This window comes from Clostridium estertheticum (assembly GCF_018861295.1).
In the GTDB taxonomy this organism is placed as follows: Bacteria; Bacillota; Clostridia; order Clostridiales; family Clostridiaceae; genus Clostridium_AD; species Clostridium_AD estertheticum_D.
In genome coordinates this window covers 57,672-113,689 of record NZ_JAHLDM010000017.1, presented here as the reverse complement: position 1 = coordinate 113,689, position 56,018 = coordinate 57,672, and the positions used below count along the sequence as shown (strand labels likewise).

At 29.3% G+C, this 56,018-nt stretch carries 54 protein-coding genes and 1 pseudogene (1 of these 55 only partly in view); 41 read left to right on the top strand and 14 right to left on the bottom strand.

The genetic code is table 11. The features are described 5' to 3' along the window. From KPL54_RS16560 to KPL54_RS16500, 13 genes and pseudogenes are all read left to right on the top strand, one after another. On the top strand, positions 1-284 hold a 284-nt coding region (locus tag KPL54_RS16560), incomplete at its 5' end, for an NAD(P)-dependent oxidoreductase (RefSeq protein ID WP_290444451.1). Between the two features lie 163 nt (positions 285-447). Continuing rightward, positions 448-1,269, top strand: a complete 822-nt coding sequence (locus KPL54_RS16555; protein WP_216107606.1) for a Cof-type HAD-IIB family hydrolase — start codon at positions 448-450, stop codon at positions 1,267-1,269. A gap of 162 nt (positions 1,270-1,431) precedes the next feature. Further along, positions 1,432-2,019 (top strand): NUDIX hydrolase, encoded by a 588-nt coding sequence (locus KPL54_RS16550; RefSeq protein WP_216107605.1) that lies wholly within the window; start codon positions 1,432-1,434, stop codon positions 2,017-2,019. A gap of 131 nt (positions 2,020-2,150) precedes the next feature. Beyond that, positions 2,151-3,191: a 2-hydroxyacid dehydrogenase gene (locus tag KPL54_RS16545; protein WP_216107604.1), complete on the top strand. Its 1,041-nt coding sequence runs from the start codon at positions 2,151-2,153 to the stop codon at positions 3,189-3,191. A 338-nt stretch (positions 3,192-3,529) separates the two neighbouring features. Further along, positions 3,530-3,682: a hypothetical protein gene (locus KPL54_RS16540; RefSeq protein WP_216107603.1), complete on the top strand. Its 153-nt coding sequence runs from the start codon at positions 3,530-3,532 to the stop codon at positions 3,680-3,682. 104 nt (positions 3,683-3,786) lie between these two features. Further along, positions 3,787-4,884 carry a phospholipase D-like domain-containing protein gene (locus tag KPL54_RS26745; protein WP_309245397.1) on the top strand — a complete coding sequence of 366 codons (1,098 nt, stop codon included), beginning with the start codon at positions 3,787-3,789 and terminating at the stop codon, positions 4,882-4,884. Positions 4,885-5,027: 143 nt separating this feature from the next. After that, positions 5,028-5,234: pseudogene (locus KPL54_RS16530) on the top strand (DUF255 domain-containing protein); the annotation flags it as partial. A gap of 429 nt (positions 5,235-5,663) precedes the next feature. Beyond that, positions 5,664-6,368 (top strand): response regulator transcription factor, encoded by a 705-nt coding sequence (locus KPL54_RS16525; protein WP_216107602.1) that lies wholly within the window; start codon positions 5,664-5,666, stop codon positions 6,366-6,368. Beyond that, positions 6,343-8,496, top strand: a complete 2,154-nt coding sequence (locus tag KPL54_RS16520) for a sensor histidine kinase (protein ID WP_216107601.1) — start codon at positions 6,343-6,345, stop codon at positions 8,494-8,496. Before KPL54_RS16525 ends, KPL54_RS16520 begins: the two co-directional genes overlap by 26 nt. 481 nt (positions 8,497-8,977) lie before the next feature. Further along, a complete protein-coding gene (locus KPL54_RS26565) occupies positions 8,978-9,460 on the top strand; it encodes a DEAD/DEAH box helicase family protein (RefSeq protein WP_216107600.1) in 483 nt (160 codons plus the stop codon). 129 nt (positions 9,461-9,589) lie between these two features. Continuing rightward, on the top strand, positions 9,590-11,653 hold the full coding sequence (locus KPL54_RS16510; protein WP_253203505.1) for a thioredoxin domain-containing protein: 2,064 nt from the start codon (positions 9,590-9,592) through the stop codon (positions 11,651-11,653). Between the two features lie 536 nt (positions 11,654-12,189). Next, entirely contained in the window at positions 12,190-13,899 is a 1,710-nt protein-coding gene (argS, locus tag KPL54_RS16505) for an arginine--tRNA ligase (protein WP_216107599.1), read from the top strand. 210 nt (positions 13,900-14,109) lie between these two features. Further along, entirely contained in the window at positions 14,110-14,814 is a 705-nt protein-coding gene (locus KPL54_RS16500; protein WP_216107598.1) for a ribonuclease H-like domain-containing protein, read from the top strand. 56 nt (positions 14,815-14,870) lie between these two features. Here the strand turns inward: KPL54_RS16500 and KPL54_RS26125 are convergent, their stop codons facing one another. Genes KPL54_RS26125 through KPL54_RS16485 form a run of 3 tightly spaced genes read right to left on the bottom strand, consistent with a single transcriptional unit; the run spans position 14,871 to position 17,073 of the window. Then, entirely contained in the window at positions 14,871-15,023 is a 153-nt protein-coding gene (locus KPL54_RS26125; protein ID WP_216107597.1) for a FeoB-associated Cys-rich membrane protein, read from the bottom strand. Between the two features lie 27 nt (positions 15,024-15,050). Next, positions 15,051-16,814, bottom strand: a complete 1,764-nt coding sequence (gene feoB / locus KPL54_RS16490) for a ferrous iron transport protein B (RefSeq protein WP_216107596.1) — start codon at positions 16,812-16,814, stop codon at positions 15,051-15,053. A 34-nt stretch (positions 16,815-16,848) separates the two neighbouring features. After that, a complete protein-coding gene (locus KPL54_RS16485) occupies positions 16,849-17,073 on the bottom strand; it encodes a FeoA family protein (RefSeq protein WP_071615015.1) in 225 nt (74 codons plus the stop codon). A gap of 217 nt (positions 17,074-17,290) precedes the next feature. Here KPL54_RS16485 and KPL54_RS16480 point away from each other — a divergent pair, with 217 nt between their 5' ends. From KPL54_RS16480 to KPL54_RS16455, 6 genes are all read left to right on the top strand, one after another. Then, positions 17,291-17,989 (top strand): ribonuclease H-like domain-containing protein, encoded by a 699-nt coding sequence (locus KPL54_RS16480; protein WP_216107595.1) that lies wholly within the window; start codon positions 17,291-17,293, stop codon positions 17,987-17,989. A 168-nt stretch (positions 17,990-18,157) separates the two neighbouring features. After that, positions 18,158-19,798 (top strand): adenine deaminase, encoded by a 1,641-nt coding sequence (gene ade, locus KPL54_RS16475; RefSeq protein ID WP_216107594.1) that lies wholly within the window; start codon positions 18,158-18,160, stop codon positions 19,796-19,798. A gap of 164 nt (positions 19,799-19,962) precedes the next feature. After that, complete coding sequence (locus KPL54_RS26560) at positions 19,963-20,382, top strand: type II secretion system protein (protein ID WP_216107593.1); 420 nt, start codon at positions 19,963-19,965, stop codon at positions 20,380-20,382. A gap of 122 nt (positions 20,383-20,504) precedes the next feature. Next, a complete protein-coding gene (locus KPL54_RS16465) occupies positions 20,505-21,056 on the top strand; it encodes a transposase (protein WP_216107592.1) in 552 nt (183 codons plus the stop codon). Positions 21,057-21,257: 201 nt separating this feature from the next. Then, the gene (locus tag KPL54_RS16460; RefSeq protein WP_216107591.1) at positions 21,258-22,040 is read left to right on the top strand and encodes a prepilin peptidase; all 783 of its coding nucleotides are present in this window, start codon (positions 21,258-21,260) and stop codon (positions 22,038-22,040) included. 129 nt (positions 22,041-22,169) lie between these two features. Then, positions 22,170-22,802: a hypothetical protein gene (locus KPL54_RS16455; RefSeq protein ID WP_216107590.1), complete on the top strand. Its 633-nt coding sequence runs from the start codon at positions 22,170-22,172 to the stop codon at positions 22,800-22,802. A 95-nt stretch (positions 22,803-22,897) separates the two neighbouring features. Here the strand turns inward: KPL54_RS16455 and KPL54_RS16450 are convergent, their stop codons facing one another. Beyond that, positions 22,898-24,127: a 6-phosphofructokinase gene (locus KPL54_RS16450; RefSeq protein WP_216107589.1), complete on the bottom strand. Its 1,230-nt coding sequence runs from the start codon at positions 24,125-24,127 to the stop codon at positions 22,898-22,900. A gap of 214 nt (positions 24,128-24,341) precedes the next feature. Between KPL54_RS16450 and KPL54_RS16445 the strand changes: the two genes are divergently transcribed. The 7 genes from KPL54_RS16445 (at position 24,342) to radA (ending at position 36,930) form a co-directional block, all read left to right on the top strand. Then, on the top strand, positions 24,342-26,705 hold the full coding sequence (locus KPL54_RS16445; protein ID WP_216107588.1) for a VIT and vWA domain-containing protein: 2,364 nt from the start codon (positions 24,342-24,344) through the stop codon (positions 26,703-26,705). A gap of 276 nt (positions 26,706-26,981) precedes the next feature. Further along, positions 26,982-27,731: a hypothetical protein gene (locus KPL54_RS16440; protein ID WP_216107587.1), complete on the top strand. Its 750-nt coding sequence runs from the start codon at positions 26,982-26,984 to the stop codon at positions 27,729-27,731. A 114-nt stretch (positions 27,732-27,845) separates the two neighbouring features. Then, a complete protein-coding gene (locus KPL54_RS16435) occupies positions 27,846-28,457 on the top strand; it encodes a GerMN domain-containing protein (RefSeq protein ID WP_216107586.1) in 612 nt (203 codons plus the stop codon). A gap of 756 nt (positions 28,458-29,213) precedes the next feature. Further along, a complete protein-coding gene (locus tag KPL54_RS16430; RefSeq protein ID WP_216107585.1) occupies positions 29,214-30,557 on the top strand; it encodes a metallophosphoesterase family protein in 1,344 nt (447 codons plus the stop codon). A gap of 12 nt (positions 30,558-30,569) precedes the next feature. Next, positions 30,570-33,422, top strand: a complete 2,853-nt coding sequence (locus KPL54_RS16425; RefSeq protein ID WP_216107584.1) for an AAA family ATPase — start codon at positions 30,570-30,572, stop codon at positions 33,420-33,422. Positions 33,423-33,545: 123 nt separating this feature from the next. Beyond that, complete coding sequence (locus KPL54_RS16420) at positions 33,546-35,519, top strand: DNA topoisomerase (protein ID WP_216107610.1); 1,974 nt, start codon at positions 33,546-33,548, stop codon at positions 35,517-35,519. Between the two features lie 28 nt (positions 35,520-35,547). Next, positions 35,548-36,930, top strand: a complete 1,383-nt coding sequence (gene radA / locus KPL54_RS16415) for a DNA repair protein RadA (RefSeq protein ID WP_216107583.1) — start codon at positions 35,548-35,550, stop codon at positions 36,928-36,930. Positions 36,931-37,076: 146 nt separating this feature from the next. On the opposite strand, the gene KPL54_RS16410 is transcribed toward radA, so the two are convergent. From KPL54_RS16410 to KPL54_RS16390, 5 genes are all read right to left on the bottom strand, one after another. Beyond that, positions 37,077-38,819 carry a phosphoenolpyruvate carboxykinase gene (locus KPL54_RS16410; RefSeq protein WP_216107582.1) on the bottom strand — a complete coding sequence of 581 codons (1,743 nt, stop codon included), beginning with the start codon at positions 38,817-38,819 and terminating at the stop codon, positions 37,077-37,079. A 262-nt stretch (positions 38,820-39,081) separates the two neighbouring features. Beyond that, positions 39,082-40,338, bottom strand: a complete 1,257-nt coding sequence (locus KPL54_RS16405; protein WP_253203503.1) for a D-alanyl-D-alanine carboxypeptidase family protein — start codon at positions 40,336-40,338, stop codon at positions 39,082-39,084. 156 nt (positions 40,339-40,494) lie between these two features. Continuing rightward, positions 40,495-41,268, bottom strand: a complete 774-nt coding sequence (locus KPL54_RS16400; RefSeq protein ID WP_216107580.1) for a hypothetical protein — start codon at positions 41,266-41,268, stop codon at positions 40,495-40,497. 25 nt (positions 41,269-41,293) lie between these two features. Continuing rightward, positions 41,294-42,148, bottom strand: a complete 855-nt coding sequence (locus tag KPL54_RS16395; protein WP_216107579.1) for an ABC transporter ATP-binding protein — start codon at positions 42,146-42,148, stop codon at positions 41,294-41,296. After that, positions 42,138-42,530 carry a GntR family transcriptional regulator gene (locus KPL54_RS16390; protein ID WP_216107578.1) on the bottom strand — a complete coding sequence of 131 codons (393 nt, stop codon included), beginning with the start codon at positions 42,528-42,530 and terminating at the stop codon, positions 42,138-42,140. The genes KPL54_RS16395 and KPL54_RS16390 overlap by 11 nt, the downstream gene beginning before the upstream one ends. Before the next feature lie 214 nt (positions 42,531-42,744). Here KPL54_RS16390 and KPL54_RS16385 point away from each other — a divergent pair, with 214 nt between their 5' ends. Continuing rightward, the gene (locus KPL54_RS16385) at positions 42,745-43,347 is read left to right on the top strand and encodes an NUDIX hydrolase (RefSeq protein WP_216107577.1); all 603 of its coding nucleotides are present in this window, start codon (positions 42,745-42,747) and stop codon (positions 43,345-43,347) included. Positions 43,348-43,399: 52 nt separating this feature from the next. Here the strand turns inward: KPL54_RS16385 and KPL54_RS16380 are convergent, their stop codons facing one another. Together KPL54_RS16380 and KPL54_RS16375 are read right to left on the bottom strand one after the other, a co-directional pair. After that, positions 43,400-43,750: a hypothetical protein gene (locus KPL54_RS16380; protein WP_216107576.1), complete on the bottom strand. Its 351-nt coding sequence runs from the start codon at positions 43,748-43,750 to the stop codon at positions 43,400-43,402. Positions 43,751-43,804: 54 nt separating this feature from the next. After that, positions 43,805-44,161: a winged helix-turn-helix transcriptional regulator gene (locus tag KPL54_RS16375; protein WP_253203502.1), complete on the bottom strand. Its 357-nt coding sequence runs from the start codon at positions 44,159-44,161 to the stop codon at positions 43,805-43,807. 187 nt (positions 44,162-44,348) lie between these two features. Here KPL54_RS16375 and KPL54_RS16370 point away from each other — a divergent pair, with 187 nt between their 5' ends. The 3 genes from KPL54_RS16370 to ndk all read left to right on the top strand — a co-directional run bounded on the left by KPL54_RS16370 (position 44,349) and on the right by ndk (position 45,888). Next, positions 44,349-44,990, top strand: coding sequence for a lactate utilization protein (locus KPL54_RS16370; RefSeq protein WP_216107575.1), 642 nt, complete (start codon positions 44,349-44,351; stop codon positions 44,988-44,990). 122 nt (positions 44,991-45,112) lie between these two features. Next, complete coding sequence (locus KPL54_RS16365) at positions 45,113-45,328, top strand: hypothetical protein (RefSeq protein WP_216107574.1); 216 nt, start codon at positions 45,113-45,115, stop codon at positions 45,326-45,328. 86 nt (positions 45,329-45,414) lie between these two features. Next, positions 45,415-45,888, top strand: coding sequence for a nucleoside-diphosphate kinase (gene ndk / locus KPL54_RS16360; protein ID WP_216107573.1), 474 nt, complete (start codon positions 45,415-45,417; stop codon positions 45,886-45,888). 68 nt (positions 45,889-45,956) lie between these two features. Here the strand turns inward: ndk and KPL54_RS16355 are convergent, their stop codons facing one another. Together KPL54_RS16355 and KPL54_RS16350 are read right to left on the bottom strand one after the other, a co-directional pair. Then, the gene (locus KPL54_RS16355; protein ID WP_216107572.1) at positions 45,957-46,316 is read right to left on the bottom strand and encodes a hypothetical protein; all 360 of its coding nucleotides are present in this window, start codon (positions 46,314-46,316) and stop codon (positions 45,957-45,959) included. A gap of 44 nt (positions 46,317-46,360) precedes the next feature. Next, positions 46,361-47,839 (bottom strand): nicotinate phosphoribosyltransferase, encoded by a 1,479-nt coding sequence (locus KPL54_RS16350; RefSeq protein WP_216107571.1) that lies wholly within the window; start codon positions 47,837-47,839, stop codon positions 46,361-46,363. A 139-nt stretch (positions 47,840-47,978) separates the two neighbouring features. On the opposite strand from KPL54_RS16350, the gene KPL54_RS16345 reads away from it, so the two are divergent. From KPL54_RS16345 to KPL54_RS16295, 11 genes are all read left to right on the top strand, one after another. Next, a complete protein-coding gene (locus KPL54_RS16345) occupies positions 47,979-50,027 on the top strand; it encodes an ATP-dependent helicase (protein ID WP_268037536.1) in 2,049 nt (682 codons plus the stop codon). A 136-nt stretch (positions 50,028-50,163) separates the two neighbouring features. Beyond that, entirely contained in the window at positions 50,164-51,117 is a 954-nt protein-coding gene (locus KPL54_RS16340; RefSeq protein WP_216107570.1) for a tyrosine-type recombinase/integrase, read from the top strand. A gap of 78 nt (positions 51,118-51,195) precedes the next feature. Further along, a complete protein-coding gene (locus KPL54_RS16335) occupies positions 51,196-51,459 on the top strand; it encodes a hypothetical protein (protein ID WP_216107569.1) in 264 nt (87 codons plus the stop codon). Positions 51,460-51,768: 309 nt separating this feature from the next. Beyond that, positions 51,769-52,092 carry a hypothetical protein gene (locus KPL54_RS16330; RefSeq protein WP_216107568.1) on the top strand — a complete coding sequence of 108 codons (324 nt, stop codon included), beginning with the start codon at positions 51,769-51,771 and terminating at the stop codon, positions 52,090-52,092. Positions 52,093-52,096: 4 nt separating this feature from the next. Further along, entirely contained in the window at positions 52,097-52,327 is a 231-nt protein-coding gene (locus KPL54_RS16325; RefSeq protein ID WP_216107567.1) for an rRNA methyltransferase, read from the top strand. Positions 52,328-52,345: 18 nt separating this feature from the next. Then, positions 52,346-52,819 carry a hypothetical protein gene (locus KPL54_RS16320; protein ID WP_216107566.1) on the top strand — a complete coding sequence of 158 codons (474 nt, stop codon included), beginning with the start codon at positions 52,346-52,348 and terminating at the stop codon, positions 52,817-52,819. Next, complete coding sequence (locus KPL54_RS16315) at positions 52,809-53,231, top strand: resolvase (protein ID WP_216107565.1); 423 nt, start codon at positions 52,809-52,811, stop codon at positions 53,229-53,231. Before KPL54_RS16320 ends, KPL54_RS16315 begins: the two co-directional genes overlap by 11 nt. 1,301 nt (positions 53,232-54,532) lie before the next feature. Then, on the top strand, positions 54,533-54,706 hold the full coding sequence (locus KPL54_RS16310; RefSeq protein ID WP_216107564.1) for a hypothetical protein: 174 nt from the start codon (positions 54,533-54,535) through the stop codon (positions 54,704-54,706). An 84-nt stretch (positions 54,707-54,790) separates the two neighbouring features. Then, a complete protein-coding gene (locus tag KPL54_RS16305; protein WP_309245398.1) occupies positions 54,791-55,231 on the top strand; it encodes a Rha family transcriptional regulator in 441 nt (146 codons plus the stop codon). Positions 55,232-55,293: 62 nt separating this feature from the next. Next, positions 55,294-55,470 (top strand): hypothetical protein, encoded by a 177-nt coding sequence (locus KPL54_RS16300; RefSeq protein WP_216107562.1) that lies wholly within the window; start codon positions 55,294-55,296, stop codon positions 55,468-55,470. Positions 55,471-55,537: 67 nt separating this feature from the next. After that, complete coding sequence (locus tag KPL54_RS16295; protein WP_216107561.1) at positions 55,538-55,792, top strand: hypothetical protein; 255 nt, start codon at positions 55,538-55,540, stop codon at positions 55,790-55,792. Between the two features lie 92 nt (positions 55,793-55,884). Here KPL54_RS16295 and KPL54_RS16290 read toward each other — a convergent pair whose 3' ends face one another. After that, positions 55,885-56,018 carry the 3' portion of a hypothetical protein gene (locus KPL54_RS16290; protein WP_216107560.1) on the bottom strand. The gene runs 73 nt beyond the window's last position, so only the last 134 of its 207 coding nucleotides appear in the window; its start codon lies off the right edge, out of view — the gene reads right to left on this strand; it ends in the stop codon at positions 55,885-55,887.

The window sequence follows — 56,018 nt, the reverse complement described above, 5'->3', positions numbered from 1 at the left end:
TGAAATCTACTGCGTATTTAATAAATACTGCACGTGCTGGTATAGTTGATACAGATGCTCTTATTAATGCTTTACAAACAAAATCTATTGGCGGTGCAGCTATCGATGTATTTGATGAAGAACCATTACCATCTGATAGCCCATTCTTAAAATTAGATAATATTACACTTACATCACACTTAGCAGGTACTTCATGTGATACTATGCGTAATTCCGTTGAAATAGGTTTTGATGATATCAAACAATATTTGCAAGGTTTACAAATGCAAAATGTACGTAACTAGGGATTAAATAACTTATTCTTTTTTTTAAAAAGAGATAATTAAATGTGGAAGGTGATGAATTTATTTAAAGTTTATCACCTTTCAATACTTATATATATTAAATAAAATCACCATAAAATAAGTTCAGAAAATATTAATATACAAATATATGAGGGGTGGTAATATGAATTATAAATTAGTAGTTGCTGATATGGATGGTACTTTTTTAAATAGTAAACACGAAATTTCCAATGAAAATCTAAAAATTGTACAAGAATTAAAAAAAAGAGGGATTTTATTCTCTATAGCTACTGGAAGATTGGATACAATGATTAAAGCGTATTTGAGAGAAATAGAAAATAACACCCCGGTAATTTGTTGTAATGGCGCTTTACTTAGAAATGCTATTAAAGGTGAATTCTATAATTCACACATTATAAAAAGAGATGATTTCTTGAAAATTGTAGATCTCTGCAAAAAAAACGAACTTATATTTGATGTATTTTGTGAATATACAGTTTATAGTGAAAGTATAAAAGGCAGAGCAAGATATTATTTAAAGTATAATGAGAGCCTTTGTGAAGAAGAAAAGGTATCTATAAAAATCGTTGATAATATATATACTGACTTAAATGAGAAAGTATTTAAGATTTTAATTGAAAATGATAATCCTGAACTTCTTGGACAGATTGAGGAAGAATTAAATGAAATTTCTGGAATAGAGGCATATAAATCAACCTCAAAATTGCTGGATATTATGGCTGAAGGAGTAACTAAGGGCAATGCATTAAAAGATTTAGCAACAATATTGAAAATAAAGAGGGAAGAAATCATTGCCATAGGTGATAATCATAATGATATAAGTATGCTTGAATATGCAGGGTATGCTATTGCAATGGGAAATGCAGAGCAGGCGGTAAAAGATGTAGCAGATTTAGTAACAACTTCAAATGATGAAGATGGTGTTGCCAAAGCATTAAGAGAAGTGTTTAATATAAATAGCTGAATACAGCGTCGATAGGCAATGCATTCATTACTTCATTTTTGATTAAAAATTTACTTGCTATGAAGTATGGAAGGAGGCCTCAATATAATCTAAGAAGTTACTTCTGAGTCTTATAGATATAGATACTTGTTCATAAAATAAAATATGATAGGATATGACATAATGAGTATAAAAAATATTAAAATACTAGCAGATACAAAATATTTAAAACTCTACGATGCAGAATATATTAACAAAAATGGCGAATGCAAAAATTGGTCCATAGCTTCTAGAAAAAATATAGATACATTAAAAAATATCTATTTTAATAAAGCAGAGTGCGATATAGATGCCGTTATAATAATAGCAACTCACACAGCTGAAGATAAATTAGTAGTTATAAAGCAATTTAGGATCCCTCTTAATGATTATGTTTATGAAATTCCTGCTGGGCTTATTGATCCCGGTGAAGATTTTAAAACTACTGCCGGACGGGAACTGAAAGAAGAAACTGGACTTGATTTGATTGAAATTGATTATTCTAAGACAAAATCACAGATGTATATTTCAACAGGTATGACAGATGAATCTGCAGCATTAGTATATTGTACTTGTCAGGGGGAAATATCAAAAGATTATTTAGAATCAGATGAGGATATTGAAGTTATATTATTATCCAAGAAAGAAGCCAAACTTTTAATTAATTCTAACGAAAAGATAGATATTAAAGCTTTTCTTTCAATTCAAAACTTTATAGTTAATCAGACCTAAATATAATAAAGAAGATTACAAAAATGTAAGATGTTATTTTGAAAACAAAAGTTCCTATTCTATATTGCTGAAAAAGTAACTTTTGCCTATTAATTGCAAAAAAAATTATAAAGAGAGGAGAATGAATTATTATGAAAAATACAAAAATTTTACTTGTATCTGATGGCGGTGTTACTTCTGATTTAATGAAAAAAATGTTTATACTTGATAAATATGGTGCTGAAGTTACTATGATAGAAGACAAAGATATGTATGCTATGGGTGATATAACTGACCGTATGCTTCAACTTGAGAAAGGTGGGGTAGACGCTGTACCCACGTGCAAACCTTTACTAAATGCTTGTATGGATAAAGATATTATAGTAGTACATGGTTCTTATATAAATAAAGAAATTATTAATGCCTCTAAGAATTTAAAGGTTGTCGCTGTATTACGTGACAGTTATGAAAATGCTGATATAGAAGCATTAACAAAACGTGAAATTAAACTAATAAATGCACAATGGCGTAGTGCTTATGCTGTTGCTGATTTCACTGTTGGTATGATGATTGCTGCAAATAAGAATATCGCGCATAGCTACAAGTTAATTTGTGAAGGGAAATGGTGCAAAAAATATGTAAACCAAGAATATATCCATGATATGCGTACATGCACTGTAGGTATCATTGGATTTGGTTATATTGGACGCCAGGTTGTTCAAAGATTAAGTGGTTTTGGTTCTAAGATTATTGTATATGATCCATTTATGAGTCCTCGGGATATCGCCAAAGCTGGATATAAACCTGTAACATTTGAAGAACTATTAGCACAATCTGATTTTGTAACAGTACACATGCGTCTTACAGAAGAGACTAATAAATTCATTGGTGAAAAAGAATTTTCTCAAATGAAAACTACTGCATACTTTATAAATACTTCACGTGCTGGTATAGTTGATACAAATGCTCTTATTCACGCTTTACAAAGGAAATCTATAGGTGGTGCTGCTATCGATGTCTTCGATGAAGAACCATTGCCATCTGATAGCCCATTAATTAAATTAGATAATGTTACACTTACATCACATTTAGCTGGTATATCATGTGATACTATGCTTAATTCTGTTGAAATAGTTCTTGATGATCTCAAAAAATATATGCATGAGTTACCAATGCAAAATATACGTAACTAATAGTTTAAAATATATTGTAGATGAGAATAAAATATTAAAATTTTTATAAGAATGCAACAAAGAGAAATTAAAATTAAGGAAGTAATTGATTGTCCAAATAAAGACATAGATATTGAAAATGAAATAGGAAAAATTTTAACAGCTAATTAAGGTGAAATATTCACTGCGATTAGCTGTTTTAAGTTTTTTAAGCTTTTATAATTTCATCCTAGAAATATGTAAATTTATACAATGAAAATTTTATATATTAATATAATTATCCTAATAATACATAATGCTATAAATAGGATATAATTTTAGATGAGATACAAATTTTAAAAGTTAAGGTTGAAATTTGTATGGATAATGAATATAAAGCTATAGTTGAGATAAAGAATGATATATCAATTCAAAAGGATAAGCTTAGTGAAGTAAGTAATAGTAGTTTGCCTCAAGAAAAAGTAGAATTATATGCCATCATGTTTCAGCTTTTAGCTTCGAACAGATATTAAAAAATGTAGTAGCTAAATATGTTTATGGATTAACAGCGACTCCAATAAGGAAGGATGGGCATCAACCTATAATATTTATGCAATGTGGTCCAATTAGATATAAAGTGAACGTGCTAAAGCAAACGGAGAAACTTCCTTTTGAGCACTATGTAATCCCAAGATTTACGTCTTTTAGGAAACCAGTTTTACAAGATGAAAAAGAATGGTCAATAACAAAAATTTATTTAGAAATAAGCACAAGTGAAATAAGAAATGCGATGATTATCCAAGACGTTATTAATTGTGTTAAAGAGGGAAGAAATCCAATAGTATTAACTGAAAGAACAGCACATGTTAAATTATTATCGAATGCTTTAAAAGAAAAAATAGATAATGTTATTACATTAACTGGAGGAATGTCAAAAAAGGAAAAGAAATCTCAAATTGAGAAGCTCTTAAGCGTACTGAAAGAATGTAGTATGGTAATAGTTGCTACAGGTAAATTTATAGGGGAGGGATTTGATGAACCGAGATTAGATACTCTTTTTTTAGCTATGCCTGTATTGTGGAAGGGAACGCTGCAACAATACGCTGGTAGGCTTAATAGATTATATGAAAACAAAAATGAGGTTCAAATTTATGATTATATAGATGTTCATGTTAGTGTATTAGAAAGAATGTATCAAAAGAGATTAAGTGGTTATGCTCAAATAGGTTATTCTGCTAAGATCGATAGTACACCTTTGGAGAAAATAAATTCAATATATAATAATGATAATTTTTTAACCGTATTTAGTAACGATATTTTGTTAGCAAAAAATGAGGTTGTTATAGTGAGTCAATTTCTTTTAATTAAAACGAAATATTTTAATATCATAGAACTTTTGGCTAATGTTCCGAAAAATGGAATTACTGTTAATATATTTACTTCAGCGGAAACTGATGTTAGAGAAAATGAAGAAGCTGATTTAAAGGATACATATGATTATTTAAGAACAACTGGAATAAATATAATTTTGAAATCCAATATACATCAAAAATTTATTATAATTGATCAAAAAACAGTTTGGTATGGAAATATTAATTTTTTAAGTTACAAAAGTGAAGATGAAAATATCATGAGACTTACAAGCTTAAATATTGCAAATGAGTTAATGGATACTATTGAGGATAAAACAGCTAATCAAAAATTGGGAACTGTGGTGCAACAAAAATTATTTTAGAGTACAAAAGTTAGTTAATTAGAAAATCTATATGTAATATTTTTTTATGAATTTTATATATTTACTGTTTATATTTAGGGACTTAAAGTAATTACATTGGGTATAATATTGTTAATATATATTTGATAGGAGTTGTTGTAGCTATGACTGAACCTCAAACTATTAAGCAAAACAGGAAATCTAATAAATTAATCAATGAAAAGTCTCCATACCTCCTGCAACATGCATATAACCCAGTAAACTGGAACCCATGGGGTGAAGAAGCCTTTGCTCTAGTGAAAGCTGAAGATAAACCAATCTTCCTTTCAATCGGCTATTCTACTTGTCATTGGTGTCATGTTCATAAAAGATATTACGCATTAATTCCATGTTTTAATAATTCAAATATAAAAAAGCATACAAAGAGTATTGGTACAATAAACATTATTTATAATAGTAAAATTACTGATTTTTAAGAAGTCTTGAAATGCCAGAAGGTAATTCAGGTCTTTTTTAATACTCTGATTCTCCTAATTAAAGTTTTGAATGATAAAAAAACTTTGAAGAAGAAGTGAAAAAACTAGAATTACTTAGGGGTCTGACCAATGTGAATGTTTAGAAAATCTTTAGAATTAACATAACATTATCTTTAGAGGTTAAGAGTATTATAAAGTCATGAGTCGAAGGGGATGATGAAAATATGATTATAAAGTGAAAAAGTAGATATATAGAATCTAATTAATACATTTTATATTTGATATTGTATAATTAGATCATTATGGTAGAAAGAGGTATGCGAAATGGATATATATAATATTTTAGTTGTGGAAGATGAGAGAGATATAGCAATTGGGATACAAGATTACTTAACAAATCAAGGGTACAAGGTTTTTATAGCCTTAAATGGCATAGAGGGTTTAGAAATATTAGAAAATGAGAAAGTACATCTAGCAATTGTGGATGTGATGATGCCTAAGATGAATGGAATAGCATTTACAATGAAACTTAGAGAAAACCATGAATTTCCAGTAATAATGTTATCAGCAAAATCTGAAGAGGTAGATAAGATAATGGGATTAAATATTGGAGCAGATGACTATGTAACAAAACCATTTAGGCCTCTTGAACTTTTAGCAAGGGTAAATTCGCAGTTAAGAAGATATAGCAGATTCTTAAATATGGTGAAAAATAATAGTGTAGTGGATCATGTTTTTGTGATAGGGGGATTAGAACTGAATATAGAGACAAGGGAAGTAACTGTAGATGGAAATTTTATAAAAACCACCCCTAGTGAGTTTAAGATTCTTAACTTACTTATGAAAAGCCCAGGAAGGGTTTTTTCAGCAGAAGAAATATATGAAAGAGTTTGGAATGAACATGCTATAAACACAGATACAATAATGGTTCATGTAAGAAATATCAGGTCAAAAATAGAGATAAATTCGAAAAACCCAAAATATTTAAAGGTGGTGTGGGGAGTTGGATATAAAATCGAAAAGCAGTAATGCAAAATATATTATAAATGCTATTATTTTGCTAGTATTAATAATAGTTTCTGTAGGTATGTATTCTTCATATCCTAAAATAGAAAAAGAAGCAAAAAAATATGAGTATAATATTTTCGAAAAAAGTGGATTTTTAAATGATATAAGCAATAGCAATTATAGCATATATTTTGATATTTTAAAAAATAAAGGAAATAGTAAGATAGAACCATGGGATATTATTTTAAATCTAGACAAAAATTATGATTATGCACAAGAAAATATGGAAGAGAATAAAAGTGGATTTAATCAAAAGATGATTGATGATAAGAAAAATCTGGATAAATATTTTGGGAACTTAGAATATTATGCTATAAAGAAAGATACCAAATTAATTGAAGAGAGAAATCAAGGTGGAATAAAAGTCCTATTGAATGACAAAATGGATGGTTCTGTTATTGAAGATTTTAATAAAAAATATAGCTTTTATATTGTTATTGACTATGACACTAATGGAGAAAGTACTATTAAAAAAATCTATGGAGCTGATAGGACTGTAGTAACTTCAGCATTTAGAAATAGTAGTCCTAGGCACTTCGGTAATTTAGAAATGAAAGCCATCAAAAACATGAGTTACGTTTATGCTGTTCCAAGAGAATTAAAATATAGTGATTCAATAGTTAATTATAAAAATATGAATGAAATTAATTCCTACAGAGAAGTAGCACTATTATTTATAGGAATAGCCTTGCTTCTTATATTAATGCTTTCGCTCATAACACCATATAAGATATCAAAGGAGTTAATTGGTTTCAAAAAAATTGCAAAAATTCCTATGGAGATAATAAGTTTAATAATTTTTATTACACTTATATTTATGTGTAATGATTCATGTTTTCAAATGATAAAAAGTACAATAAAAGGAGACTTAATTAAATTTTCACATATATATGTTAACACGCAAATTAACACTACTTTAATAAGTGCAATAAATATTATTTATTGGGTACTAGGGTTTGCAGTAATATTTATTGGTGTTACTATTATAAAATATATTTTTAAAATTGGAATTAAGCAATATGTAATGGAGAATTCGTTGATATATAAAATTTTAAGAGGTATTTTTAGAGTTAACAAAAGGTTATATGGTTATATAAGAAATATAGACTTAAAAGAAAAGAATACTAAGAAACTCGTTATAATTTTAGGAGTGAATTTTTTAATATTATCAATAATGAGTTGTATTTGGTTTTTGGGGATAATAGTAGCCATAATATATACTGTAGTATTATTTCAAGTAATAAGAAAAAATTATAATGATATTAGCAATAAATATAGTAAGCTTTTTGAAGCTACAAATAAAATAGCAGAGGGTAACTTGGAGGTAACTATTGAAGAAAATTTAGGAGTGTTTAATGATTTTAAAAAAGAAATTGAAAGTATACAAAAGGGATTTAAAAAGGCAGTTAAGGAGGAAGTAAAGAGTCAAAGAATGAAGACGGAGCTTATTACTAATGTATCTCATGATTTAAAAACTCCTTTAACAACTATTATTACTTATGTGGATTTATTAAAGAATGAAAATCTTACAGTGGAGAAACGTAAGGGCTATTTAGATACAATAGATAGAAAATCGCAAAGATTACAGGTGTTAATTGAGGATTTATTTGAAGTAAGTAAGGCTACCAGTGGAAATATAAGTTTAAATGTGGTTGATGTGGATGTTGTGGACTTAATGAAACAAACATTATTGGAACTAGATGATAAAATATCAGAGGCTTCGCTAATAGTAAAAACAAGGTATCCAGAGGGCAAGGTAATATTACAGTTGGATAGCCAGCGCATGTTTAGAGTGTTCGAAAACCTTATAATTAATATAACAAAATATGCTATGCAAGGTTCTAGAGTATATATTGATATTGTTTCTATAGAAGATAAGGTTGAAATAACATTAAAAAATATGACTGCAAGTGAAATAGATTTTGATGTGAATGACATAGTGGAAAGATTCATAAGAGGTGACAAAGAAAGAAATACAGAAGGCTCAGGCTTGGGACTAGCTATAGCTAAAAGTTTTGTAGAACTCCAAGGTGGACAATTAAATGTAAATGTGGATGGAGATTTATTTAAAATTATAGTTACCTTTTAGTAGAGATTTTTTATACTTATAAATACTATAAAAGCACTTAAATTTGAAAATGTAAAATCTGCAAGAATTGAATTAGGGAGAACTGGATATAGTCCAATTTAAAATTATACTTTTGATTTATAAAAATATACTTACTATAAATAAAAGGCTATTGGAGATTCTAATAGCCTTTTACAAATTGCAGACTTTGACGGAGATATAATTATAATTAAAGGTGAGTTCGCTAATAGTTATAAACTTAGAAAATTAATCTTTTAGTCATTGCTCAACGTTATAAAGGCATAGAGATTGAAAATAAAACAGAAAAAAATTTAACCGCTAATTAAGGTAATGTATCCAGCAGTGACACTTTAATATGTAAATAACGAAATTATAATATCTTATGGAAATAAAAATAAAAGTATTTTAGAATTACTATATAATTCAAATAAAATAATTTTGATAGATATATAATAATAGTTTCTCTAGGAGGAATAAGAATATGGATTATAATGAGCTTTATAATAAATACTTGAAGCTATTTGAGGAAAATCACATATTGAAAATAGAAAATGCGGATTCTAGAAAACGATTAGAATTACAAATAAAATGTATGGATAATAAATATAAAGCTATAGTTGAGATAAAGGATGATACATCAATTCAAAAGGATGAGGGAGTATTGTCCGCTACTACTGCTTTTGGAAAAACTGTTATTGGATCGAAATTAATAGCTGAAAGGAAAGTAAACACACTTATAATTGTACATACACAGCAGTTGTTAGAACAATGGAAGGAAAAGTTAAAACAGTTTTTAATTATAAATGAAGTTTTATCTATATATGATACTAAAAAAAGAGGAAGAAAAAAGAATACAATTGGAATAAATATAATTTTGAAATCCAATATACATCAAAATCTTATTATAATTGATCAAAAAACAGTTTGGTATGGAAATATTAATTTTTTAAGTTACAAAAGTTAGTTAATAAGAAAATTTATATGTAATATTTTTTCATAAATTTTATATACTTACTGTTTATATTTAGGGACTTAAATTAGTTACCTTGGGTATAATATTGTTAATACATATTTGATAGGAGTTGTTGTAGTTATGACTGAATCTGAAACTATTAAGCAAAACAGAAAACCTAATGAATTAATTAATGAAAAATCTCCATACCTTCTACAACATGCATATAACCCAGTGAAATGGAACCCCTGGGGTGAAGAAGCCTTTGCTCTAGCGAAAGCTGAAGATAAACCAATCTTCCTTTCAATCGGCTATTCCACTTGTCATTGGTGTCATGTTATGGAAAAAGAATCTTTTGAAAATGAAGAAGTAGCAGCAATACTAAATAGATATTTTATAGCGATAAAGGTTGATCGTGAAGAACGTCCAGATGTAGACAGTATTTATATGTCGGTATGTCAGTCCCTCACCGGTAGTGGTGGATGGCCCCTAACAATTTTTATGACCTCAGATAAAAAACCATTTTATGCAGGTACCTATTTTCCAAGGGAAAGCATGCGTGGAATGCCAGGGATAAAAGATGTATTAATTTCTATTGCAGAGCAGTGGAATGAAAATAAAGAGAATATTATAGAATCTAGTAAAAAAATAGTGGAGCATATAAAAAGCATTGATGAATTCGTTAAAACTGGAGAACTGGGTGAAGCTGAAATACATAATGCGTATAGTAGCTTTGCAAGTATTTTTGATGATAAGTATGGTGGATTTGGAAGATCTCCAAAATTTCCAGCTCCTCACAATTTACAATTTTTACTGAGATATTGGAAAAATTACAATGAGACTAAGGCATTAGAAATAGTAGAAACAACTTTGGAAGCAATGTACGCAGGTGGAATTTTTGATCATATTGGTTTTGGATTTTCAAGGTATTCAACAGATCAGAAATGGTTAGTGCCTCACTTTGAAAAAATGTTATATGATAATGCACTTTTAGCGCAGGTGTATATTGAAGCGTTTGAGGCTACAGGTAAAAAATTCTATAAAGATGTAGCAGATAAAATATTTACTTATATATTAAGGGATATGACTTCAACGGAGGGGGCTTTTTACAGCGCTGAAGATGCAGATAGTGAAGGCATCGAGGGTAAATATTATTTGTTAACGCATGAGGAGATAGCTTTAGTTTTAGGTGAAGAGAGTTATAAAATCTATTGCAAGCAATATGATATTACTACGAAAGGTAATTTTGAGGGGCGAAATATTCCAAACCTTATTGGAAAACAAAATAGTGTTAATATCGATGAAAAAGTAAATATAAAATTAGAAGAAATGAGGGAGAAACTGTTTGAATATAGAGAGGAGAGAATTCATCCTTATAAGGATGATAAAATATTAACTTCATGGAATGGACTTATGATTGCAGCTCTTGCCTATGGTGGAAGAGTTTTTAAAAATACAAGTTATATAAATGCAGCAGAAAAGGCTATGAATTTCATATTAAGTAAGATGATTAATGATAAAGGAAGGTTAATGGCTAGATATAGAGATGGTGATGTTGCCCATTTAGGTTATTTAGACGACTATGCTTTTACGGTTCATGCTTTAATTGAATTATATGAGGTTACTTTTAATGCAGTATATTTAACCAAGGCCATAGAACTTAATGAAAATATGATTAAACTGTTTAAAGATGAAAATCAGGGTGGATTGTATCTATATGGTGTTGATGGAGAAGAACTAATCTCAAGACCTAAAGATATATATGATGGTGCAATGCCATCTGGAAATTCTGTAGCTACCTTAAACATGTTAAGACTTGCTAGATTAACTGCTAATAGTAAATTAGAAGATGAGGCCGCTTTACAATTTAAAGTCTTTGCATCAAAGGTTAAAACTATAGAAAGTGCTCATGCTTATTTTATGACAGCATTATTATATAGTGCGGTACCAGGAAAGGATATTATAATTGCTGGAGATGAGAGTGCAGTCGGAACTAAAGCTATGATTAGAGAGATTAATAGCACTTATCTTCCTTTTGCTACAGTAGTATTAAACACTGGCGATAAAAGGCTAAATTCTATTAATTCAGAGTTGGATTCGCATAAATCTTTGCTGGGGAAAACTACTGCTTATATTTGTGAAAATTATACATGCAGGGAACCTATTACTGATCTACAAAAATTTTCTGAGTCTATCAATGGATAAAATATTTAGAGAGAATTAGTAACTATTAATTGCCTATAAAAAATTTAAAAAAAATTGACAAATATGTACTCTTAGGAATATAATAAAGTTTAGTATCGAGTGAATTTATAATTACTAAATTCTGTGAAGAGGACAGTACTTTCTTATTAATCTTAAAGCGAGTAAGGACATAGTGTAAGCCTTATAAGGTATAAGAAGTTAAATAGATAGATATTTAACAAAATTAATGATACATTAATTTTAGGAAAAGAACCTTGGAGAAGCTGCCTGAACTAGTTAAAAGTAACAATTTTTGACTCTTATAGGGTAAGTCGCTAATTGGCGTTAAAATATTGAGTGGACTTTATAGTCAATCAGAGTGGTACCGCGGAAATATAACCCGTCTCTTTATTTAGAGATGGGTTTTTTGTTATATTACAATATACATGAGTTTCCAAATTAGTGATAATAATTATTATAAGGCGAAATGCATAATAGGATGGGATAACGGTTAATAATTGTTATCTACCCTAGAGCAAAACAGGAGGGAAATTTTTATGGATTATAAAAAAATAGTTGCGCAGAGAATTAAACAATTGGTGGAGCTCGACATAGAAACAATAGAAAGTTTAATTGAAATACCACCAAAACCTGAAATGGGTGAGTTCGCTTTCCCATGTTTTCAATTGTCGAAAGTTATGAGAAAAGCACCGAATATGATAGCTAAGGATTTAAAAGAAAAAATAGAAAAAGACGGTTTTGAGAAAATAGAGTGTTTTGGTCCTTATTTAAATTTTTTCCTAGATAAAGGAGTATTTATTAAAAATACAGTAGAAAAAATATTAGATGAGGGAGATAATTATGGTTCATCTAAAATAGGTGAAGGTAAGAATATAGTAGTAGAATATTCATCGCCGAATATTGCAAAGCCATTTCATGTAGGACATTTATTCACTACAGTTATTGGGAACTCATTGTATAAAATACTATCGTTTGAAGGATATAATTGTACTGGAATTAATCATCTTGGAGATTGGGGAACTCAATTTGGTAAGCTTATTTATGCTTATAAGAACTGGGTAGATGAGAGCGCTTTAGCAAAAGAACCTATTAATGAATTACTAAGAATTTATGTTAAATTCCATGAGGAAGCGGATATTGATCCAACTCTTAATGATCAGGCAAAAATATACTTCAAAAAATTAGAGGATGGTTGCGACGAGGAAGTTGAACTTTGGACTAAATTTCGCGATTTAAGTCTTGTAGAGTTTAAAAAACTTTATGAAATATTAAATGTTAAATTTGATTCTTATGCTGGTGAAAGTTTCTATTGTGATAAGATGGATGACATTATTAAGGATATAGATGCAAAGGGACTACTAGTTGAGAGTAATGGAGCTAAAGTTGTAATGCTTGATGATTACAATATTCCACCATGTATAATTAAAAAATCAGATGGAGCTACAATTTATGCAACTCGTGATTTAGCAGCAGCGACGTATAGAAAGAAGACTTACGACTTTTATAAAAATATTTATGTAGTTGGAAAAGATCAAGCTCTTCATTTCAAACAAGTATTTACTACCTTAAAGCTTATGGGAAATAAGTGGGCAGATGATTGTGTGCATGTACCTTTTGGTACAGTAAGATTTGCAGATAAAAAATTATCTACAAGAAAAGGTGATGTTATTTTCCTAGATGAGTTATTAAATCAAGCGGTGGCTAAAACCCTTGAAGTAATAAACGAGAAAAATCCTGAACTTGAAAATAAAGAGGATGTTGCTAAAAAAGTAGGAATAGGTGCTATTGTATTTACTTATTTAAAAAATCATAGAGAAAGAGATATTGTTTTCAATTGGGAAGAAATGCTTAGCTTTGATGGAGAAACAGGTCCTTATGTTCAATATACTTATGCAAGAGCAAAAAGTATATTAAGAAAAGTTGAAGAGACTAGCAAAAATAATGAAACTGATATAGAGCTAGATTACAATAAATTAAATTCTAAAGAAGAATTTGAACTTGTGAAGCAGTTAGAAGGTTTCCAAAAATCAATCCTTTTTGCTATTGATAAATTAGAACCATCTATGGTTACAAGATACGTAATTGATGTAGCCAAAGCTTTTAATAAATTTTACAATCAGTACAATATATCTAATTTGAAAGATGAATCTGATAAAAAAGCAAAAATTAAAATGGTAGAAGCTACTTGCCAAGTAATTAAGAATGCATTAGGCCTTATAGGTATAGAAGTAGTAGATAGAATGTAGGATTACACAACAGTTATTGAATTTTGCGTTATTGTAGTAGTTGCCTTATTGTGGCATTTGCAATAACGCTGTTTTTACTGTATTATTAGATTATAGAAAAATGTAAAACTTGTTTAGGATTACGTAGCAAATAAAAATATATTTGCTAAACAAATAAAAACACATTTGTTATAATGTATGCTTTTCTTTTTTTATAGATTAGGGGGAACTATGTTCATAAAAGAATATCAAATTAAGGTTGTTTTACCAGAGGAAATTTTCAGCAAATACAAGATGGATACTATTGCATATTTGGATATTGAAGCTACGGGTTTTGATCTAGAATATGACAAAATAGTACTAATATCTTTAGGGTATTACTTAAGCGAAGGTGAATTTAAAATTGTTCAATATTTCGCGGAGGCGCCTTGCGAAGAAGTGAATATTTTAAAAGAATTTACGAAAGCTATGGGTAAGTTTAAAAGGTGGTGTTCCTATAATGGTACAGCATTTGATGAACCTTTCATAATTAGGAAGATGTATAGATACAATTTCGGCTATAGATTACCAAGGGATCACATGGATTTGTATAAGTTTATAAGACCATTTCACAAAAGAATGGGGATTAAGAGCTGTAGTTTAAAAAGTGTGGAGCAGTTTATTGGTATCAAGAGAAAAGATGAAATTAACGGAGCAAAGTGGGTTGAATTGTATAATGAATACCTATTAAAACATGATGAAAAGCTGAAAAATATTCTTATGCTTCATAATTATGAAGATGTTGTAAATTTGCCTGAAATTTTCAAAGTAATTAACACTATTGACATTGATTTGGATCTTAAGAGAAAAGAAAAACTAGCTAAAAAACAAATGTCTCTTATGAAGAATAATATAAACACAAAGCAGTCACTAAAAACAGTGAGCAGTAGGTTATAAAAAAAAGTGGTATAGTACATTTATGTACTATACCACTTTTTCATTCGATTTTGTTATCATTTTTTATTAGATGGTTTTACTTCACAACTATGGTTACAGCCTTTACAGCCATTTCCACAGCCACAATCACCATGTGATTGTTTCTTTATATTAGTATATAAGATATATCCAGCTGCGATAACGATCACACCAACAATAATGAATTCCACGGCTACATCACCTCTTTATATTTTATATTACCTCATTATTATGCTTCCAACATTAAATATTATGAAAGAAACTACCCAAGCCAATGTTAATTGGTAACATACGGAAAAAATTGCCATTTTGTTTCCGTATTCTTTCTTCATAGTTGCAATTACTGATACACAAGGAGTGTATAATAATACAAAAACTAAGAAACTATAAGCAGATAGTGACGTAAAATGATTAGCTAAAGAATGTGTTAAATTACCACCATATATAACACCCATGGTACCTACAACTACTTCTTTAGCCATAAGACCGGTTAAAAGTGCTACTGAATTTTGCCATGAGGCAAATCCAAGAGGAATAAATATTGGATTTATAAATTTACCTATACTAGCTAAAAAACTAGAGTTTATATCAACCATACCTGTAGTGTTAAAGTTTGATAAAAACCATACTAATACGGAAATAGAAAAGATTATAGTACCAGCTTTCTTTAAGAAACCTTTACCTTTTGCCCAAGTATGTATTAATAAGCTTTTTAGTTCTGGTAATTGATATTCAGGTAATTCTATAATAAAAGGTTCTTCGTCTTTCCTGAATAGTGTGTTCTTAAATAAAATACCAATTCCAAAGGCTATACCAATTCCCATTAAGTATAATGAAAATACCATGAGGGTTTTACTACCTGGAAAAAACACTGATGCAAACAATGCATAAACTGGAAGTCTAGCATTACAAGACATAAGAGGTACTAAAAGTGCTGTTAATTTTCTATCTTTTTCACTTTCTAGAGTTCTAGCAGACATTATAGCAGGCACAGAACAACCGAAACCAACAATTAATGGAATAAAAGCTTTACCTGATAAACCCATTCTCCTCATTAATTTATCCATTATAAAGGCAGCTCTCGCCATGTAACCACTGTCTTCTAAAAATGAAATACCTAAGAATAATGCTAATATAACTGGCAAAAATACTATTACTGAACCTACTCCACCTATAACACCATCAATTAGTAGAGAAGAGAACCAAGCACTATTATTCGATAATATATTAGTTAAAAATGGTACAATAATATCATTAAGCAAGCTATCGAGTAAATCGGCCAAAGGTTGTCCAACCCAGTTAAAGGTAAACATAAAAATTATAAATAAACTTAGGAAAAATAAAGGATAAGCAAGAATTCTATTAAGCACGATTTTATCTATTTTTTGTGTAATAGAAACTTTATTATTTTTCTTTTTATTAGTGCAGGATTTTAGTAAAACTTCGATGTACGAATAAGTTTCTTTTTCATCTTTGAAGTCTAGATTGTTTGTGGTGTTACTAACATAATTCCCTTTAAGAAGACAATTTTTAACATCTGGAATTCCTTTTCCTTTTGAAGCAACTATTGGTATTATCTTTACCCCTAGTTTTTTCTCTAGTAGGTTATAATTAATATCCAAACCATTAGCAATTGCTACATCAATCATGTTTAATACTAAAATTATTGGTTTGTTAAACTTCTTTAGTTGAGTTGTAAGATATAAATTTCTATCAAGGCTCGATGCATCAACAATATTTATAATTACATCTACGTTACCACTTTGTAAAAATTCCTTGGAAACTTTTTCTTCATTTGAATAAGTATCCATGGCATAAATACCAGGTAAGTCGACGATTTTAATCTTATCTTCTATGAAGCCTTCTTTTTTTTCTACTGTTACTCCAGCCCAATTCCCTACATATTGGTTAGAACCTGTAAGTGCATTAAATAGAGTCGTTTTACCAACATTAGGATTACCTAATAAAGCGGCAGTAATCATTCAAATCCTCCTCTGGGTATCTTGGATATAATATTTACGATTTTAGTATAGATATATTTTTAGCGTCATTCTTTCTAATGGCTATATTAAAACCACGTAAATTAATAATTATAGGATCTCCTAAAGGTGCAGTAGCAATTAATTTAACTTCGGTACCTTCAATGAAGCCTAATGCGAGTAATCTTTTAGCAAACTTGTCGTCCCCGCAAACCGATTGAATTAGTGCTTTATCTCCTGGCTTTAAATCATAAATGCTTATAACAATCACTCCTTAATGAAAACTATTCTCACTAATATATTAACATGGTTATATATTAGTGTCAATAAAGAACAATAATAAAATTTATTAAATGTATAAAATGCTTTTATAAAATAGTTAAAATGTGATAACATGTAAGTAGAGCAGAGTTTTAAATTAGACATGTGCAAATTTACGGTTTTGCTTCTTATAAAACTTAGTAGAAAAGAGTGATATTGTGATTACAAAACTTAATAGTATTAAGGTAGGAGATATTTCAGTAGAAGGTTCTCTTACCATGGACGGAAATAAACAACTCTTTAAAGATGCATTGTTTTTTGATTTAGAGCATTACATTTATAAAAAGCCTATATGTATTGGAGTATTTGGGTGCTGCTTTTATGATGAGATAACAAATGAGATAAAGGTTACGCAGTACATGGCAGAAAATAAAAAAGATGCTATAGAAATATTATCTTTAGCTAAAAATTATTTTGAAGAAATGAAGACTAAGTACAATAAAAAATACATTGTTACGTTTTCAGGAAACAATGATTTTACAGTTATAAACTATCTATTAAAAGCTTATAAAATAGACTTTTTATTAGAGGGTTATTTTGGGGAAATAGATTTACAAAAATGTTTTGAAAAGGCAGAGGGAACTTGCATTGGTCTTAAAGCTCTAGAAAAAATATTTGAGATTGATCGTGAAAGTGAAGTAATAAGTGGTTCTAATTTAGCAAAAACTTTTAGTAAGATAGTTAAGGATAATGATTATATCAATAGAATGCCTCCTGAGAAAAAAGAAAAAATACTATTATATAATCAACAGGATGTTGTAAGCTTATTCTATATATATGTAGATTGGTATAATAGAGTAGGGTTAAAAACCCAGGAAGATGAAACACAGTCTAACTGTGATGAAGCACAGCAATAGCTGTGTTTTTTATTTTCGCAATTAAATAACAAGTATAAATTTACCCTACGTTCATTTAATCGAATTCTAAACAATAAAAATATGTCTAGAGTGGTAATAAGGAATACTGTAACCACTTTCGTAATAATTTATATAAAGGGATTAGTAAGATATAGAGGGAGGAAGCATATGGAGCAAGTTAAGAAAAATATTGATGTTGCGATGGGAAGAATAAAGGCAGATTTGGTACTGAAAAATGCAAGGTTTATTAATGTATTTACTGAAGAGGTAGATAGGGGGGACATTGCGATTGTTGCGGGTATTATTATAGGGATTGGTCAGTATTCAGGGAGTCTTGAAATTGATTGTTCAGACTTATATGTGGCTCCAGGTTTCATTGATGCACATGTCCATATAGAGTCCTCTATGATTATGCCAAAACAGTTTGGAGAGGTAGTAATTAAAAAAGGTATAACTACAATAATAGCAGATCCTCATGAAATAGCTAATGTGGAAGGGATAAATGGTGTTAAAACAATGATTGAAAGCAGTAAAGAAGCGCCAATAGATATATTTTTTATGTTACCATCTTGTGTTCCGGTCACAAAATTTGAGGATAGTGGGTGCGTATTTAACGCCGAAGATTTAGAAGAGTTAATTGATAATAAATGCGTGATTGGCCTGGGTGAAATAATGGATGTTCCAGCAGTTGTAAATAAGGATGATAAATTACTAAAAAAAATGGATATGGCAAAGAATAAACATATTGATGGTCATTGTCCTAATATATCATCTAATGAGTTAAATGCATGTATCGGCTGTGGCATAAAAACAGATCATGAGTGCAATAATGCAAAAGATGCATTACTAAAAGTTAGTAGGGGAATGTACGTTATGTTAAGAGAAGGGTCGGCTGCAAAAAATCTAAAGGCTGTACTTCCAGCAGTTAACAATCGTAATTACGGAAGATTTTTATACTGCAGTGATGATAGGCATATAGATGATTTACTAGAAAGAGGTTCTATAGATAATTGTATTAGGCTTTCTATAAAGCAGGGGTTTAATCCTATAAAGGCGTTTATAATGGCATCTTATAATGCAGCTAAGTGTTATAACTTATATGACAGAGGGGCTATAGCTCCAGGGTATAAAGCAGACCTTGTGATATTTGAGGAACTAAAGGGTTTGAATATATTAAAAGTTATAAAAAACGGTAAAGAATATAAAGAATTACCAGATAAAAAACGTTCAAAGTTAAATATAAAATCTTCAATGCATATGGAGTTCATTAAGAGTGAAGTTTTTAAAGTTGAAAGCAAAACGCCTACAGTAAATGTGATAAAATTAATACCACATTCAGTGCAAACTAAATTGGTGCAGAGAAAAATAGAAAATGAGTCTGGTTATATAAAGAGGATAATTGATAAAGATGTATTAAAAATAGCAGTATTTGAACGGCATAATAATACAGGTAAACAATTTACTTCATTTATAGAAGGTTTAGGTTTGAAAAATTGTTCTATAGCACAAACTATAGCTCATGACTCTCACAATGTAATAGTAGTTGGAGACAATGAAAAGGATATGGAGGTTGCAGTTAATACTCTTATTTCTATTGGTGGGGGTATAGTAATGGTTTCGGAAGGAAAAGTTATTGCTCAGTTAATTTTGCCAATAGGAGGAATAATGACTTTTGAGGCTCCCTATATGGTAGCAGAGAATTTGAAAAGGCTTAGTAGGATGGCCAAAGCTTTTGGAGTTAGGGCCGAATATGATCCTTTTATAAGTTTATCTTTTGTGACATTTCCTGTAATACCTGCAGTTAAATAATCACCTGTGGTGCTGTAATATTATCAAAATAGATAGTCTAATCCTTTAGGGAAAAGACTATTTTTTTATTACATAAGATTACAATTTTTTTGCTAATTAAATTGAATAGGAAGTACTCCTTCTTGGCAATAATTAGATAAAACGATCTAAGGAGGAGTATTTATATGTTAAGCATTTTAAATAGTAATTCTAAAAGTAGTAGGAAAAATATTAAAAAAAGGGGATTTACCCTGGTTGAGCTTATAATTGTAATCTCAATTATTGGAATTTTAGCGGTGATTGCAGTGCCTAAGTTTAGTGGGGTACTAAAGGACGCTAAGGTAAAGGCAGATATCGCTAGTGCAAAGGTTATTGCTGATGCCACATATGCTCTTATTGCTAAAGATGGTATAACTAAAGCAACTTATGCTACTTCTACTGCAGTAGGCAGTGAAATAACAGCATATATGCAAGTATCACCGGTTGTTAAGGCAGTTGCTAAGGGTACGTTTTCCGTAAAAATTGCAACTGATGATAATGTTGAGGTTTCAGTTGGAGATGCTCAGTTGTATCCTACACCTGCGACTGGATACGGGGATAAATAAACTTATAAAAATGTCCAAAGTTATTTTGACTTTGGATAAAGTTCCTCGCAATGGTGACTGTCACTTGTCGAAAGGTGCGAAAGGTGTGGTATTGCTACAGTGAATAAGGAGGTGGATAATAGATGACTAGAAAAAATAGAAAATGGTACCCAAATGTCATGATGCATATTACAACTAGAGGCAATAGAAGAAATAATTTATTTATGGATGAGGAGGATTATAAGGTATATTTAAGTACTTTAGAGTACGTATTGGAAAAAACCAGTGATCAGTTTGAAATAGTAAGTTATGTCTTAATGTCTAATCATGTGCATTTGCAAGTACAAACAAAAGAAATGCACATAAAATGTTTTATGGGAAGGTTAAATAATTTATATGCTAAATATTTTAATAATAAATATAATTATGTTGGACATCTTTTTCAAGAAAGATATGGATCGGAAATAATCTCTGATGATAAATATGTATTAGAAGCAAGTAGGTATATTCATCTAAATCCAGTGAGAGCAAATATGGTAAAGAAGCCAGAAGAATATAAATGGAGTAGCTATAGAATGTACATAAGTATTGTTCCTGAAAAAACAATAGAAACGCTTAGAATTCTATCATACTTTAAGAGTGAAAACAGAAGGCTATATTATAAAAAATTTGTTGAGAGTGCAATTAAAGGGTGACTGTCACTTGTCGAAAACTCTTGTCGAAAACTACGACTGCAACTGAATAATCTAAATGTCCAAAGTTATTATAACTTTGGACATTTAATTTTTTTAATGCTTTTATTTGCATATATATGGTAAAGTAATAATGGGAATAAATACAATAGAGTTAGAAACTTGTATTTAAATATAAAGTCCAAATTTAAGGGGGTTCCATCAATGGAAAGTATCATAGAAATATATATTTTTATATTAGGACTATTAATAGGAAGTTTCTTGAATGTATGTATATATAGGATACCAAGAGGAGAAAGTATATCATATCCACCTTCTCACTGCACGTCATGTGGAAATAAAATAAAGCCTTATGATCTAATACCAGTAATTAGTTGGATCTTTTTAAAAGGAAAATGTAGAAAATGTGGAGAGAAGATATCTATAAGATATGCACTGGTAGAAATTACGACAGCTGTACTTTTTATTTTAACTTATTTTCAATATGGATATAGTATTTACCTTGCAAAATATTTAATACTTATACCATTTTTAATTGTTATAGCTATGATAGATTACGATACTATGGAGGTTTATGCCACGACTACATGGCTTGCAATAGCTGTAGGTATTATTTTGCTAGGAGTGAATTTATATTTGGGAGAGCCAGTAATTGACTATATATATGGAGGGTTACTGGGCGCAGGTATCATAACTTTTATTATTTTAATGTCAAAACTTATTTTAGGAACTGAGGGCATGGGTTGGGGAGATGTAGAAATTTGTGGGCTTTGTGGACTGTTTTTAGGATTTAAGCTAACGTTTGTTATGATATTTTTTTCTTTTATAATTGGAGGAGTAATTGGTGTTTATTTATTGAAGGTTAAGAAGAAAAATGGTAGATCTGAAATGGCATTTGGTCCAGCTATTATAATGGCTACTTTGTTTATGATAATTTGGGGAGATAAAATTTTAAATTGGTACTTAGGTACATTTTATAAATATTAACATAAAAACTTTTAGAATCGCTCAAATAGTTAAAGTAATTGATAGGTTACCCTGAATGTCTATATTGGCTAATTTAATTATAAGTTGTATAATAAGACATAACAGAATTAGTTATGAAGGGTTGATAAAATGCACAATATATTGCACAGAATTAAAACTAAGCTTAAGAGAAGATATATTAAGCCAAAGCGGAGTGATTATCTTCAAAAGATTTATGAACGAAATCCTACTACAGGAAATTACGTTATACAGGTAGGGATAGATAAGTATACTGATATATTTAATGACTGGGATAATGCCCCATTTAGAAAAAGAGATATGGATCCGGATTTAGTGATTTTTCTTGAAAATTGTTTTGAAGAAATTCCGGAAAAATACGGAGTAGATATATGTTTTTATTTACCAAAAGGTGAAAAAGACATAAACCGAGAAGAATCGTTAATTGCAGGAATTAAAACTTACTACTCCTTTTATTTACATCAAGAAATTAAAATACTAAAAAATAATTATCATAAGATATTTAAGTATGTACTCATAGCCCTTAGCCTATTAGGTGTATCTGTTTTTTTAGGTTCAAGTGGTGATAAAAATATAATACTTGGAACCATACAACAAGGATTTAACATAGGTGGATGGGTATTTTTATGGGAAGTTATTTCAATGGTGTTTTTTCCTGGACGTGAAGTTAGTTCTGAAATTAGTAAATACCAAAGATTTTTAAACTCATTAATTTATTTCAAATATGGTAATGAGAATCCATAACCATAATATATAACAAAACTCTATGAAAATATTTCATAGAGTTTTGTTATATATTAATACAGTATAAAAGAATTATTATTTAATTCTATTTTTATCTATAATTTAAAGGCTTCATCTAAAAATGTGTATTTTGGAAGACCATTTTCTATTGCTATTTTGGGTTCGCCCATAATTAATGGAAGTGTGTACTCATAAGCAGCGCGAGTTACATTGTTACCTTCTTCGTTTATCCATTCCTTAGGGAAGTATTTAATTTTATTTGCAACTTTTGAAGTTTCAAGTGCAAAAGTTTCTGAAGTATAAGGGGCATTTGAAAGCCTCTTTATACCTATCATGTTTCCGCTAATTCCGTGAATAGAGTACTGCGCTGCAGCTTTTCCTACCTTAAAGGCTTCATCTATATCTGTTTGAGAAGCGCAGTGCATAGAGCAACGTTGAAGTGTGGAAAGTTCTAAAACTCTAACTTTCTCTGCAGTATTAGTGTTTAAAATTAAATTCTTTAGGAAGCCACATACTCCACCTAACTGAGTATGTCCAAACTTATCATGACTGGTACCTTCCGCTTCACCTATAAATTTACCTTCTTTAGTTCGGATTCCTTCAGAAACTACCACAAAAACATGATTTTTTTGAGTGAGTTTTTTAGCTACATCTTCTATAAATTTATCAGGACTAAAAGCTACTTCGGGTAAATATATTAAATCTGCAACTGAATTACCGTTAATAGTTGCTATGCAAGCACTAGCTGCAAGCCAACCAGTATCGCGTCCCATGGTCTCAAGTATGAAGACTCCTTTTGGAGAGTATACATTGGCATCTAGGAAGTTCTCAAGAACTGATGTAGCAATTAATTTAGCTGCACTTCCAAAACCTGGTGTATGGTCCATAATTGGTAGGTCATTATCTATAGTTTTTGGTATGCCAATAAATTTTACATCTTTATTGTGCTTATGTGCATAAATACTAAATTTATGAACAGTATCTTGAGAATCGTTTCCACCTATATAAAAGAAAGTTTTAATTTCGTATTCTTCTAATATTTCAAAAATTTTTATATATTCTTCATTGTTTTCTTCAAATGATTTTAACTTATACCTACACGAACCAAGACCTGAAGAGGGGGTATACTTTAATCCTTTAACTTCATCGTAATTAATGTCAGATAGATTTACAATATGTTTGTTTAGAATACCTTGAATCCCATTTATTCCGGCATACACGTTATCATAATAATGAGAGCTAATGTTTGATTCAAGAATGCCTATAGCACTAGCATTAATTACAGATGTTGGACCACCTGATTGTGCAACTATACAATTTTTCATATAAGATTTCTCCTTTAAAAGTATTTAATTATAATAATAATTAACATATCCATTAATTATTATAAGGTAGATAAAAACAAATAACAAGAATATCATTTGAAAATAAAAATATTGCATAAATTCAAAGACTAATTATAATATTAATGATAAAATATATTTATGATATTTTTAAATTTCTGTTAAGTTTTTGTTATATAAAATCAGGAGGGATATAATGCCAATCAATAATATAAACCATAAAGAGGGACACAAGAATAACATAATTTTAAAAGAAGTTAATATAAAAGGAAATTTGTGTGGGGAATTCGCTGAGTATACTATTGACCATGTATATGAGAACAAAGGAAGCAATGATGTTGAAGCAATTTATACTTTCCCGGTTCCAGATGGAGCTGTTATATCAGGCTTTGAGGCAGTGCTCGGTGGCAGGACAATAAAGGGATTAATACAAGATAAAGAGGAAGCAAATAAAATATATGAAAATTTTAAAAATAATGATAATAATACTTTTTTGCTCGAGGAATTTAGAGATAATATAATTAGAATAGTTATTGGTAAGATAATCTCTAATGAAGTTGTTCAAATAAAAGTATCATATATAGAGGAACTTAGTTATGAAAATAGAAATTTGAAATTAATTATTCCGACGATAATAACTCCAATAAATCTTTCTAGAGAGAATGAATTACTTACTTGCGAAAATGGAATTATTAATAAAAATGATGATTACAAATTCACTTTAAGTTTATTAGTAGAATCTTTAACAAAGTTGGAATTCAAGTGTTCTTCTCATAAATTAAAGGTTGAATATGAAGAAAATAATTTATATAAAGTGACACTCGCTGGAAAAAATCAAAGAATGGATAAAGATTTAGAAATAATACTCGAAGAGCAAGAGAAGGTAGAAACTACAGGAATGATATATGATTATCCGAGAGAGGATAAAGGAATTTTATATTTAAGATTTATTCCAGAGATTGAAATAGATCAAATAACCTCAGGAGAGAATTATATTTTTCTTTTAGATATATCAGAATCAATGGGTGGAGACAAGTTAACAGAGGGCAAAAATGCTCTTCAGCTATGTTTAAGAAATTTAGCAGTAGGAGATACATTTAATATTGTTGCTTTTGGAGATAAACTTCATTATTTTTCTGAAGAAGTAAAGGTTGAATTTAATGAAGAAAATTTAAGTGATGCTAGTAAATGGATTAAAGAACTTTTCGCTGAAAATGATGCAGCTATTTTTGATGCAATAAAATATGCTCTCCTTAATAAAGATGATAAAGAGGAAAATATAATATTTTTATTTACAGACGATGTAGTTTACAATGAAAAAGAAATATTGGATTTTGTAGAAGATAATATTAAAGAAAGTCGAATATTTCCTTTTGGGATAAATACTTCTGTAAACAGCTATTTTATTAACAAATTAGCTAGAATTAGTTATGGCGCTGCAGAAGTTATAAATCCTGATGAGCGAATTGAAGATATAGTACTTAAACAATTTAATAGAATTAAAAATCCGATAGTTACTGATATTGAAATAGATTGGGGTAAAATGAAGGTTGAAACAACATTCCCAAGAACTATTGAATACATGTATGATAAGGAACCATTTTCTATTTTTGCGAAGGTTAATGGAGATGTGGGCGGAGTTGTAATATTAAAAGGAAAAGTAGGGAAAAATAGAATTCAGAGAGTAATTTTTTTGAATGATTTAGAACTTGAGGAGAATGTTAATCTAATTGAAAAAATGTGGTACAAAAAACGAATAGAATCCCTTCAACATAGAGTTAAATATGAACGAGGAGAGCTTCAAGAAGCAATGAATAATAAGATTGTTGAAATCTCTAAAAAGGTCGGTATAATATGCAAAGAAACCGCGTTTATTCTTTATGAGGAAATGGAAGATCCAATAGTAGGCATAAGAATAAGAGAGATTTTACCTGTTAAAACTACGAAAAGATTGGAATCATTTTATGGTGATTTAGCTGAGGATTCTGAATCAACATCATTTTATTATAAAGATGTTTCAAAGCAAGAAGATGACCATGACAAATATAAAAACTATAATAGAAATGAGTTACTCAGACTTTTAGCTTCTGATCAGTTTGCTAGTGGTGCCTTTGGTATAAATGCTAAAGACACTTTAGCAAATAATATAAAATATACTATAAAGACAATATTAGCATTTATGATAGGCAGTGGAGACATAAAAATATATAAGAATCAATTAAATAAATCCTTAGAATTTTTAAATAAAACATTACAAAATATTGACATAAATTTAAATGATGAATTAAATTTAAAGAAACAAGATTATCTAAGTTTATTGTTAGTTTTCAAATTGTCTATAAAAAAAGATGTAGCAATGCCTTTCCACAAAGGAAATATTTCAAAGAAAATTCAAGAAATTGAAGAAAAATTTCAATATCAAAATGTTAATGTAGATGAGATTCAAAAAGAATTCGTTAACAGTTTAAAGTTAGAATTTGATGGATTAAATGCAGGATCTGATCAGTATAAGGATACACTTGATTTTATAATTAATACAACAATCTTAAAAACCATTTAAATATGAAAATCCTACATCTATATGTGGGATTTTTGTATTAGTTTCAACGACATTTCAGAAGGAAAGTTTCCCACTTTTATAAGCCGGAGTTACATACATTTACAAATAGAAAACTTCAGTGGGATTATAAATATCCTTCTGAAGTTGTCAATGCAGCTTCTGCGAAGCTGTTGCAGCTCCGCAGGAGATGATTTAATAAAAAAATAAAGAAGCTGAAAATAGCAAAAAAATACATATTGTTTATTTTAAAGTAGCTTAGTATAAGGAAGTAGGGTAATGATAAGTGAAGGTATAAAAGATTTAAAGTATTATGACTCAGAAATAATTATAAAAAGAAATAATATAAGAGAGCTATTCATTAGTAAATCTAAAAATGTAAAAACAGGTGATATACAATGTATGTCAAATGATGACCTGAAAATTTTATTCCACTTATATGATGAAGAATTCTTTAATTTTTATTTTAGAAGAAAATTTAATGGGACTTTAAAATTTTCGTTATCTACAAGGATGACGTCAGCTGCAGGAAAAACTATATATAGTAGGAAAATAAAACTATTAGAAGAATCAGAAGAAACATATGAAATTAGAATGGGCATAAAATTCTTTTTTCAGTATTATAAGGTTGAAAGAGACAAGATTGTATCGGGAATTAAAACAAAAGATTCATTAGAGGCATTTCAAATAGTATTTGAACATGAATTATGCCATTTGATTGAGTTACATCTTTACAAAGAATCTAGTTGCAAAAAGATTAGGTTTAAAACTATGGTTTATAATATGTTTGCTCATACAGATGTGGTTCATCAATTGCCAAGTCAAAAGGAAATAATATCAGAAAAATATGGATTGATAATAGGACAAAAGGTAAGTTTTTTGAATGATGGTACTAAATATAATGGTTTCATATATAAAATTAATAAAAGAGCAACAGTTATGGTAAAGGATAATAAAGGAACCTATAGAGATGAAATAGGTAATAAGTATTCTAAGTGGTATGTACAATTTGGAAAACTTAACTATTAGAAAGATAAATACTTTATTTTATAATATATGATATAATCTAGTAATAATTGATAATAAAATTTTAAATTATCTTTAACAAAATTAATATAATACTTTAATAGGAAGGTGACAAAAATGAAAAAATTTCTTTCAGTAATATTATGTAGTGTAGTTGTCTTTACATTAGCTGCTTGTGGGAAAACTGAGGTAAAAGACACTGCCACAAAAAGCGAAGTAAAAGAAGAATCAACAGTTGCAACTAAAGTAGAAAAACCAGCAGCATCTACAGTGACTCCTACAGTGAAACCAGCAGTTAAAAATGAAGACATAAAAAGTAGAGAAGTCGTATTGTATTTTAGTGATGACCAAGCTATGTACTTTGTTGGAGAAAAAAGAACCATAACATCACCTACAGCTAAGTCAATTGTAGAGGAATTAGTAAAGGGACCAGCTACTAAAAGTGGTAGCACAGCAAAATCATATGCAACATTGCCTACAAGTCTACAAGTGTCAGATGTGCAAATTAAGGAAAAAACAGCTTATGTTAATTTAAAAGGTGAACTAAAGGTAAAAGGATCAGCAGGAGAACAAATGGCTTTATTTTCAATAGTTAATACATTAGTTTTAGATAAGGAATTAGGCGTTACAAAGGTTCAATTTCTTCTTGCCGGAGAAAAGGTTAAGACTATTGGTGGTCAATATGATGTTAGTGAACCTATGAGTGAAAATAAAGAAATGATGAAATAATACAAAATAGGTAACAATATTATAGTTTTTGTAAAATGTTAAAGGCAAGTTTTATACTAGGTACAATTAAATAAATAACAAAACAATATGCTAGTCTATTTGTTTTGTTGTTTGTTTTTATGTACCTAAAAACTTGCCTTTTACCCTAGGGATTTTTTGACAACCTAAAATGATCTTCACTACAACCCATACACATACTTACACACCCATATTATATCTTTCGACAACATACAAGCATTACAGCACATGCATACATCTTTGCTCGACAATACGGAACCCCTTGGGAGCTAAAAATAATCTCTCGACCAAGAAAAACCCCTAGTTTTATAAAGATGAATATAAACAATAAAAAACAATGCTAGTTTATTTCATGTGCCTTAATAAAACCTGCGGAGACCCATATTATCTTAGCTCGAACATTACACATTCGGGAGAACCATATATATACAGTTAGGCACATATACAGCTGTTAAGAACCCATAATAATCTTCCCGCTGGCATATAAAAAACCTTAACAGATCTCATATACACCTTTGGCCGAACACTCTAAAGCTATTTCAGCCTACAAGCACTCTAGGCTCAACCATTTTAAATCATCTACTAACATTATTGTATGCTCTTTTTAATTTATTATACTATTAGGTCTTATAAAAAAATAACTAGTTAAAAGACTAGCTTTTTTTCGTTGCTTGGAAATTGTAATTATATATACTTTTGATTTTTATGGTAAAATATATAATAGGTGGTGGAGAGATAATGAGTGGAACATTTCGATTTATTCATGTATCAGACTTGCATTTAGGATCATTTCTTAATATAAATGGAAAACCACAAGAAAATTTACAAGAATTGTGTAAAGGCGCTGTATATGATGGTTTCGAAAGGATTTGCCTCAGGGCTATTTCATTAAAGGTGGATTTTATATTAATTTGTGGAGATGTTTATGACAGCCATTTAAGGTCGGTAAGAGGAAATAAAATTTTTATAGATCAATGTGCACATTTAGGTCAAAAAAATATAAATGTATATGTAATTTACGGTAATCATGATGTTATGAATGGTGATGAGGAATTGTTTGCTTTGCCTCCTAACTTACATATCATAAGCTCTGAAAAAACAGAAGTTTTTGAGGTATATAAAGAAGATAAAGTTATTTCAAAAATCATAGGAAAATCCTATAAACATCGATCTGAAAAAGAAAAATCTTACGAAAATTATTTATTAGATAATGATGTTTTTAATATTGCAATGTTACACACTGCTTTAGAGGGAGATAATAAAAATTATATTCCTTGTACTTTAAATGATCTTAAGAGTATTTCGAATATTGATTATTGGGCATTAGGACATATTCATAAACAAAGTATTATAAATGATACCAAACCTATAATAGCCTTTTCTGGAATCCCACAAGGGCGTGATATGGGAGAGCAGGGAATGGGCGGTGTTTATTTCGTCGAAGTAAACAAAAAAGAGGTTGTGCATATGGAGTTTTTACCTATATCAACAGTTGTGTATAAGAAGGTAGTGATAACAATCGCGGATGATAAAAAGATACAAAATTATAGTGATTTGCTCCTAGTTATTAATGATGAACTAAGTAGTTTATCATATGAATTTCCTGAGATTTCAAGTGGAGTAAAATCATCGAATGTGGAATTATTAGATGATTTTAAAGGATATATTATTCGATTGGTTATAAGAGGAAAAACCGATATGCATAATAAGATAACTAATATGACAGAGGACGATTATAAACAGTTTTTAGAAAATATAAATGAAGAAACAAGTTCGCAGAAGTATTTTATATGGGTAGATTCTATAATATTTAGGACATCGATGGTTCAAAATTTTGAAGAGCTTAAATTACAAAATCCTATTTTTAATGATTTAGAAGAGGTAATTGGATTATATACTACGGATTCTGAGCTTAAGAATGAACTTGTGAAAAATTGGGGATCAATTTGGAAGAAGCAAATATTTACGGAAAATATAGAGGCCGATAAATTCGATTTTGATGAAGAAACGATTCTGGATATTATATCACAAGCTAGAGAACTACTTATCGAAAAATTAACAGAGGTTTTGGAAATAATGTAGGGTGGTGATAATTTGAAAATAACACAGCTAGATATTAGGGATTTCGGAGTCTTTCAAGGCGAAAAATTGGAAGAATTGGGGAATGGAATTATAGTTGTTGGTGGGGCAAATAGGTCTGGTAAAACTACATTGATGCAAATACTTAGAAATATACCTTTTGGGTTTTCAAAAGGTAGCGAGTTACCACCGCCTAAATTCCAATATGATGTAAGATGTGATTTAAGTTCAGATAATGGAGAAGAAGTAAATGTACTCTTAAAAGGGTTTAGTAATCCAGAGGTAGTTTACAAAAATGCTGAGGTTAAAGCCTCCAATAAAGGATTATATGATATAGATAAGGGAACCTACAAAGAATTGTTTACAATAAGTCTTGATGAGCTAAATAAGAGTTCAGATAAGGAAGATAGTAATTTACAATCAATGCTTCTAGGGGCTGGGTTTAAGCATATTGTTAAGATTCCTGGGGTTGTTAAAGAATTAAGACAAAAGGCTAATGTTATTGGCGGAACTAGGGGAAATCCTGCTACTAAAATGTTTAAACCATTTGAGGAGAATATTAGAAAAGGTTTAGAGGGAAGAAAAAGATCTACGCTTCTTTTAACATCTTATATGCAAAAGAAAAACAGTTTGTCACGTCTTGAGGATAATATAATTTTAAAGGAAAAGCAGCTTCTAAAAAGTGATAATAATATAATTAAATTAGAACTTTTAAAGCATAATTATGAGCTTAATGAAAAAAAGAAGAATCTTATAACAGAAATTCAAACTTATTCTTTTGGACCTGATTATGTAAAAGAATATAATATAGAAGGAGCGGAAAACTTAAAAATTCAATATATTAAAGAATTAGAGGAGTATAATAACGATAATTATGAATTCCAAAGGGAAACATCTAAGGAAAAACTTGTTAAGGTGATTTTAATGGAAAATAAAAGATTGATTATTAGCTATTATAATGGAATATCAGGAATTAAGGAGATAATCAAGAATCTTATTTGTGTTAAAACTGAATACTATGAAAAAACTGGAACGATAATGAATAAGATAAAAAAAGCTAACGATAACTGGACGAAGTTTGATGATGTTACAAAAGTTTGTTGTGATGAGATGCAACAGCATATTTTGAATCAAAACATTGAAAAGTATAAAAAGATAAAGGTTGATAAAATAAATCTTGATAAAAAAATAGAAGACTCAAAAATGCACAGAGATATTTTAGAAAAACAAATAGTACCTCGAGATGCTATAACCTATATGAAAAAATATTTGTATATCACAATGTTATTTATGATTATAGGGTTAGTACTATTTTTTATAGATAAGATGCTTGGGTGCTCAATAATAATAATTGGAGCATTAGGTACAGCTTTATATTTGTTTATAAATTATTCTAATAGAAAATTAATTGCGGTTAGAAATGCAGAAATTAAAACGCAGATTGATAACATAATAATAAATTCTAAAAATAATTCCCAGGAAATAAAAAAGGTAGATGCAAACTTAATAGAGCTAAATAACATAATGGATGAGTATAGGGATATTCTAAAACTTGACGAGCAGGTTTCGGTTGATGGAATCAAAGATTATTTTAAAACAGTAGCTTATTTAAAGGATGAGATATTTGAGTATTATCTATTAAAGAAAAAATTAATGAATCAGTTTGATGATCTTTGTAAAACTTTAAATAACATTGACAATATAATTAATAAATTTACTTTTTTTAATGCTAAGAGCTTAGAGGGAATAAGTTCGCCCAAAATATGTTTAGACAATATAGAAAGTATTTGTAGTGACTTATTATTAAAAATAGAAACCTTACATAAAAATTTGATTTTTTTAGAGAAAGCTGATATGAGTTTTTCAAAACTTAAAACATTAGAGAATGAAATATTAGATTTTCTTTGTGAAAAGGATACAGAAAATATAATTTCAGATATAGAAAAGTATATTAATCATGGAGAAAAGTATAAAAGATATAGAAAACAACAAGATGAATTTAAGATTATACAAGAAAAATTGTTGCAATCAGTAAAGAGCCATCGTATAAAAGATATACTACATAATGAAAGGCATGATGCTTTACAAACTGATAATGAAAATCAAAATTTATTAAATATCCTTCAAGAGTTATATAATCAGTATATTAGCATTGATGAGCTTAATTATGATTATAAAGTTTCAAGCAATGAAAATAAAGAATTAATTAGGGAACTGGATATTTTAAAGAATGAAAAACAGACATCAAAAGATGAGGTTGCGGCTTTAAATTCAGATGAGATGTTATTGCAGTATGAGAAAGATATTATAGAAGCAAGAGGTAAGCTAAGACCACTTGCAGAGAAGTATGCCGTTTATAATACGGCAGCCTTATTTCTAGAGAAAATCAGAGAAAGATTTTTAGAAAATACAAAGGATAAGTTATTAAAAGGAGCTAGTAATATCTTAAGTGAAATAACATCTGGTGAATATAAAGATATTATGCCGCGTGACAATTTAATGCAGGGAGACTTTAAAACAAAATTATCGGATGAGAGTATAAAGGAGAGTTCAAAAGAGTTAAGTCGTGGCACAAAAGAGCAATTATTTTTGGCAGTTCGTATAAGTAGAATAAAAGAAATTAAGGAAAAGTTGCCAGTGATTTTTGACGATTCATTTGTTAACTTTGATATAGCGCATACAAAAAATACAGTTAAAGCTTTAGTAGAATTATCAAAAACAAATCAAGTTTTTGTCCTTACTTGTCATGCAACCCTGGTAGAGATAATAATGGCGAAGGCTTCTAATGCCGTATATTTTAAATTAGAAAAGGGTAGATTTACAAAAAGTCCAGGTGAGAATTTAAAAGAATACCTTAAAGAACTGTAAGGTAGATTTAAATTTCTTTGAGATAGGGGCATAAAAATGGTATAATAGATTGCTAAAAGCAATTATTAGAGGCATTTATAACAGGGTTATTATTGCAATTAAATGGAAAGTGAAGTGGTAGTTATTAGTAAGGCGTTATTTATTACAGAAAAACCAAGTGTCGCTGCGGAGTTTGCCAAAGCCTTAAAAATAAATGGTAGAAAGTCAGATGGATTTATAGAGTCTGACAAAGCTGTAGTAACATGGTGTGTGGGACATCTTGTTACAATGAGTTATCCAGAAAAATATGATATGAAACTTAAAAAATGGTCTTTAAATACTTTACCATTTTTACCTAAAGCATATAAATATGAAGTTATAGACGGAGTTAAAAAACAATTTAATATAGTCAAAAGTCAATTAGTTCGCCAAGATATTGATAGAATATATGTTTGTACAGATTCAGGAAGGGAAGGCGAGTACATTTACAGATTGGTAGATGAAATGGCAGGGTGTCCTGATAAGCAAAAACGAAGAGTGTGGATAGATTCACAAACAGAAGCCGAGATTATTCGCGGTGTTAAAGAGGCAAAGGATTTAAGCGCATATGATAATTTATCGGAAGCGGCTTATTTAAGAGCAAAAGAGGATTATTTAATGGGAATCAATTTTTCAAGGCTTTTAAGTTTAGTCTATGGAAAAGTTGTAAGCAATTATCTTGGAAAAAGTTATATAGTTATCGCTGTTGGACGAGTAATGTCCTGTGTTCTTGGGATGGTTGTCCAAAGAGAAAGGGAAGTTCGAGAGTTTACAGTTACTCCTTTTTATAGAATTATTGGAAGCTTTAATGTAAGTGAGGACTGTAATTATGATGGAGAATGGAAAGCAGTAGAGGGTTCAAAGTATTTTGAATCACCTATTCTATATAACGAGGGTGGATTTAAGACCCAGGAAGATGCTGAAAAGTTAATAGGAGAGCTAAGAGATTCTAGTATTGATAATAATGTTTTGGTTGAAAATATTTCTAAGAAAAAAGAAAATAAAAATGCACCATTACTTTTTAATTTAGCAGAAATGCAAAATGAATGTTCTAAGAAATTTAAAATAAATCCAGAGCAAACCCTTAGCCTCATTCAAGCTTTATATGAGAAAAAAATGCTTACATATCCAAGAACTGATGCTAGGGTATTGTCTACAGCGATATCAAAAGAAATAGATCAGAATATAAGAAAATTAATGAAATTAAATGGAAATACAGAGATTAATAATATAGCTAAGAATATTATAGAAAAAAAATGGTATAGTGGTATTGCTAAAACAAAGTATGTTGATGATAGCAAGGTAACAGATCATTATGCTATTATCCCAACAGGTGAAGGACTTCAAAATTATTCATCATTAAAGGAAATGGAAAAGAAAGTGTATAATTTAGTGCTAAGACGGTTTCTTGCAATATTTTATCCACCGGCTGTGTACAACAAAGTTTCTGTTATAACAAAGATAAATAAGGAAAGATTTTTTACGTCAGATAAGGTTTGTGTTGAACTTGGTTACTTGGAGGTTCTAAAACCTGATAATGAAAGCAATGATAGAGAAAGTACAAATATGAAATTTCTAAGTCTGCTAAAAAAAGGACAGACGGTGACACTTAAAGAATTAGTAGTTAAAGAAGGTAAGACATCACCTCCTAAAAGATTTACTACAGGTTCGATAATTATAGCCATGGAAAATGCAGGTAAACTTATTGAAGATGAAGAGCTAAGAGAGCATATAAAAGGCTCTGGTATCGGTACAAGTGCCACGCGCTCAGGAATTTTAACAAAGCTTGAAAAAATAGAATATATTAAATCTAATAATAAAACTCAAGTGGTTATGCCTACATTACTTGGAGAAATTATCTTCGATGTAGTTAAAAATTCTATCCCTACTCTTTTAAATCCAGAATTAACAGCAAGTTGGGAAAAAGGATTAACAATGGTTACTCAAAGTGAAATAGCTGGTGATATATACATGGATAAACTTGAAAATTATATAGTTAAAAATACTGATAGAGTACTTCAACTAAATAATGGATTGCGGCTTAAGAGTAAATTTGATATGGCAAGTGAATTTTACTAATATGACAATTAAAGGGAGATGGCTCTGATTGGCAAAAGATAAAATAATCTATGTTTGTAAAGAGTGTGGGTCACATGCTCCAAAATGGATGGGTAAATGTAGTGATTGTGGTGCATGGAATTCATATGAAGAAAAACTTGTTAAGGCGACTTCTTCTAAACAAAATACTTTAAATAGTTTGGTAGCTGCAACTAAACCTACAAAACTAAAGGCGGTGCTTCAGTCTAACAGTGATAGAATAATTACTGGAGTCTCAGAGTTTGACAGAGTTATGGGTGGAGGAATAGTTAGAGATAGTGTTACTATTATATCGGCTCCACCAGGGGCTGGAAAATCTACACTTCTGCTACAACTCGCAAATTCACTTTCATTAAAAGAATATAAAATTTTATATGCGTCTGGAGAGGAAAGTAAAAGCCAAATTAAAAATAGAGCTGACCGAACAGTAAAAGAAATAGCGGATAATTTTTGGGTTGTTTCGGATACAAAGTTAGATGAAATAATACAACATATAGAAACAGTCGATGCGGATTTAATAATACTTGATAGTATTCAAACATTTACTTTGGACGAATATTCAAGTTCCAGGGCAGGTTCACCTACTCAAGTAATTGAATGTGCAACAGCGTTAAAGAATATAGCTAAAAATCCTGATAGACCAAGAGCTGTTTTTCTGGTTGGGCAAATGACAAAGGCCGATGAGATGGCAGGACCACGAATACTTGAGCATTTAGTAGACACTGTATTATATCTTGAAGGAGAAGATGGGGAAGAACTAAAACACTTGGTAAGTAAGAAAAATCGTTTTGGAAATACAGAAGAAAGTGGCATGTTTAGGCTTTCAGATGTAGGAATGGAAGAGATTACTGACCCTTCTGAGTTTTTTATGACCAAAAGAAATGAGTTAGTTCCAGGAAGTGCTTTAGCGGTTATAAAGGATGGAACAAGACCCATTGTTATAGAAATAGAAAGTCTTGTATCTAAATCTTTTACTCCTTACCCAAGCAGGCTAAGTGAATGTTTTGCAAGGAAGGAACAACTGGGAACCCTTATTTCTATTCTTGAAGAAAGGGGAGGAATAGGGCTTTATGATAAGAACGTTATTATAAAAGCAACAGGCGGTCTTAAACTAACTGAAACATCGGTCAATCTTGCTGTAGTTATGAGCATAGCATCCTCATCGCTAAACCACGGAATAGCTACAGACACAGTATTTATTGGAGAACTCGGTTTAACCGGTGAATTAAAAAAAGTCCCATCTCTAGAACAAAGATTAAAAGAAGTAGACAGGATGGGTTTTAAAAAGGCATACATACCTCAAAATTGTTTAAAAGCGGGGGTTAAATTTAAAAACTTGAAGATTATACCATGTAAAAAACTAACAGATGTTATAACAAAAGAATTCAAATAATAACGAAAAGGCCACTGAAATATTTACATAAATTTCAGTGGCTTTTCCACATAATTACTATTTGTCTTAATAGGCTGCGGGTTTTCCAAATATTAAATTCAAAGGATAGGTACCACATCTGCAGCCTACCGGCTAAAAGATCTTTTTTATTTTATAATTAATTCAAATAATTTTTTAGCAGCCTTTTTAGGACCATCTTTTTCTTGTCCTTTAACTCCCAGTGATGTTCTAATTTGTCCAACTTTTACTCCTGTTTTGAAAAGGTCCTCAAAATATTTATCTATAAGAACATTTACTAGTTCTTGTTTTTGTACAGGGCCAAATGGATTTGCAAAATAAGATGTTACAAGGCCTAATTCGGTTGTAGTACCTTTTGCCATTCTAGCGCCTCTTTTGCAAACATCTATTGCATCTTTTGCATTTGTAAAGAAACTAATTTCTCCCATACCATCTTTTACTTCTTCATAATTATTTGCATAAAGGAATAAATCTATAGGGTAACCCTTAATAATATCTTTATAGCTTGCTACTGGCATAACAAGTCTTGCGTTAATTTTATCGGGATTCATAAATATACTTCTATCTATTTCTTTAAAAGCATAACCTGCATCTAAATCATCAAGTCTTACGAATGCTCCTATTTCAGTTCCAAAGGCTAGTGGTTTTGAACCTTCTTTTAAAGTTAAGTAACCCATATCATCAAATACTATGGTCATATCGCTTATATAATCTTCACTTAAACTTCTAAAAGCTTCTAAACTTTCAGATTTACCAGCACCGCTATCACCCATAATAACAACATTAGCGCTGTTACCATTATTCATAATAATGTGTACCATCGCACCATGAATTGGCAGTGAACCTCGTTTAATCATTATTAAATTATGAAGGGTTAAGGCCATCTTTTTTACATATCCAAAGTAATCTATTTCGTCACCATAATTTATATATCCAAGCATAATATCATTTTGCTTATCGTCATAAAATACTGTTTTGACGTCAGGGGCAGAATCTTTGGCACCGAAAACAAAAACTATATCTGGTTTAATATCTCTATACTCTTTTTCTTTTGCCATTTCGAATAAGTTACAAAGGGTTATTGCATGAGCCATAAAATCTCTGTGAACATAAATGAATGCAAGTAGTGTACCTATCTTAGCTGGATAGCAAAACCAATGGTCTGGGGTTATAGTACAATTTTTTAATGGGTTTTCAAAACATTCATCAAAAATTCCATCACGTGTATTCTTTTTAGGGTAACTTATATAAGGTAAATCTAGAATTATTGCATCAATAAATGGAACATTTTTCAATTGTTCATATCCTAAAGGCATTGGCCAATTTATAGTATTAACAATTAAACCAGCATTACCACCTGCGGGTAATTGTCTGTAAACTTTAGGTTTATAACCAACAACATTTTCTTCGATTTTTCTATATAAATCAAGTATAAGCATTGAAAAACCATTATTAGCTTCAACAAAACTTGTTTTTTCTATACCCTCATTTATTTTATTGTTGTGAATTACAGTATATCTTTCAAGTTTTCTCCAAAAACTATAGAAGTCTTCTACAAAATCTATAAAAGTACTTTTATTATTTATAAGAGAACTATATTTAGTATTTAAATCTACAATTTCATTTACATTTAGTACTGATAGGAGTTTAAATAAATGTATTATTAAAACATCTAAATCCTCAGTTTCTGTGTGTGTGTTTTCTATCAAATATTTGTATATATTTGATTTCTTCTTTTTGATTTTCTTGAGATAAGCGTTAAAAACTCTTCTGAATCCAACACTTTCTAATAATTTAACAGGAGTATTACAATATTTTGCAGTAAAATTTATCATTACTTTTTCATTACTTAGGGAAAATTCTTTTCTCAAGTTGACACCTCCACGTATGATTACGTAATTATTTTGATAATTGAAATACATATTGGTGAAAATTATCATAAACATCAATATATAATCGAATACAATATTATAATACTATAAAAGTGATATATTGACAATACTGGAATTGCAAAACACTATTTTAGAAGGTTGAATTTTAGAAAACATAAAGAGGGTATATGAAAAATTATAACTATATTTTAAAAGGGATTATATTAACTAAAAAGTTAATATAATCCCTTTTGTAAATGTACTAGTATCTTATTCTTCTACCACTGCGATTTTTGCGTTTACGAATAGAAGATATTAATATGAGAACTAATACTATAATAGCAATTAGTACAACCGCAATTGCAGCATAGATAATTATATTATCTTTGAGTATAGTAGCTTTTGAAACCATTGGATATAATTTATAAGTTTTAACATAATCCTTTTGTTTAACAACTAAAGTTCCAATAGAGGTTTTTTTATTAAGTTTCCATGGCTTTATAGGATCGACTTTAATGGTAGTTTCTCGTTTGACATCATTTTTATAAAAAGTCACATCTTCTTTTGAGTCTAGTGGTATACTAATTGTTTTTGTTGGTCCTATAAATGGAATAACTTTGTAGGGTACAGATATTATTGTTTTAATAACAGTATCTTTTTTTGTAGTTACTTCTTTTTTAGCAGCATAACTATAATTAATAAGTTTGGTCATGTCATCAAAAACTATTGTATCTTTTGGTAGGTTATATGTAGAATTCATAACGACACCCAAAATATGGCGACCATTACGTTCATATATAGAAATTAGGCATCTTCCAGCCTTTATTGTATATCCAGTTTTACCGCCTACGTTACCAGCTATGCCAAGCAGTTTATTTCTGTTAGTAACAGTAGCAACAGGTCCATTAGCAGATTTAATTACACTTGTTTTTTTACCCATAGATTTCTTTACCCAAGCATTTTTATAAGCAGCTCTGCCTGCGAGAGTTAAGTCGTAAGGCGTTGTAAAATGCTTATCATTTGCATCATCCAAACCATTTGGGGTGATAAAATGAGAACCTGTCATTCCGAGTTTTGCGGCTTTATCATTCATCATTTTAGCAAAATTAACTGGAGTTCCACCAACGTTATCAGCAATCATATAAGCAATATCATTTCCAGAATAAAGAAGAAGTCCATCCATTACATTATCAGCGGACATTGTATCTCCAATAGCTACGGGATGAATATTTAGGTTATAAGAGTATGGTGGTTGCGCCTTTGCATTCTTAGTGTATTTTAAGTTGTCCGTTGTGGTCTTATTTTCAGCAAGTAGCAAAGCTGTAATAAGCTTTGTAATGCTCGCAGGGTACATCTTATTATCAATGTTTTTTGCGTAAATAATTTCATTAGTGTCCATATCTACAGAGATTGCAGCTTTACCATCTAATTCTGGTGGGTTAGTAGCGGCAAAAATTGTTGTAGAAAAGACTAAAGTAAAGAGCAGTGTAAATAATAAAAGTCGGTTTCTTCTTTTCAATTTCATCTCTCCAATTTAATTAAATTTTATATTTATATATGAGTAAATACAAGCATAAGTATAGCATTTTAATTTATGAAGAACAAGGTAGATTGTTTAATGAAGAAGAAAAAACACCTGTGTCTGAAAATGATTACTATTTTTATGAGTGACTAATTAGTAGCCTTTGCTAGAGGCTGATTTACCAACATATAATTTATAGCCTATTAAAACCGAAGTAATGCTTATTATAACTGTCGCAATAGCTATGGAAAGCAAGATTGTACTTGAGTGAGGCATGATAGAAAAACTTTCAAGAAACTCTACTTTACCAGTGATCGGGAATATAGGCATACTAAGTTTTAAAAAAAACAAAAGTCCATAACCAATTGTAGTAAATCCTGCAAAAGTTAAGAGTCTGTTTTTTTTGTGTTTAATAAAAGTAATTGAAACGCCTACAAAAACAATTATTAATAATATGCATAACATTAACACATCGCCTTTTGTTGTATCTATTACTTCTTGTAAGATTGATTCGGAAGGTAATTTAATAGTACCTTGAGAGCTAGTAAGAGATATAATCCCAATAATTGTACCTATTAGCACAGTACCAAAAATATAAATCATAATATACATTATAAATATCATTACTATTGGAAGTAGAAACATATTTAATGCTACATATTTTCGGCTTACCGGAACAGTTTCAAACAGTCTATGGTCACCGTGAAATATTCTATTAATCATCCATAAACTTATTATAGGTAGAGTAAAAGGTATAAAAGTACTTGAACTCATTGTGTCTCCAAAGAATAAAGATATATTCATAAACACTATCATAGTGAAAGCAAGACAATAAAGGAGTACATTAAAAAATGTTGGAGGAACAGAAGAAAATGGGGGATTCGAATTTAACAATAGTTTTTGATAAGCAATAAGTTTTTTTATCATAAAAAGCACCTCTTCCATGTTATATTTATTTTTTTGTACCCATGTAAACCATAATATCTTCAATTGTAGGTTTTGTAGTTTTAAATCCAACTATATCTTTTATATTAAAATTATTAGTACATAACCCCTGGTATCCGAAGGCTGTTTCTTTTAATCCTATAAGCTCGGATTTAATATCATCTGTCATAGCTTCTTTTTCAATATGTGCAAGGCGATAAGTATCAAGCATTTCGTCTTTACCTTTAGAAAAAATAATTTTACCATTATCAATCATTGTTATATAATCAGCAATTTTTTCAAGATCACTTGTAATATGTGTTGAAAATAGTATGGACCTATCCTCATTTTGCATAAGATCTAAAAGTAGATCAATTACATCTGCTCTTGCTATAGGATCGAGTCCTGCCGTAGGTTCATCAAGTATTATTAATTCTGGATTATGACATATAGCCATTATAATTCCAAATTTCATTTGCATACCCTTTGAGTATGTTAAGAGTTTTTTATTTGGGTCAAGCTCAAAGCGGTTCATTAGATCATTAAACTTTTTATCATCAAAGGTTTTATAAAAGGGTGATACCATTCTTTTTATTTTAGTAGGTTTGAAATTAAGAGGATAAATTAGACTGTCAAATACAACGCCTATATTTGCTTTAACTGTTTCTTCATGTCCATTCATATGAGCACCATTAAATAATACTTCTCCGCTTGTTGATTGAATTATATTAAGTATTGTTTTAATAAGCGTTGTTTTGCCTGAACCATTTTTTCCTATAAAGCCCATAATAGTTCCTTTTTCAATTGAAAGATTTATGCCACTTAAAGAAAAATCTCCTATGTGTGAATCCAAGTTATTAATTTCTAAAGCCTTATTTGTCATATTTATAGCCTCCATATATTTCATTTACAACTTCAATGATTTCCTCATGTGATAGCCCTGAAGTGTCGGCAAAGTCTTTAATTTCGAGAAGTCTTTCCCGAAGCATGTCAATATGAATTCCTTTAACTTTTTTGAGGTTAATCTCTGCTACAAAACATCCACGTCCTTGTAAGTTGATTACAATACCCTCTTTCTCAAGTTCTTCATAAGCGCGTTTTACGGTTATGATGCCCACCTTTAAATCTTTTGCCATAAGTCTTATTGAGGGCAATTGATCCTTAGATTTTATATTCCCACTGAGTACCATTTCTTTTATTTGATTCTGTATTTGTTCATATATGGGTGTTTGTGAAAGTGCTGATATAAGAATATTCGTGCACACCACCTCCTTATCTACTGTTATTATATAATAGACACAGTAGGCTGTCAATGATTTCTTTGTATTGAAATTAATTACTTTTAAATTACAATTTACAGTCAGTACTTTAATAAAACTTGCCACTTGTCATGTGGGTGGCACAAAAAAAGTCTTTTATGGTAAAATGAGTTTATAGATTCACGTGCCACGTGGTTGCTCTAGAAAGGTTGTGATTAACATGATAAATAAGGTAGAAGAAATATTTAAAGATAGAATGCCTAAAGCAATAGGGGAGTTTGATAAAAGTGCTGTTATGATATTACTAGTAGAGGATAATGATGAGTTATCTATTGTATTTGAAGTACGCGCTTTGAAATTAAGAAGTCAGCCAGGTGATGTTTGTCTGCCAGGCGGGATGGTTGAGCTAAATGAAGATCCAAGAGAAGCCGCGGTGCGAGAAACTATGGAAGAACTGAATTTGAAAAGAGATCAAATTAAAATAATTGGAGATATGGATTATTATATAAGTCCTTATGGAAATATAATGTATGCTTATGTAGGGTATCTAAAATATGGTAAAATAAACCCCAGCGAAGATGAAGTAGATCATATATTTAAAGTCCCATTAAAATTCTTTTTAGAGAGTGAGCCACTATATTATAATATGGAGATAGGACCCTTAAAACAAGAAGGTTTTCCTTTCCATTTAATTAATGGAGGAAAAAACTACAAGTTTAGAAAAGGTTTTTTAGATCAATATTTTTATGAGTATAATAACTACGTAATATGGGGCTTCACAGCTCAGATTATTAAAAGTTTTATCAAAGTATTAGAAAAATAAAGTTAAAAAAAACAGTAATAATTTAAACATTATTACTGTTTTTTAGGTTAGGTTATTTATTAGGAACAATCTTATTTTTCTTAATGAATACGAAAACACTTAATACAATAACAGCTATATAGATAAAAACATATACTATTGAAAGTAAACGTGAAGAATAGAAAAATTTCAAATAAATAAAAGCAATAATTGATGTAAGTGCCCAAAATAGAGAAATAAATGCTATTATATTATTTCTTTTTCTCCAATGCTCAGGATATTTCATAGTTCCAATAATATTTTCTCGACGTTTACTTTTAGCACCAGTGTTAATCACAAGAAATTTGTAATATAGAAAAAATATAAATTCTATTATAGAAACAACAAAAAACATATATGATAGAGATACACTAGTTATGTTCAAAAAAATCACTCCTTTTAGGAAATAATATGCCCTAAAAGTTAAAACATAACACTATTATTTTTTGTCATTTATAGATTCTTCATAATAATCTGTTCCCCATTTACACATAATGTCGAGTATTGGCATTACGCTTTTACCTTGTTTTGTTAAAGAGTATTCTACTTTTGGAGGAACCTCGGCATATACTTTTCTATGAACCATTTCGTATGCTTCTAATTCCCTAAGTTGTTGTGTTAACATTTTTTGCGTTATTACACCCATGGATCGCTTTAATTCACTAAACCTTAATACGCCGTTATTAGCTAATCTCCAAAGAATTATTGGCTTCCATTTACCACCTATAATATCTAATGTTAATTCTATAGCACAACTATATTCTTTGTTATTTATTTTCATTATTTTATCGCTCATAAATACCTCCTGTATTTCTTATTGTAAATTTAGTAATATATAGCAATTTAGGATATTAGGTCACTTAGGATACTAAGTAACTTATAAGTTAGTACTTGTTTAAAAAACATCTAGTATGTACAATTATATCATTGATATATTTTATATACAATATGCCTATAAGGCATATTAAAAAAGGAGGAAAAAAATGAAAGAAATTTATAATTTACATAATGAGACTATAGGGTTAAAGGTGGTAGAAAATCTTAAAAGGAATGATTTTTCAGCTATTTATTTTAAAACAGGCGTTGAGGCATCAAAATTTATAATGGAAAATATACGTGAAGGAGATAAGGTTGGTTTTGGAGGGTCTATGACTGTAGTAAAACTCGGCATACAAGAAAAGGTAGCATCTCTTGGAGGATTTGTTCTAGATCATGGTGATCCGACTTTATCACTTGATGATAAAATGGAAACTATGAGAGGGGAACTCCTTAGTGATGTTTTTATATGTAGTTCTAATGCTGTGACAATGGATGGTGAACTTGTCAATATTGATGGTGTAGGAAATAGGATAGCCGCAATGACATTTGGACCTAAAAAAGTTATTGTTGTAGTTGGCGTTAATAAAATTTGTAAAAATGAATCTTCAGCATTTGAAAGACTAGAACAAATTGCGGCGCCAATGAATAACATGAGGTTAAAGATGCCAAATCCTTGTACTAAAACTGGTGTTTGCATGGATTGTAAAGTAGCTAGTAGAATATGTAGAGTTTACTCTGTAATTAAAAGAAGGCCTGTGAGAACAGATATGACAGTGATTTTGATTGGTGAGGAACTTGGATATTAGTGATATTTAATTATTTATAGTTAATATTAAAAAAACACTTCAATTTATTGGTAAAAAGTCTTATAATGTTATTAAAGTTACAAAGTTACTTTAGTAACAAATTATGGGAATGGAGTGATGAGATGTTACAGTGTCCTTTTTTAACAACTATGGATGAAGAGGTAGAGTGTTTTAAAGAGTGTGATTTACATAAATGGTCAGATAATGGAGGGAAATGTCCATTTGTTGAGTTAAAAGATTTTAAACCCTTTATCATTAAGAATATTATTGATTATGATATATTTAGTGAGGATAGAAATTCACAATTGAAATCATTATATAAAGATCGATACTTATAGTATTAATATTATGTAATTGTGTATAATATTAACTAATAGGATTTAATTTTGTTTTCCTAAAATATTAAGCAGGGAAGTGAGTTTAATTGGAAAGAACCTTGATATTAATTAAACCTGATGGAGTTAAACGTGGACTAATTGGAAGAATCATTAACCAGTATGAGGAGAAATCACTAGAAATTGTAGCACTTAAAATGATAACGGCTACAAAAGATATTGCAAGGAAACATTACAGTGAACATGAGGGACGCGAATATTTTGAAAAACTAATAAATTATATTACTGAAGGCAATATATGTGCGATGGTTTTAATGGGTGAAAAAGCTATTGAAATAACACGGAAAATTAATGGAGATAAGGATCCTGTTAAAGCAGAAATTGGAAGCATAAGAGGAAAATTTGCAATAGATAAAACTAATAATTTAGTTCATGCCTCTGATAGTGTAGATAGTGCAGAACGTGAAATTGCAATTTGGTTTCCAGAACTTACGTGCAAGGATATCTTTGGGAGCTCTAAGAATTTGTTTGCACAAACAGAGGGACCGTTAGTAAATGTTTAGTAATATAAATCTATATTAAAAAGCTAACCAATTTAATCTTGGTTAGCTTTTTGTTGTAATTTTAGTAATTAATGTGAACCGCAATGCCCAGAGCAACCACCACAAGAGTCACTGCCATGTTTTGGGCAACTAGGTTTACTATCGACTGTAAGCGTTGTTTTAACCCAAAATCTAGAATCACTATAGGCTATTGTGAGTTCGCAAATGTTATCTAAAAGAGTATTATCATATAATATTTTTAAAGTTTCAATATTGTTTTTAATATCTCCTGTTTTAAAATTATCTAGGTAAATGTCAACTTTCGAAGTCTTGCAACAAGCACTGTCGAATACGAATCTTACGCTATCAGATGTTTCGTCAAGTTGAATCATTTCCATTAGCTCATCTAGAGCAACTTTTGAAATTTTGATTTTTAATGGTTGTGCCATACGTCCTCCTAACGTTCATCTATGATGTAATAAGCATATTCATGTTATTCCTCAAGAATTTCAGAATAATGATTTAATAAACCTTGTTTTAGGTTCCATAAATTCCAAGAAAGATCTACATAATATACATGGGGATTATCAAATCTTAAAACTTCTGTCCATAATTTAGACACTTCTTGTTCGGAAAATGCTTTTATTTCCATAACAGATGGAGATTCATAAATTTGTTTACCATTTTCAAATAGTTTAACCATAAGCTCTTTTATATAGTAATGTTTAAGATTTTTCTTTTTCCAAGTATAAGTTGGATTAAATATCTCAAGGGGTCTATTCTCATCAAATTTTTCGTCATGCAAGGTAATGAAATCTGCAATGGCTTTATGAGTTGTTTTATCAAAAATTCTATATAGTTTTTTAAAAGCAGGATTAATAATTTTTTCTGCATTTTCACTAATTTTAATTTTTGGTATTATTACTCCATCATTTTCAACTGCAACAAGTTTATAAACACCACCAAACACTGGCTCAGATCTTGCAGTAATAAGCCTTTCTCCAACACCAAAGTTGTCAATTTGTGCCCCGTTTTCTAGTACTCCACTAATAATATATTCATCGAGTGAGTTAGAAACAGTAATCTTTACATCAGCATATCCAGCTTCATCTAGTATTTCTCTAACTTTTTTAGTTAGATAAGTAATATCACCGCTATCAATTCGTATTCCTTTAGGCCTTTTGCCCATAGGTTTAAGTACATCATTAAACACCTTTATAGCATTAAGGATACCAGAGCGTAGTACGTTATAAGTATCTATAAGAAGTACACAGTTATCTGGGTAGGTTATAGTCCAAGCTTTAAAGGCATCATATTCAGTATCGAAAAGTTGTACCCAACTATGCGCCATAGTGCCTAGTGCTGGAATATCAAACATTTCCTCGGCAATAGTACAGGCAGTACCAACGCAACCACCAATAACAGCAGCACGAGCTCCATATATAGCACCATCATAGCCTTGAGCACGCCTTGAACCAAATTCCATTACAGGTCTACCTTTTGCAGCTCTACATATTCTACTAGCTTTAGTAGCAATTAAGGTTTGATGATTTATTGTAAGAAGGATCATTGTCTCAACAAATTGAGCCTGTATAATAGGTCCTTTAACTGTAACTAATGGTTCACCAGGAAAAACAGGATAACCTTCAGGTATTGCCCATACGTCACAAGAAAATTTAAAACTCTTTAAATAATCAATAAATTTATCTGAAAAAGTATTTTTGCTCTCAAGATAGGCTATATCATCCTTTGAAAATGATAAATCAGAAAGGTATTCAAGTAATTGCTGTACACCGGCCATAACGCAATAACCGCCGCCATCAGGAATTCGCCTAAAAAACATATCAAAGTATGCAATTTTGTCTTGAACATTATTATCAAGATAACCGTTTGCCATAGTTAATTCATAAAAGTCTACAAGCATTGTTAGATTTCTTTCATTTCTCACATTAAAATCTTTTGAATATATCATAGTTTTTTCCCCTTTGAAATTTAATAAAAGTATATAATGGAATTATAACATAATTATATATTAATGTTTTGTTAGACTTATTATACTAGTATTTTAGGTTTAAACACAATATATGATAAATTAAAGTAGGTGGATGAGAGTGGAGAAAAAATATAATATGAATAATAAAATTGGAGATAGTAAAATAAGTGCTAAATTAAGTAAAGAGCAAAGGGACGCTGTTTTTTCTAATAATAGAAATTTATTAGTTACAGCAGGACCAGGAAGTGGTAAAACAGTTGTCATTGTTAATAGAATTGTTCATCTAATAAATGAACAAAATTTTAGCCCGAAAAATATTATTGTAATTACTTTTACAAGAGCTGCAGCTATTAATATGAAAAATAGGTATATTGCTATTAATGGAAGGGCAAGTGTTCCGTTTTTTGGAACATTTCACGGTTTGTTTTATAAAATACTCAAAAATTATTATGGTGAAATAAAAATAATAGATACATTTGAGGTATATAAACTTATAAAAAACGTATTAATGTCCTACTTAGATGAGGTAGGTGATGAAAAGGTAAAAGAAGTTATAAATAATATTTCAGTATTTAAAACAAGTGATGATACTTTAGAAAAGTTTTCTCCTAGTATCGATAAAGGAATATTTATAGCAGCATATAATATTTATGAGCAATATAGGAAAGAAAGAAATTTATTCGATTTTGATGATTTACAAATAGGGTGTAGAGATTTATTTATAAAAAATTATAAGATACTTCAGGGGTATAGATCTTTATTTAAACATATCTTAGTTGATGAATTCCAAGATTGTGATTCTATGCAAGTTGAGATATTAAAACTTTTAAATGAGGAAAACTCAATATTTGCAGTGGGGGATGAGGACCAATGTATCTATGGATTTAGAGGTTCAAATCCTGAATGCATGGTTAAGTTTTCAGAGCATTTTGAGGGTGGAGGGAAATTACAATTATCAACTAACTACAGGTGTCCAAAGAATATAGTAGAAATATCCATGAATACTATAAAAAATAATCAGATGAGAAATGAAAAAAACATAATAGCATTTAAGGAGCAAGATGGTGGCATTGTTGTACTTAATAATGTAAATGAAAATGCACAAGCAGAGGAAATTAGTAGTATCATTCAAAAACATATGGCAGTCCCTGATAAAAATTATAGAGACAATGCCATATTATATAGAACAAATGTAGAATGCAGAAGTTTAGTAGATGTTTTTATTAAAAAAAGGATCCCTTTTATGCTTTTAGATAAGGAATATGATTTTTTTCAACATTTTATATGTAAAGATATAATTGCATATTTAAAATTAAGCATTGATCTAAGTGATAAAGAAAGTTTTCTTAGAATAATTAATAAACCATTTAGATATGTAAGCAGATTAAATTTAGATAATATAAAAAGAAATATTGTACGCGAGGATTGTTTTGAAATGTTAAAGGAAATTGATGGTATACCTATATTTCAGATGAAGATGATAGATAAGTTAAAAAAAGATATACATTATTTAAACAAAATTTCATTAGCGAGTGCAATAGATAATTTAGTATTAAGCATTGGGTATCATGATTATATAAAGGAATATTGCACTAAATTTAAAATTGACTTAGGCGAGATGGAAGATGTTATAGACGAGTTTAGGCAATCGGCTGAAGGATATAACAATATAATAGCTTTTCTAGCCCATGTAGAACAGGTTAAAGAAGAAATAAGTAAGCATAAGAGAAATGTAGAAGAGGATGCAGTCATACTTAGTACAATTCATGGAGTAAAAGGTATGGAGTTTAAAAACGTATTTCTAATTAATTGTAATGAGGAGAACATCCCACATGTAAATAGTATAGAAAATAACTTAGAAGAAGAGCGAAGACTCTTTTATGTAGGAATAACAAGAGCTATAGATAATGTTTGGTTATGCATTAGTAAAAGCGTTAAAGGAAAAGTGAAAGAAACATCACGCTTTATAAAGGAATGCAATATCATAGGTGGTAATGATGTTAATCTACCTTTTAAAGAAGGGGATACTGTAATACATAAAAGTTTCGGAGGTGGGACTGTTATTTCTATTAATGATAAGGATTTAGAGATTAAATTTGAAGGGGATATTACACGGAAATTTGATACTAGTGTACTTTATAATAATTCATTGATATCAAAAGTATAAAATATTTGTTTGTAGAATAGTAATAAAAAAGACAGTAATAAAAGCATATAATTTTAAGAATTTTAACCGAATGTAAGATTCTGTAATTCCATACCTCTAATCTGCAAATTTTATAGTAAAGGGATGGAATAAAATCATGGTAAAAATGAGATTAAGAAGCTTGAGGGATGGAGTCAAAAAGACAATAAAAGAGTGTCATATTGAGTATTTAGATTATTGTATTAGTATCGGTCAAGCTGAAAAAACTATTGAGAGCAAAAATAGATTTTATAGGTTTGAATTATCCAAAATTATCAATGAAGATGAAAGTATTTCTACATTGACTAAGAAAAAGATAGAAACTCAAGTTATATTTTACAGACAACATGGTTATAAGGGAAATACATATAAGTCTTTTGTAATTAAAACTAGAGCTTTCTTAACATTTTGTTTTGATAATCACTATTTAGTTAAATTTGACGTTAAGATTCCAACAGTAGATTCAGAAAAGAAAATAGTTTATACAGAAGATGAATTAACGCTATTACTAAAAAAGCCTAATTTAGATAATTGCTTGATAGGGGACTATAAAGGTTATGTAATTTGTAATTTTTTATTAGGTACAGGTTGCAGATCCGAAACCTTATTAAATGTAAAATTACAAGATATCAGGTATGATGAGGATTTAATATTATTTACTCATATGAAAACTAGGAGACAAGTATTAATTCCATTAAGCCCTACATTAAAATCGGTATTAAGGGAATATGTGGAAGTTATGAATTTTATGGCTGATGATTACTTATTTGCTAAATTAGATGGAATTAAAATGTGTTATGATACACTACATCAAAATATATCTAATTATTTCAAAAATAGAAATGTGAAGATGCGCGGGGTTAATACTTTTAGAAATACCTTTGCCACTTTATTTATTAGAAATCACGGTGATATCTATAGATTAAAATCTATACTTTGTCACTCTAAAATTACAACTACTGAGAAATATATTAATTTATTACCAGTAGATATGACTGAAGATATTTGTAAATTTAATCCTTTAGATGTACTAAGTAAAAAGAGTGCTAAAGCAAGAATGAAGATAAGATAAAGAAATATTTACCTCTTCCAATTTCAGTAAAATGATGTATAATATATTGATGGGAACATATGTTTGGAGGGTGTATTTATGAAAGTATTAGCAAAACCAATAGAATTAGTTAGTTGGACAGATATTAATGGCGTCATACATCCAGTTCGTTTCAAAATTGCTAACGAGGATGAATCCATAAGTGTAGTCAAAATTGATAAGGTACTCACTATAGACAAGGAGAGGCTCGCAGGTAATAATATGTTAGTTTATACTTGCCAAAGCGTAATCAAAGGTTCAGAGAGGCTATATGAGCTTAAATACTCGTTTGATACATGTAAGTGGATATTGTGGAAGCTTTAACACAGAGGTTATAAATATAATTATCGTTTATTTTATAATTCTTGCATATTTTTTAGATATAAAATTAATCTTAAAAAAATATTGTATATAATAGTTTACGATTCATAAGTAATATGTTTTTAGTAAATAGGGAGAAGTTTTTATTAATGAATAAAAATCAAATACAGAAGACACAATACATATAAAATACATCTTATTTAATAATATATTATAAAATAAAAATATTAAACTTGAATTATAATTAGCTTATATGTATAATTATAGAATAAATTCTAAATTTAATAATATAATACAAATAAGAGGTAAAATATGTCAACTAAAATGTTTTCTTGGAGTTTTGCGAAAAAAATTAAAAAGTATAAAAATGACTCTCTCAAGTTAAAGAGTTTAGGGGAAAGTATAGAAAAGGAATTTTTTATAACAGTTTCTAAAGAACATATTAATAATTTAAAGGAAATTATTGATGTTTGTGGAAATGAAAAACATAAGACTTCATACTGTGAATTTTGTTTGAATTTTATAAAGGGCGAAGTATCAAATGATGATATTGGCCTTTACCAATTTATGTATGAAATTTATGGGGATAGACTTTGTGAAAAGCAGTTAAAAAATCAATTTAATTTGGAGGAGTAATATTATGTATAAATCAATTTATTTTAAGCCTAAATATAAATTAGGTTTATATGAAAGTTTTATAAATGATTTTGTAATTAATTTTGAACTTCTAAAGATTAAAAATAAGAATAAAGTTTATTTTTTTGAAAATGAAGATATGATTGTAAAAATAGAACCTAAAATAGCAGAAATCTTGTTATATAACATTGAAAACAAAGAAGCAGTAAAAAAAGTCAAAAACTATTTTAAATAGCTGAAAGAGGTATGAAACATGAGAAATATTGAAAAAATATTGAATACGCTCAAAGTTAAATTTTATAAAAAAAGCAATAAAAATAACAACAGAATTACATATTATTGTATTATAGATTTTAGTGAAAATGAGGATGGACTTGAAGAAGATGAGTTAAAAAAATTTTCATTTATTATTGTTGAAGAATTAGCAAATAAATTTATAGGAATTTATGGTACAAGCATTATGAGAGTCAAACAAAAAGATGAAATTAAAGTTTTAAAGATAATTAATAAAGAGAATTTAGAAAATGTATATGGAACGTTATATATTAATGAGGAGAATGAAATTGAATATTACATAGGAATATCAACGGATTCTGATGAAGAAAATATTAAAACTGAGCAAATTCATGATTATCTCTCTAATATGATGATATATTCAGATTCGATGATTAAAAAATTGATTGAAAATAATCTAACAGATGATAAAAGTGATACAAATGAAGGATGATAATGAAATATTTATTAGTATAGTTATTTTTGTTTGTTTAGTTGCGGTTAGAATATCAATAACTAAATTAACAGATGAAATTAATTGTATGATAATGTCTGCAATAAATGCTATTGCTTTATATATTGTAATAATATCAATTTTTCAAAAAGCATATGCAAAGATGGAAAAAGTACATAAAAGTATAGGAAAAGATTATGAGACTCATATTTCTGTTAATATATATATGAAAAGATATTTATTACGTACAAAAATAGTAACATTATTTCTTACTCTATTGGTAATCGTATATATAGTGTATTTTAAAAATAATATAATTAATGATATTTTAACTATTGCTGCTTTAATATTATCCATTGAAGATGATATTTTTGTTAACAAATTATACAAGTGGAACTATAGATATCAGTAAAAAAACATAAACAGGTCAACATATTAAATGAAGTAATGACAATTCGGTTTTGAACGTCAAAAATACTGCACTAGGTTATAGCCTACGCAGTATTTTTTGCATTCAAACAATTCTAAATAAAGGATATTTAAATTATTGACAATTTTAAAAATTTTATTCAATTCATTTAGCAATAAAAAATATAATTATCTATAAAGGGTATTTAGTATATAGTTTGCTAATTAGAATTTAACTAAATTTAACTAATCCTAATTAAGCATAATTAAATTTAATTATGAAATCTTAATATAGAAAAGGTAATCGCAATACTTGTAAATGGATATATTGTTTAAAATAGAATTACAAAAACAAAATGCTGCACTAAGAGGATATCCTATGCAGCATTTCTAATATATTTCCGTATCAAGGATTGGTACATTTAAATTATAGACAATTTTTTAATTTTTATTCACTTCATAAACAACATAAAATATATTTATGCTTTCTTTATGTTTAAGCCATCTAAATTCATACTACAGTAATTCACATACATTAGGTTAAGATGGCTATAATGATTCCATATGGCTTGTTAAATAGTACTATAGTAGAGGTATTGGGAGGTATTAACGTTCTAATTTAATTTAGTATTCTTTATATAACCGTATATATCAATTTATAGTTACTATCATTATAAATAGAGTATTTGTTCATATTTTATGTTCGTATTTAATTCGGTGTCTACCGGGGGCGTTTAAAACGCGGTACCTCGACATTTCAAATGTAACGGTCGGGAAAATTGGGGTGAGTGGAATTTAACACAGGGTATCGAAAGTTCGACACTCCTAATTTAGATATGTATGCACCGCATATCCGAAACCAGTGCCCGCATTCCACATATGTGGCACAAGTTTGCCACTAGAAGTTTGGGGCACAATATTATGACCCCCAATCAGGGTACAGTATTGCACCCCAAGGTAAAATTCACGTCGACATAAGTTTGTCGATTATATAGGTAGTCCATATGATACCCTAGAACGAACTTTAAGAATAGGACATGTAATTACTCTGATATTGGCTTAAAGTCCCTACTCCTACCTTTCATAAAAGCAAAAAATATACTGTAATCACATAGTTCACCTATAGTCTCAATTCTCATAATTCCCATAAAATAAATATTGACAATAGAATCATATTGGGCATAGTCATACAGATTAGTACTAACACTAACTATATTAAAAATTACTTAAATTAATGGCAGGAGGTTAGTGTGATGGAGTCTGTTTTAAAAAATACGGATATTAATGAAAGGTTGGAATCACGAGATGAAGAATGATGCTCATTATCCATTAGGTTCCCCAGAATTAAATAGGCTAGTTGAATATAATTTGGTTATTTCATGGATGGAGGAGTTTAAAGAGAGAGGTTTGATTAGTTCAGATGAATGTTCAAGAGCAATTAAAGAAATAAATAGATTATACAAAGATGTTAGAGGGTAATTTTAATATTGTCGCAGAGAAGTATAATAAAAGACATGATAATGTAATAACTAAAATTAAAGGATTTATCGAATTGATACCTGAATTAGTGACCTTAATTTTAAGGTGGCTAAATATTTAGATGAACAAGGCAAAGAAAGACCTATGTACATCATGGATCGTCAAGGCTTTGCAATGTTAGTAAACAAATTTACTGGTGATGAAGCTACAATATTTACTTACAAATACACAAAGGCATTTGAAGAAAGTGGTAAGAACAGCATATCCCAAATAGGCCATGAAGGTGTTAATATGATTCCATATAAAAAAGGACAGAAAATTACAGATTTAATGGATATAACTCAGGAAGATCTTGATAAAATTATAAAAGACATGGCAATCGGAGAACATAAATTTTTATATAATAGTAAGGATATGAGAATTAGTTTATTGAAAGAGAGTAACAAAAAAACACGTAAAATAGTAGTTAGGTATGGAGACAGACCATTTATTGAACTTTATAAAGAAATATTAAAAATTGAATAGGGTTAAAGGTTAGAGCCTGTGGAATGAATATGCACCTGTAGTAGCTCGAGAGGAGGTTATATATGAATCATTTTGTTTTAATCAATGAATCAGATATGGAAATATCTAAAGAGAATGAACTAATTTACAAAAAATTATTCTTACATATGATGAATGATTTTTTATTATCTGAAGGTGCCATTACTCAAGAAATATTTGAGAAAGCAAAAATGGAAATAGAAAAAATGAACAAGGTGTAGTCTTTTTATATGGTCACTCAATACTCACCATATAAACTAATTTAATTATTGGAGGTTGATTATTAACATGATTCCACATAAAAGAGTTACAGAATTAATAGATATAACTCAAGAAGAATTAGACAAAATTGAATTCAATATGGAAGTTGGGGAATGTAAGACTATATATGTCAGTAAAGAGTTAAGTATTGACTTACTAAAGGAAAGACCAAATAAGGTACGTAAAATAATATCTACATATGGAACAATTCCATTCCATATACTTTTTAAAGAAATGCTTAAAATAGCATATCCAAATGGATTAGAGTATAAAGATAAATAAGATTAATATTTAGGGTAGGACATTCTTGGTACACCCTTATTAGGGGTTCGTCATTATGACGATTGTTGGCATTAGTCTAAAAAATGTAATTATTAATAGATTCCATTTTCAATTAAAACTTGTCTTTTTATAACTTCATACACATTTTTATTTACCTGTTTTTGAGTCTTAGTTCCAAAGTAAAAAGTAACATTAATATTATTCTTTCCAATTCGATAGCATCTCG

Bases quoted from the DNA above. Each gene is read 5' to 3' on its own strand.
- KPL54_RS16555 (WP_216107606.1), top strand. From the start codon at position 448: ATGAATTATAAATTAGTAGTTGCTGATATGGATGGTACTTTTTTAAAT.
- KPL54_RS16550 (WP_216107605.1), top strand. From the start codon at position 1,432: ATGAGTATAAAAAATATTAAAATACTAGCAGATACAAAATATTTAAAA.
- KPL54_RS16545 (WP_216107604.1), top strand. From the start codon at position 2,151: ATGAAAAATACAAAAATTTTACTTGTATCTGATGGCGGTGTTACTTCT.
- KPL54_RS16540 (WP_216107603.1), top strand. From the start codon at position 3,530: ATGGATAATGAATATAAAGCTATAGTTGAGATAAAGAATGATATATCA.
- KPL54_RS16525 (WP_216107602.1), top strand. From the start codon at position 5,664: ATGGATATATATAATATTTTAGTTGTGGAAGATGAGAGAGATATAGCA.
- KPL54_RS26565 (WP_216107600.1), top strand. From the start codon at position 8,978: ATGGATTATAATGAGCTTTATAATAAATACTTGAAGCTATTTGAGGAA.
- KPL54_RS16510 (WP_253203505.1), top strand. From the start codon at position 9,590: ATGACTGAATCTGAAACTATTAAGCAAAACAGAAAACCTAATGAATTA.
- argS (WP_216107599.1), top strand. From the start codon at position 12,190: ATGGATTATAAAAAAATAGTTGCGCAGAGAATTAAACAATTGGTGGAG.
- KPL54_RS16500 (WP_216107598.1), top strand. From the start codon at position 14,110: ATGTTCATAAAAGAATATCAAATTAAGGTTGTTTTACCAGAGGAAATT.
- feoB (WP_216107596.1), bottom strand. From the start codon at position 16,814: ATGATTACTGCCGCTTTATTAGGTAATCCTAATGTTGGTAAAACGACT.
- ade (WP_216107594.1), top strand. From the start codon at position 18,158: ATGGAGCAAGTTAAGAAAAATATTGATGTTGCGATGGGAAGAATAAAG.
- KPL54_RS26560 (WP_216107593.1), top strand. From the start codon at position 19,963: ATGTTAAGCATTTTAAATAGTAATTCTAAAAGTAGTAGGAAAAATATT.
- KPL54_RS16465 (WP_216107592.1), top strand. From the start codon at position 20,505: ATGACTAGAAAAAATAGAAAATGGTACCCAAATGTCATGATGCATATT.
- KPL54_RS16460 (WP_216107591.1), top strand. From the start codon at position 21,258: ATGGAAAGTATCATAGAAATATATATTTTTATATTAGGACTATTAATA.
- KPL54_RS16455 (WP_216107590.1), top strand. From the start codon at position 22,170: ATGCACAATATATTGCACAGAATTAAAACTAAGCTTAAGAGAAGATAT.
- KPL54_RS16450 (WP_216107589.1), bottom strand. From the start codon at position 24,127: ATGAAAAATTGTATAGTTGCACAATCAGGTGGTCCAACATCTGTAATT.
- KPL54_RS16445 (WP_216107588.1), top strand. From the start codon at position 24,342: ATGCCAATCAATAATATAAACCATAAAGAGGGACACAAGAATAACATA.
- KPL54_RS16440 (WP_216107587.1), top strand. From the start codon at position 26,982: ATGATAAGTGAAGGTATAAAAGATTTAAAGTATTATGACTCAGAAATA.
- KPL54_RS16435 (WP_216107586.1), top strand. From the start codon at position 27,846: ATGAAAAAATTTCTTTCAGTAATATTATGTAGTGTAGTTGTCTTTACA.
- KPL54_RS16430 (WP_216107585.1), top strand. From the start codon at position 29,214: ATGAGTGGAACATTTCGATTTATTCATGTATCAGACTTGCATTTAGGA.
- KPL54_RS16400 (WP_216107580.1), bottom strand. From the start codon at position 41,268: ATGATAAAAAAACTTATTGCTTATCAAAAACTATTGTTAAATTCGAAT.
- KPL54_RS16395 (WP_216107579.1), bottom strand. From the start codon at position 42,148: ATGACAAATAAGGCTTTAGAAATTAATAACTTGGATTCACACATAGGA.
- KPL54_RS16385 (WP_216107577.1), top strand. From the start codon at position 42,745: ATGATAAATAAGGTAGAAGAAATATTTAAAGATAGAATGCCTAAAGCA.
- KPL54_RS16375 (WP_253203502.1), bottom strand. From the start codon at position 44,161: ATGAGCGATAAAATAATGAAAATAAATAACAAAGAATATAGTTGTGCT.
- KPL54_RS16370 (WP_216107575.1), top strand. From the start codon at position 44,349: ATGAAAGAAATTTATAATTTACATAATGAGACTATAGGGTTAAAGGTG.
- KPL54_RS16365 (WP_216107574.1), top strand. From the start codon at position 45,113: ATGTTACAGTGTCCTTTTTTAACAACTATGGATGAAGAGGTAGAGTGT.
- KPL54_RS16355 (WP_216107572.1), bottom strand. From the start codon at position 46,316: ATGGCACAACCATTAAAAATCAAAATTTCAAAAGTTGCTCTAGATGAG.
- KPL54_RS16350 (WP_216107571.1), bottom strand. From the start codon at position 47,839: ATGATATATTCAAAAGATTTTAATGTGAGAAATGAAAGAAATCTAACA.
- KPL54_RS16340 (WP_216107570.1), top strand. From the start codon at position 50,164: ATGGTAAAAATGAGATTAAGAAGCTTGAGGGATGGAGTCAAAAAGACA.
- KPL54_RS16335 (WP_216107569.1), top strand. From the start codon at position 51,196: ATGAAAGTATTAGCAAAACCAATAGAATTAGTTAGTTGGACAGATATT.
- KPL54_RS16330 (WP_216107568.1), top strand. From the start codon at position 51,769: ATGTCAACTAAAATGTTTTCTTGGAGTTTTGCGAAAAAAATTAAAAAG.
- KPL54_RS16325 (WP_216107567.1), top strand. From the start codon at position 52,097: ATGTATAAATCAATTTATTTTAAGCCTAAATATAAATTAGGTTTATAT.
- KPL54_RS16320 (WP_216107566.1), top strand. From the start codon at position 52,346: ATGAGAAATATTGAAAAAATATTGAATACGCTCAAAGTTAAATTTTAT.
- KPL54_RS16315 (WP_216107565.1), top strand. From the start codon at position 52,809: ATGAAGGATGATAATGAAATATTTATTAGTATAGTTATTTTTGTTTGT.
- KPL54_RS16310 (WP_216107564.1), top strand. From the start codon at position 54,533: ATGAAGAATGATGCTCATTATCCATTAGGTTCCCCAGAATTAAATAGG.
- KPL54_RS16300 (WP_216107562.1), top strand. From the start codon at position 55,294: ATGAATCATTTTGTTTTAATCAATGAATCAGATATGGAAATATCTAAA.
- KPL54_RS16295 (WP_216107561.1), top strand. From the start codon at position 55,538: ATGATTCCACATAAAAGAGTTACAGAATTAATAGATATAACTCAAGAA.